Source organism: Bosea sp. BIWAKO-01 (assembly GCF_001748145.1).
Lineage (GTDB): Bacteria > Pseudomonadota > Alphaproteobacteria > Rhizobiales > Beijerinckiaceae > Allobosea.
The window spans coordinates 615509-673179 of record NZ_BCQA01000001.1 but is presented as its reverse complement, the minus strand read 5'-3'; the positions used below and the strand labels follow the sequence as shown (position 1 = coordinate 673179).

The 57671-nt window shown below is 66.0% G+C and carries 48 protein-coding genes (2 of these 48 running past the window's edge); 24 read left to right on the top strand and 24 right to left on the bottom strand.

Annotated elements, in window-relative coordinates:
* From BIWAKO_RS03095 to BIWAKO_RS03045, 11 genes are all read right to left on the bottom strand, one after another.
* Positions 1–746, bottom strand: the 5' portion of a protein-coding gene (locus BIWAKO_RS03095; RefSeq protein ID WP_069877295.1) for an ABC transporter permease subunit. Its footprint begins 175 nt before the window's first position; the window shows 746 of its 921 coding nt (coding positions 1–746); the start codon lies at positions 744–746; the stop codon falls past the left edge of the window.
* A gap of 66 nt (positions 747–812) precedes the next feature.
* A complete protein-coding gene (locus tag BIWAKO_RS03090) occupies positions 813–2414 on the bottom strand; it encodes a peptide ABC transporter substrate-binding protein (protein WP_069877294.1) in 1602 nt (533 codons plus the stop codon).
* A gap of 131 nt (positions 2415–2545) precedes the next feature.
* Positions 2546–3664, bottom strand: coding sequence for a dienelactone hydrolase family protein (locus BIWAKO_RS03085; protein WP_069877293.1), 1119 nt, complete (start codon positions 3662–3664; stop codon positions 2546–2548).
* 76 nt (positions 3665–3740) lie between these two features.
* Positions 3741–6038: an NADP-dependent malic enzyme gene (locus tag BIWAKO_RS03080; RefSeq protein WP_069877292.1), complete on the bottom strand. Its 2298-nt coding sequence runs from the start codon at positions 6036–6038 to the stop codon at positions 3741–3743.
* Positions 6039–6156: 118 nt separating this feature from the next.
* Positions 6157–7176, bottom strand: a complete 1020-nt coding sequence (locus BIWAKO_RS03075) for an ABC transporter ATP-binding protein (RefSeq protein WP_084651134.1) — start codon at positions 7174–7176, stop codon at positions 6157–6159.
* Positions 7173–8159 carry an ABC transporter ATP-binding protein gene (locus tag BIWAKO_RS03070; RefSeq protein ID WP_069877291.1) on the bottom strand — a complete coding sequence of 329 codons (987 nt, stop codon included), beginning with the start codon at positions 8157–8159 and terminating at the stop codon, positions 7173–7175. The genes BIWAKO_RS03075 and BIWAKO_RS03070 overlap by 4 nt, the downstream gene beginning before the upstream one ends.
* Before the next feature lie 4 nt (positions 8160–8163).
* Positions 8164–9090, bottom strand: coding sequence for an ABC transporter permease (locus BIWAKO_RS03065; RefSeq protein ID WP_069877290.1), 927 nt, complete (start codon positions 9088–9090; stop codon positions 8164–8166).
* Positions 9087–10064: an ABC transporter permease gene (locus BIWAKO_RS03060; RefSeq protein ID WP_069877289.1), complete on the bottom strand. Its 978-nt coding sequence runs from the start codon at positions 10062–10064 to the stop codon at positions 9087–9089. The genes BIWAKO_RS03065 and BIWAKO_RS03060 overlap by 4 nt, the downstream gene beginning before the upstream one ends.
* A 151-nt stretch (positions 10065–10215) precedes the next feature.
* The gene (locus BIWAKO_RS03055) at positions 10216–11808 is read right to left on the bottom strand and encodes an ABC transporter substrate-binding protein (RefSeq protein WP_069877288.1); all 1593 of its coding nucleotides are present in this window, start codon (positions 11806–11808) and stop codon (positions 10216–10218) included.
* A 144-nt stretch (positions 11809–11952) separates the two neighbouring features.
* Positions 11953–12189, bottom strand: a complete 237-nt coding sequence (locus tag BIWAKO_RS03050; protein ID WP_038361355.1) for an Lrp/AsnC ligand binding domain-containing protein — start codon at positions 12187–12189, stop codon at positions 11953–11955.
* 50 nt (positions 12190–12239) lie between these two features.
* Positions 12240–13064: an alpha/beta hydrolase gene (locus BIWAKO_RS03045; protein WP_069877287.1), complete on the bottom strand. Its 825-nt coding sequence runs from the start codon at positions 13062–13064 to the stop codon at positions 12240–12242.
* 153 nt (positions 13065–13217) lie between these two features.
* Here BIWAKO_RS03045 and BIWAKO_RS03040 point away from each other — a divergent pair, with 153 nt between their 5' ends.
* Positions 13218–14219: an asparaginase gene (locus BIWAKO_RS03040; RefSeq protein ID WP_069882116.1), complete on the top strand. Its 1002-nt coding sequence runs from the start codon at positions 13218–13220 to the stop codon at positions 14217–14219.
* Positions 14220–14280: 61 nt separating this feature from the next.
* Here the strand turns inward: BIWAKO_RS03040 and BIWAKO_RS03035 are convergent, their stop codons facing one another.
* Both BIWAKO_RS03035 and meaB read right to left on the bottom strand, forming a co-directional pair.
* Positions 14281–15657 (bottom strand): TIGR03808 family TAT-translocated repetitive protein, encoded by a 1377-nt coding sequence (locus BIWAKO_RS03035; RefSeq protein WP_069882115.1) that lies wholly within the window; start codon positions 15655–15657, stop codon positions 14281–14283.
* A gap of 106 nt (positions 15658–15763) precedes the next feature.
* Positions 15764–16738, bottom strand: coding sequence for a methylmalonyl Co-A mutase-associated GTPase MeaB (meaB, locus tag BIWAKO_RS03030; protein WP_069877286.1), 975 nt, complete (start codon positions 16736–16738; stop codon positions 15764–15766).
* Positions 16739–16847: 109 nt separating this feature from the next.
* Between meaB and BIWAKO_RS03025 the strand changes: the two genes are divergently transcribed.
* The 3 genes from BIWAKO_RS03025 to BIWAKO_RS03015 all read left to right on the top strand — a co-directional run bounded on the left by BIWAKO_RS03025 (position 16848) and on the right by BIWAKO_RS03015 (position 20108).
* Positions 16848–18011, top strand: a complete 1164-nt coding sequence (locus BIWAKO_RS03025) for an alpha/beta hydrolase (RefSeq protein WP_141739964.1) — start codon at positions 16848–16850, stop codon at positions 18009–18011.
* Between the two features lie 144 nt (positions 18012–18155).
* On the top strand, positions 18156–19157 hold the full coding sequence (locus BIWAKO_RS03020; RefSeq protein WP_069877285.1) for an alpha/beta hydrolase: 1002 nt from the start codon (positions 18156–18158) through the stop codon (positions 19155–19157).
* A 57-nt stretch (positions 19158–19214) separates the two neighbouring features.
* Entirely contained in the window at positions 19215–20108 is an 894-nt protein-coding gene (locus BIWAKO_RS03015; protein WP_141739963.1) for an alpha/beta hydrolase family protein, read from the top strand.
* Between the two features lie 3 nt (positions 20109–20111).
* Here BIWAKO_RS03015 and BIWAKO_RS03010 read toward each other — a convergent pair whose 3' ends face one another.
* Positions 20112–20570, bottom strand: a complete 459-nt coding sequence (locus BIWAKO_RS03010) for an Lrp/AsnC family transcriptional regulator (RefSeq protein ID WP_069877283.1) — start codon at positions 20568–20570, stop codon at positions 20112–20114.
* Positions 20571–20720: 150 nt separating this feature from the next.
* On the opposite strand from BIWAKO_RS03010, the gene BIWAKO_RS03005 reads away from it, so the two are divergent.
* A complete protein-coding gene (locus tag BIWAKO_RS03005) occupies positions 20721–22004 on the top strand; it encodes a cystathionine gamma-synthase family protein (RefSeq protein ID WP_069877282.1) in 1284 nt (427 codons plus the stop codon).
* Positions 22005–22089: 85 nt separating this feature from the next.
* Here BIWAKO_RS03005 and BIWAKO_RS03000 read toward each other — a convergent pair whose 3' ends face one another.
* On the bottom strand, positions 22090–22827 hold the full coding sequence (locus BIWAKO_RS03000; protein ID WP_069877281.1) for a DUF3750 domain-containing protein: 738 nt from the start codon (positions 22825–22827) through the stop codon (positions 22090–22092).
* Between the two features lie 184 nt (positions 22828–23011).
* On the opposite strand from BIWAKO_RS03000, the gene BIWAKO_RS02995 reads away from it, so the two are divergent.
* The 5 genes from BIWAKO_RS02995 to BIWAKO_RS02975 all read left to right on the top strand — a co-directional run bounded on the left by BIWAKO_RS02995 (position 23012) and on the right by BIWAKO_RS02975 (position 27335).
* Positions 23012–24085, top strand: coding sequence for a polyamine ABC transporter substrate-binding protein (locus BIWAKO_RS02995; RefSeq protein WP_069877280.1), 1074 nt, complete (start codon positions 23012–23014; stop codon positions 24083–24085).
* Positions 24082–25278 (top strand): ABC transporter ATP-binding protein, encoded by a 1197-nt coding sequence (locus tag BIWAKO_RS02990; protein ID WP_069877279.1) that lies wholly within the window; start codon positions 24082–24084, stop codon positions 25276–25278. Before BIWAKO_RS02995 ends, BIWAKO_RS02990 begins: the two co-directional genes overlap by 4 nt.
* The gene (locus tag BIWAKO_RS02985) at positions 25275–26180 is read left to right on the top strand and encodes an ABC transporter permease (RefSeq protein WP_069877278.1); all 906 of its coding nucleotides are present in this window, start codon (positions 25275–25277) and stop codon (positions 26178–26180) included. Before BIWAKO_RS02990 ends, BIWAKO_RS02985 begins: the two co-directional genes overlap by 4 nt.
* Positions 26177–26965: an ABC transporter permease gene (locus BIWAKO_RS02980; protein ID WP_069877277.1), complete on the top strand. Its 789-nt coding sequence runs from the start codon at positions 26177–26179 to the stop codon at positions 26963–26965. The genes BIWAKO_RS02985 and BIWAKO_RS02980 overlap by 4 nt, the downstream gene beginning before the upstream one ends.
* 100 nt (positions 26966–27065) lie before the next feature.
* The gene (locus BIWAKO_RS02975) at positions 27066–27335 is read left to right on the top strand and encodes a hypothetical protein (protein ID WP_069877276.1); all 270 of its coding nucleotides are present in this window, start codon (positions 27066–27068) and stop codon (positions 27333–27335) included.
* Positions 27336–27397: 62 nt separating this feature from the next.
* On the opposite strand, the gene scpA is transcribed toward BIWAKO_RS02975, so the two are convergent.
* The 4 genes from scpA to BIWAKO_RS02955 all read right to left on the bottom strand — a co-directional run bounded on the left by scpA (position 27398) and on the right by BIWAKO_RS02955 (position 32954).
* Positions 27398–29566, bottom strand: a complete 2169-nt coding sequence (scpA, locus tag BIWAKO_RS02970) for a methylmalonyl-CoA mutase (protein ID WP_069877275.1) — start codon at positions 29564–29566, stop codon at positions 27398–27400.
* A complete protein-coding gene (thiD, locus tag BIWAKO_RS02965) occupies positions 29563–30387 on the bottom strand; it encodes a bifunctional hydroxymethylpyrimidine kinase/phosphomethylpyrimidine kinase (protein ID WP_069877274.1) in 825 nt (274 codons plus the stop codon). Before thiD ends, scpA begins: the two co-directional genes overlap by 4 nt.
* Before the next feature lie 16 nt (positions 30388–30403).
* Entirely contained in the window at positions 30404–32398 is a 1995-nt protein-coding gene (locus BIWAKO_RS02960; protein WP_074471497.1) for a methylmalonyl-CoA mutase subunit beta, read from the bottom strand.
* Positions 32399–32567: 169 nt separating this feature from the next.
* Positions 32568–32954: a DUF2267 domain-containing protein gene (locus BIWAKO_RS02955; protein ID WP_069877273.1), complete on the bottom strand. Its 387-nt coding sequence runs from the start codon at positions 32952–32954 to the stop codon at positions 32568–32570.
* A 150-nt stretch (positions 32955–33104) separates the two neighbouring features.
* Here BIWAKO_RS02955 and BIWAKO_RS02950 point away from each other — a divergent pair, with 150 nt between their 5' ends.
* The 3 genes from BIWAKO_RS02950 to BIWAKO_RS02940 all read left to right on the top strand — a co-directional run bounded on the left by BIWAKO_RS02950 (position 33105) and on the right by BIWAKO_RS02940 (position 36722).
* Entirely contained in the window at positions 33105–34646 is a 1542-nt protein-coding gene (locus BIWAKO_RS02950) for a helicase HerA-like domain-containing protein (protein WP_069877272.1), read from the top strand.
* Positions 34647–34761: 115 nt separating this feature from the next.
* Complete coding sequence (locus tag BIWAKO_RS02945; RefSeq protein WP_069877271.1) at positions 34762–36144, top strand: dipeptidase; 1383 nt, start codon at positions 34762–34764, stop codon at positions 36142–36144.
* Positions 36141–36722, top strand: coding sequence for an LOG family protein (locus BIWAKO_RS02940; protein ID WP_069877270.1), 582 nt, complete (start codon positions 36141–36143; stop codon positions 36720–36722). Before BIWAKO_RS02945 ends, BIWAKO_RS02940 begins: the two co-directional genes overlap by 4 nt.
* A gap of 179 nt (positions 36723–36901) precedes the next feature.
* Here the strand turns inward: BIWAKO_RS02940 and BIWAKO_RS02935 are convergent, their stop codons facing one another.
* Complete coding sequence (locus tag BIWAKO_RS02935) at positions 36902–37744, bottom strand: S1 family peptidase (protein WP_069877269.1); 843 nt, start codon at positions 37742–37744, stop codon at positions 36902–36904.
* Positions 37745–37807: 63 nt separating this feature from the next.
* On the bottom strand, positions 37808–38587 hold the full coding sequence (locus BIWAKO_RS02930; RefSeq protein WP_244523345.1) for a S1 family peptidase: 780 nt from the start codon (positions 38585–38587) through the stop codon (positions 37808–37810).
* Positions 38588–38903: 316 nt separating this feature from the next.
* Here BIWAKO_RS02930 and BIWAKO_RS02925 point away from each other — a divergent pair, with 316 nt between their 5' ends.
* From BIWAKO_RS02925 to BIWAKO_RS02875, 11 genes are all read left to right on the top strand, one after another.
* Positions 38904–39224, top strand: a complete 321-nt coding sequence (locus tag BIWAKO_RS02925) for a PepSY domain-containing protein (protein WP_069877267.1) — start codon at positions 38904–38906, stop codon at positions 39222–39224.
* Between the two features lie 59 nt (positions 39225–39283).
* Positions 39284–39952, top strand: coding sequence for a response regulator transcription factor (locus BIWAKO_RS02920; RefSeq protein ID WP_043241156.1), 669 nt, complete (start codon positions 39284–39286; stop codon positions 39950–39952).
* Positions 39953–39961: 9 nt separating this feature from the next.
* Positions 39962–41332, top strand: coding sequence for an ATP-binding protein (locus BIWAKO_RS02915; RefSeq protein WP_069877266.1), 1371 nt, complete (start codon positions 39962–39964; stop codon positions 41330–41332).
* Positions 41333–41403: 71 nt separating this feature from the next.
* Positions 41404–42507 (top strand): c-type cytochrome biogenesis protein CcmI, encoded by a 1104-nt coding sequence (ccmI, locus tag BIWAKO_RS02910; RefSeq protein ID WP_069877265.1) that lies wholly within the window; start codon positions 41404–41406, stop codon positions 42505–42507.
* 41 nt (positions 42508–42548) lie between these two features.
* A complete protein-coding gene (gene ccmE, locus BIWAKO_RS02905) occupies positions 42549–43010 on the top strand; it encodes a cytochrome c maturation protein CcmE (RefSeq protein WP_069882112.1) in 462 nt (153 codons plus the stop codon).
* Positions 43011–43017: 7 nt separating this feature from the next.
* A complete protein-coding gene (locus tag BIWAKO_RS02900) occupies positions 43018–44994 on the top strand; it encodes a heme lyase CcmF/NrfE family subunit (RefSeq protein ID WP_069882111.1) in 1977 nt (658 codons plus the stop codon).
* Positions 44995–44998: 4 nt separating this feature from the next.
* Positions 44999–45469, top strand: coding sequence for a cytochrome c-type biogenesis protein (locus BIWAKO_RS02895; protein WP_069877264.1), 471 nt, complete (start codon positions 44999–45001; stop codon positions 45467–45469).
* A gap of 123 nt (positions 45470–45592) precedes the next feature.
* The gene (locus BIWAKO_RS02890) at positions 45593–46792 is read left to right on the top strand and encodes a S1C family serine protease (protein WP_069877263.1); all 1200 of its coding nucleotides are present in this window, start codon (positions 45593–45595) and stop codon (positions 46790–46792) included.
* Between the two features lie 122 nt (positions 46793–46914).
* Positions 46915–47598, top strand: a complete 684-nt coding sequence (locus BIWAKO_RS02885) for a response regulator transcription factor (RefSeq protein WP_043241143.1) — start codon at positions 46915–46917, stop codon at positions 47596–47598.
* Between the two features lie 55 nt (positions 47599–47653).
* Positions 47654–49111 carry a HAMP domain-containing sensor histidine kinase gene (locus BIWAKO_RS02880; protein ID WP_141740320.1) on the top strand — a complete coding sequence of 486 codons (1458 nt, stop codon included), beginning with the start codon at positions 47654–47656 and terminating at the stop codon, positions 49109–49111.
* Positions 49112–49127: 16 nt separating this feature from the next.
* The gene (locus BIWAKO_RS02875) at positions 49128–52085 is read left to right on the top strand and encodes a bifunctional [glutamine synthetase] adenylyltransferase/[glutamine synthetase]-adenylyl-L-tyrosine phosphorylase (RefSeq protein WP_069877261.1); all 2958 of its coding nucleotides are present in this window, start codon (positions 49128–49130) and stop codon (positions 52083–52085) included.
* A gap of 7 nt (positions 52086–52092) precedes the next feature.
* On the opposite strand, the gene BIWAKO_RS02870 is transcribed toward BIWAKO_RS02875, so the two are convergent.
* The 3 genes from BIWAKO_RS02870 to BIWAKO_RS02860 form a co-directional block, all read right to left on the bottom strand.
* A complete protein-coding gene (locus tag BIWAKO_RS02870) occupies positions 52093–54387 on the bottom strand; it encodes a PAS domain-containing sensor histidine kinase (protein ID WP_069877260.1) in 2295 nt (764 codons plus the stop codon).
* Positions 54388–54605: 218 nt separating this feature from the next.
* The gene (gene pepN / locus BIWAKO_RS02865) at positions 54606–57251 is read right to left on the bottom strand and encodes an aminopeptidase N (RefSeq protein ID WP_069877259.1); all 2646 of its coding nucleotides are present in this window, start codon (positions 57249–57251) and stop codon (positions 54606–54608) included.
* A 78-nt stretch (positions 57252–57329) separates the two neighbouring features.
* Positions 57330–57671, bottom strand: partial view of a cation-efflux pump gene (locus BIWAKO_RS02860; RefSeq protein ID WP_244523343.1) — the final stretch only. The gene runs 1077 nt beyond the window's last position; 342 of the gene's 1419 nt are visible here — the last part of the coding sequence; the start codon falls outside the window, past its right edge — the gene reads right to left on this strand; its stop codon occupies positions 57330–57332.

Below are 57671 nucleotides of genomic sequence, written 5' to 3'. Positions count from 1 at the left end.
ACCACGACCGAGCCCGTCAGCAAGGCCGCGGCGGCCGGACCGAGATAGGAGACGACGGGCAAGGCCGCGCCACGCAGGGCATGCAGCGCGACCGTCACGCTGGAAAGCCCTTGTGCCCGCAAGGTGCGGATATGGTTGGCGCGCAGGGTCTCGATCATCGCCGCGCGGGTCATCCGCGCGATCACCGCGATCTGCGGCAGCGCCAGCGTCACGATTGGTAGGATGGTGTTGCGGGCAGCACCGCCATTCCAGCCGCCGACCGGCAACCAGGCCAGCATCAGCCCGAAGACGATCTGCAGCACGGGCGCGACCACGAAATTGGGAATGGTGATGCCGGCCGTGGCAAAACCCATCACCGCATGGTCGGCATGCGCGTTCTGGCGGAAGGCTGCGAGCACGCCGAGCGGGCCGCCGATCAGCAGGGCAAGAGCGAGCGCCGATGCTCCCAGCCGCATCGAGACCGGCAGCCCCTGCGCGAAGAGTTCGGCGATGGAGAAGTCGCGGAAGTAGAAGGAAGGGCCGAAATCACCCCTGATCAATGCTGCGAGATAGGTCAGATACTGCTGATAGAGAGGGCGATCGAGCTGATAGATCCTGCGCAGGTTCTCCATCACCTTTGCTTCCAGCGGCTGTTCGAGGTCGAACGGCCCGCCCGGTGCGACGCGCATCAGGAAGAAGGAAATCGTCACGATCACGAACAGGGTCGGGATCGCGATGGCGAGGCGACGCAGGATGAAGGAGAGCATTCTGAATGAACCGGGCCGTCTGCGGTGTCGTGACCGGGCCAGGCCCGGTCACGAAGCGCGGGTTTCTTACGGCTTCAGGCTCATGAAGCGTGTCGGCAGTGCGCCGCGGAGATTTTGCTGGAAGCCGACGAGCTTGGGCGAGACCAGGTTCTTCGACGAATAGAACATCACCGGGATCCACGGCACCTCGGCAGCGAGGATCGCGTCGGCCTCGCGCAGGATCGCGGCGCGCTTGGTCAGGTCGATCTCGTCGGCTGCCTTGGCAAGCAAGCCATCGAAGGTCGGATTGTTGTACTTGCCGGAATTGAACCCCTTGTTGTCGCTGAGGAATAGGAACAGGAAGTTCTGTGGGTCCGAAAAATCGCCGATCCAGCCATAGCGGGCGATGTCGAAATCGCCACCATCACGCAAAAAGGCGAAATGGGTCTTGCCGTCGGTGTTGATGAAGCTGGTCTCGACGCCGAGCGCCTTCCACTGCTCGGCGATGGCGATGACGGTGCGTCGGTTATTGTCGGTCGTGTTGTAGCGGAGCTGTATCTTCAAGGGCGTGCCGGGTCCGAAGCCCGCATCCTTGAGCAGCTGCTTGGCCTTCTCCTCGCGGTCGAGCGGCGAGGCGTTCTTGAAGTCGGCTTCGGCGGCCGTGCCGTAATTTCCGATATTCGGCGGAATGACGCCATAGGCCGGCAGCATCGTGCCGCCCCAGATCTCGTCGGCGATGAACTCACGGTCGAGCACCATGGACAGGGCCTGGCGGACGCGGACATCGTCGAAGGGCTTCTTCGAGCTGTTGATGATGAGGAAATAGGTGCCGAGATAGGGCGCGATCTTGACCTGATCGCCCAGTTTTTCGCGCAGCTGCTTGATCTGGTCGGCAGGAATGTCGGTCGTCATATGCAGTTCGCCGGCCTGGAAGCGCCGGGCGGCGGCGGCGAGATCCGGCGACGGATAATAGATCACCGTATCGATCTTGACGTTGGCCGCGTCGTGGAAGGCCTTGTTCTTTTCAAGCTTGATATGGGAGTTCGGCACGAACTCCTTGAGCACATAGGCGCCGTTCGAAACCCAGTTCTCCGGCTTGACGAAATCGCTACCGAATTTCTCGACGGAGGCCGGATGGACCGGAAGTCCGGTCTGGTGCGTCAGCAACTCGAGAAAATAGGGGGTCGATCGCTCCAGCTTGATCTCGAGCGTCCTGTCGTCGATGGCCGTCACCCCGAGATCGGCAAGCTTCGCGCCCCCGTCGCTCTTGTTGATCTTCTCCGCATTCAGGATCGGGTAGAGGATATTGGCGTACTTCGCTCCCGTCTCGGGGTTGACCATCCGCCGCAGCGAGAAGACGAAATCCGAGGCCTTGACCGCGTCCCCGTTCGACCATTTCGCATTGGGGCGCAGCTTGAACGTATAGGTCTTGCCGTCCGGGCTGATCGTCCAGCTTTCGGCCACGCCGGGCACGACGGTGCCGTTGATGTGGTGGATGACGAGCCCTTCGGAGAGATCACGCAGCAGATGGGCTTCCGACACGGTCGATGTCTTGTGCGCGTCGAGCGTCTCGGGATCGGAGTCGTTGCCGCGATGGAAGGTGACCTGGGCCTGCGCAGCCGTGGTAGTGGCGAGCGCCAGAACCGCGGCAAAGGCGAGCGGCGCCGCGCGGCGCGTGATCCTGAACATGACGAAACTCCCCTGAGGGCAGGTCTTCCTGCCTGTTCCTGACATGACCGGGAGAGTAGAGCGCGCTGCTTGCGCGCTGTCAAGCAGGAAAAAAACTTGCAGGCAGGAAAAGATCCTGATCCCCGTTTCGTTTACGGGGCACCGCCGGAGGGCAGCATGAACGTGTCGTTCTCGAAGGCGATCACGCAATCGCCAGCGGCCTTGGCACAATCGTTCAGCGTCGCTTCCCTGGCGCGGTCGAGCGTCTGGGAGCCGAAGGTGTAGCGGAAATGCTTGCGTGACCGGCTGAGCGCCATTGCCTTCTCGCCGGGTGCAGCAAAATACTGCTCGAATGCGGCGGCGCGCGCCGTCAGGCCTAGCTTGGCGAACAGGTCCTTTGCTTGCGCGGGCGACCAGGTCGGCAGCTTCCAGGCGCGCAACGAGGCGTCCACCTCGCGGAGCCAGAAGAAGCGGGCCTGCCCGTGACGAAAGATCAAGTGGCCGTTGGGCCTGATTTCGGGCAGCTCGACGAAGCGGATATCGCCACCGGCGTCGCGTGCAGCGCCGCGCATCCGGTCGACGAGCGCGGGCGGAAAGAGCTCGTCGTTCTTTGCGTAAATCCAAAGTTGTGGCGGCGCACCGGGCACTTGCCAACCCTTGACGATGCCGACCAGCGCATCGCGCGCCTTGTCGATGCAGTTGTCGATATTCAGGCCGCCTGCGACATTGACGATGCCACGCAAGCCGGCTGGTTTATGCTGGGCGAGTGCCAGAACCGCTGCGCCTCCCGCCGATTCTCCAACTGCAATGGCGCGCGTCGGGTCGACATCGTCGCGCTGCTGCAGCGTCCGCAGGGCGGCCTCGAGTTCGCCGGCATCCGCCTCGAACCGGCTGGTGAAATCGAGATCGGCGCAGGTGGTCGAGGCCGGGAAGGGCCCATCCGACTGGCCGAAACCACGGCGCATGACCACCGCTGCGAGCCAGCCACGCCGGGCAAAATCACGGGCGACGGTAGCGTAGGACGCCGCCCGCAAATCCCCCATGCTGACACTGCTCGAGGATTTGCCATGGGTGATCAGCGCCAGCGGAAGGCGGCCCTGCGCACGCTCCGGCCTGACGATCAGCGCCTCGAGCCTGACGTCACGCCCGTCGAGCTTGATCCGGAGGAATGTGTTCTCCTCGCGCAGGGGCTCCTGCGCGCTGGCCGCTGCAGCGGCCAGGATCGGAAGCATGAAAGCCGCGAGCCGCAGCAGCACCCTAATGATGCGCATGGCCTGTTCCCCGCAATCCCGTTCCGTCAGAGCACGGCAGAATGGCAGGAAACGGCGCCGCTGCAACGCCTCTTGGCTAGGCCGGCGAAGCCGCGGCGCGTTCCTGCGCCTCGACCACGGCCACGGCCGTCATGTTGACGACGCCGCGTGCCGTCACCGAACCGGTCAGGATATGCACCGGCTTGGCCGCTCCGATCAGGATCGGGCCGACCGGGAGCGCATCCGCCAGCACCTTGGCGAACTGGTAGGCGATGTTGGCGGCGTCGAGATTCGGGAAGATCAGCACATTGGCGACGCCCTTGAGATGCGACGAGGGCAGCACCCGCTCGCGCACCATCGGCAGCAGGGCGGTGTCGGCCTCCATTTCACCGTCGCATTCGAGCTCCGGCGCCCGCTCGCGGATCAGGCAGACCGCCTTGCGCATCTTCAGCGAGGAGGGGGTGTCGGCCGCGCCGAAATCCGAGTGCGAGAGCAGGGCGATCTTGGGTGTGATGCCGAAGCGCGCGACATGGCTCGCCGCGATCACCGCCATGTCGGCGATCTCCTCGGCGGTCGGATCATGCTTCACATGGGTGTCGGCCAGGAAGAAGGCGCCCTTGTTGGTGATGATCAGCGTCATCGCCGAGATGTCGCGTGCGCCGGGCGCAAGCCCGATGATGTCCTTGATGTGCCGCAGCCGCGACAGGAAGCGCCCTTCCAGGCCCGTGATCATCGCATCGGCCTCGCCGCGCATCACCGCGAGTGCCGCGATCACCGTGTTGTTGGTGCGCACCAGCACGCGTGCGGCCTCCGGCGTGATACCGCGCCGGCCGGCGATTTCGAGATAGGTCTGCACGTAGTCGCGATAGCGCGGATCATCCTCGGGGTTGATCACCTCGCAATCGATGCCTGGCCGGATCGTCAGGCCGAAGCGTTTCACCCGGGTTTCGATGACGCTCGGGCGGCCGATCAGGATCGGCACGGCCATGCCTTCCTCGAGCGCCACCTGAGCGGCGCGCAGCACGCGCTCATCCTCGCCCTCGGCGTAGATGACGCGCTTGGGGTCGGCCTTCGCCTGCGCAAAGAGCGGCTTCATGATGAAGCCGGAACGGAAGACGAAGCGTGACAGGTCCTCGCGATAGGCCTCGATATCGGCGAGGGGCTTGCGTGCGACGCCGGTATCCATCGCGGCCTGCGCGACCGCCGGTGCAATGCGCAGGATCAGGCGCGGATCGAACGGGTTCGGGATCAGCGAGGTCGCGCCGAATGTCTGCGACTCGCCGCCATAGGCGCGCGCCGCGATGTCGGACGTGGCCTCCCGCGCCAGCGATGCAATGGCGCGCACCGCGGCCAGCTTCATCGCTTCGTTGATCGTCGTGGCGTGCACATCGAGCGCGCCACGGAAGATGTAGGGGAAGCACAGGACGTTGTTGACCTGGTTCGGATAGTCCGAGCGGCCGGTGCAGATCATCGCGTCAGGACGTGCCGCAAGCGCATCCTCCGGCGTAATCTCCGGGTTCGGGTTGGCCAGCGCCAGGATCAGCGGACTCGCCGCCATGCGCTTGGCCATCTCGGGCTTCAGGACGCCGGCGGCAGACAGGCCGAGGAAGACATCGGCGTCGCCGATCACGTCGCTGAGCGTCCGCGCATCTGTCTCCTGCGCATAGACCTCCTTCCAGCGGTCCATCAGCGTGTTGCGGCCCTTGTGGACCACGCCTTCAAGGTCGGTGACCCAGATATTCTGGCGCCTGGCCCCGAGCTCAACCAGCAGGTTGAGGCAGGCAAGGGCGGCTGCGCCGGCGCCGGAGACGACGATCTTGACGTCGCCGATCTGCTTTCCCGCGAGATCGAGCCCGTTCAGGATCGCGGCGCTGACGATGATCGCGGTGCCGTGCTGGTCGTCATGGAAGACCGGGATGTTCATCCGGGCCTTGAGCTGCTCCTCGATCTCGAAGCATTCAGGACCCTTGATGTCCTCGAGGTTGATGCCGCCGAAGGTTGGTTCCAGCGCCGCGACGACATCGACGAATTTCTCGATGTTCTTCTGGTCGACCTCGATGTCGAAGCAGTCGATCCCGGCAAACTTCTTGAACAGGACCGCCTTGCCCTCCATCACGGGCTTGGAGGCGAGCGGTCCGATATCGCCGAGGCCGAGAACGGCTGTGCCGTTGGTGATGACGGCGACGAGGTTCTGGCGCGAGGTCAGTTCGGCGGCTTCCGCCGGGTCGTCGACGATCGCCTCGCAGGCGGCAGCCACGCCGGGAGAATAGGCGAGCGCCAGGTCGCGCTGGTTGCCGAGAGGCTTCGTTGCCTGGATCTCGAGCTTACCGGGCCGGGGCAGGCGGTGGTAGACGAGCGCGCCCGAGCGAAGATCCGTCGACAAGGTGCTTTTCATCGTCCTGCGTTCCTGGCTCCACGGCCCAAGGCCAAATCAGCTTGGAGGTCGCCCGGAAACGCGGTGCCGTCAAGCGTGCCGGGGGCAACAATCATTCAACCGAAACGACAGGATCGCTTCAGGCCGCCATCGCTCCGACACCGCCGTCATGCAAGTGACAGGCCGCGACATGGCCGGACGCGATCGTTTTCAGCGCCGGCCGCTCCGCCTTGCAGCGCGGCCCGGCATGCGGACAGCGCGGGTGGAAATGGCAGCCTGACGGCGGATGAAGCGGCGAGGGGATCTCGCCGCTGACGGGCGCAAAACGCTTCTTGCGAGCCGTGATCGTCGGCACATTGGCGAGCAGCGCCTGGGCATAGGGGTGTTGCGGCCCCTTGAAGAGGGCGGCGGCGGGCGCGGCCTCGACGACACGGCCGAGATACATGATCACGACCCGGTCCGAGAGGTGCCGGACGACGCCGAGGTCGTGGCTGATGAAGAGGTAGGTCAGGTTGAGTTCGTCGCGCAGCTTCATGAAAAGATTCAGGACCTGGGCCTGAATCGAGACATCGAGAGCAGCCACGCTTTCGTCGCAGACGAGAAACTCCGGCTTCACCGCCAGCGCTCTCGCGATGCCGATGCGGGCACGTTGGCCGCCCGAGAACTGGTGCGGATAGCGCCGTTTGTAGGTCGGGTCGAGGCCGACGCGATTGAGAATATCGTCGACATAATCCGCCTGGCCGGCGCGTGTCGTCAGCCCGTGCACCACGGGCGCTTCGCCGACGATGTCGCTGACCCGCATGCGCGGGTTGAGCGAGGACATCGGGTCCTGGAAGATCATCTGGATGGCCAGTGTCGCAGCGTGGCGCTCCTCGGTGCCCATCTCGTCGGTATAGCGCCCGCGCCAGCTCACGCGGCCGGCGCTCGCCTTGTGAATCCCCGCGACGACCCGTCCGAGCGTTGATTTGCCGCAGCCGGATTCGCCGACCAGCCCGACGACCTCGCCGGCCCGGATCGAGAGATCGACGCTGTCGACCGCGTGCACAACCTCTTCGGTATTGCCGGCGCCGAACCAGTTCGCGAATTTCGCGGCTGCGTCGAGCGGTTTGGCGAAGCGCTTCGAGACGCTTTCGAGGGTGAGGATCGGTGTATCGTTCATGCCGCAACCCCGGTTCCGCTCAGGGGATGATGACAGCGCACGCCGCGCTCTCCTGGGAAAGCCGTCGTGGCAGGCGCGATCGTGAGGCAGTCGCCCTGCGCGTAGTCGCAGCGCGGGGCAAAGGCGCATCCTTGCGGCAGGCGAGCGAGCGAAGGCGTCGAGCCCCTGATCTGGCGCAGCATCTCACCTGGTTCGCCCTCGCTCGGCAGCGAGCCGAGCAGGCCTGCGGTGTAGGGGTGTAAGGGCGTGTCGAGCACGGGATCGACCGCGCCCGCCTCGACGATGCGGCCGGCATACATCACCGCGATCCGGTCGGCGAGCCCGGCGACGACGCCGAGGTCATGGGTGATCCAGACCAGGGCAGTCCCGGTTTCGGCACAGAGCGATTGCATCTCGGCAAGGATCTGGCTCTGGATGGTGACGTCGAGCGCGGTCGTCGGCTCGTCGCAAATGATCAGCGGCGGACGATGCAGCAGCGCGATCGCGATTGCGACACGCTGGCGCATGCCGCCCGAGAACTGGTGCGGATAGGCATTCAACCGCTCCTCGGGCGAGGGGATGCCGACCTTGGCGAGGGCATCCCGGGCGCGGGCCCGCGCTGCCTTGTGCGAGACCTTGTCATGGGCGGTGACGGCTTCGATCATTTGCGTGTCAATGCGCAGGACCGGGTTCAGCGTCATCATCGGATCCTGGAAGATCATCGCGACCTCGCGACCGCGGACCTTCCGGAATTCGTCTTCCCCGAGACCGACGAGCTCCTTGCCGTTGAGCTTGATCGAGCCCTCGACAATGCGGCCGGGGGGATCGATCAGCCCCATGATCGAGAAGCCGGTGACCGATTTGCCGGAGCCGGATTCGCCGACCAGGCCGAGCACTTCCCCGCGACGGACATGGAAAGAGACGCCGTCGACCGACTTCACGGTACCGGCGCGGGTGAAGAAATGGGTCTTGAGATCGCTGACCTGGAGCACGTGATCGCTCATGGCTTCACTTCTCCAGGCGCGGGTTCAGCACGTCGCGCAACCTGTCGCCGACCAGGTTGATCGAGACGATGGTCATGAGCAGGGCGAGCCCGGGGAAGACCGAGATCCAGTAGCTGCCCGAGATCATGTACTGGAAGCCGTTGGCGATCAGCACGCCGAGCGAGGGCTCCGTCTGTGGCAGGCCGACTCCGAGGAACGAAAGCGTTGCCTCCAGCGAGATCGCATGCGCGGTCTGCACGGTCGCGATCACGATGACCGGGGCGAGGCAGTTGGGCAGGATATGGCGGAAGACGGTGCGCGCATGGGAGAGGCCGAGCGACTGCGCCGCCTCGACATATTCCTTGCGGCGCTCGACCAGCGCGGAGCCGCGGACCGTGCGGGCGTAATAGGCCCATTGCACGATGACGAGGGCAATGATGATCTTGTCAACGCCCTTGCCGAGTGCGGCGACCAGGATCAGCGCGACGAGCACCGAGGGGAGCGACAATTGCAGGTCGACGAGCCGCATGATCACGGTCTCGACCTTGCCGCCGGCATAGGCGGCGATCAGCCCGACGGTCATGCCGACGGTCGCGGCGATCAGCCCCGAGAAGGCCCCCACCATCAGCGAAATGCGCAGGCCGTAGAGAATGCCGGAGAGCAGATCGCGGCCGACACCGTCGGAGCCCAGCCACATCGTAAAGCCTTCGCCGGCCACGGCGCCTGGCGGCTGGCGGGAGTCCATCACGTCGACCGCAGCGAGGTCATAGGGGTTTTGCGGGGCGATCAGCGGCGCGACGAGCGCCAGCAGCACGATCGTCGCGAAAACCAGGAGACCGATCAGCGCAACGCGGTCCTCGATGAAGCTGCGGACGAAGCGCCGCAGCGGCGTCTCTTCCCTGGCCGGCGCGGTCGGGGTCGTCGTGACCGTGGGCAGACTGGTCTCGCTCACGTGCTGGCCTCCGTCAGGCGGACGCGCGGATCGAGCGCGGAATAAACGAGGTCGACCAGCAGGTTGATCGTCACGAACAGCACGACGACAACCATGACATAGGCGACGATGACCGGTCGATCGAGCCGGGTGATCGCCTCCAGCAGGAGGCGGCCCATGCCGGGCCAGGCGAAGATCGTCTCCGTCACCACGGAAAAGGCGACGAGCGAGCCGAATTCGAGGCCGAGCACGGTGACGATCGGGATCATGATGTTCTTCAGGATGTGGACGCCGATGATCCGGCTCTGCGAAAGGCCCTTGGCACGGGCGAATTTGACATAGTCCATCAGGGCCGCCTCGCGTGCCCCGGCCCGTGCCAGGCGGATGACAAGCGAGATCTTGAGCAGTGCGAGGTTCAGCGCCGGCAGGGCCACATGCTGCCAGCCGTCGAGCGTGAGCAGCGAGGTTTCGATGCCGAAGACGGAGACGGTTTCGCCCCGGCCCGTGGCGGGGAACCAGCCCAATCCGACGGCGAAGGCGAGGATCAGCATCAGCCCGACCCAGAATGTCGGCAGCGAGAAGCCGAGGATCGAGATCGCCATGATCGCGCGGGACGCCTTGCTCTCCGGCTTCAGCCCCGCATAGAGGCCGAGCGGCAGCCCGATCACGATCGCCATGAAAAGCGCGACAAGGGCGAGCTCCAGCGTCGCCGGCATGCGCGACAGGATGAGCTTGATCGCCGACTCGCCATGCACGAAGGAGCGGCCGAGGTCGCCTTGCATGGCATTCTTCAGGAAGATCAGGAACTGTTCCCAGATCGGCCGGTCGAGGCCGAGCGAGCGGGCCGTTTCGGCGATCTGCTCCTGGTTCATCTCCGGCGAGACGAGCATGTAGATCGGGTCGCCGACGACGTTCACGCCGAAGAAGACGATGACCAGCATCGCCCCAATGACGAAGAGGGCCTGCGCCAGGCGACGAAGGATGAAGGCAGCCATCGGGTTGGTTCCTTCGCGAGCAGGATGGAGTGCGCGAACGCAGCGCTCAAAACAGCGTGGCCGGGTTTGGCCCGACCCTTCCGTGACCAGCGGTCACCGGCAGGTGGTTCCCGGGCCAGAGCCCGGGAACGACGTCAATCCGCCTGGGCCGTCACTGCTTCGTGACGGAGGTCGCGAGCGTGTACTCGTCCGAGCGCGGCTCGACCTTGAAGCCCTTGCGGGCAGCCCAGGTGTTGAGCTGGAAATGTGTCGGGATCAGCCCGACATCATTCATGCCGATCTCCATCGCCTCGCCGAAGATGGCATCGCGCTTCTTGTCGTCGACCGTGCGCAGGCCTTCCTCGACCTTGGCGTCGAAGGCCGGGTTGGAGTAGCGGCCGCGATTGGTCGCTCCCATGCCCTTCTGCGGGTTGAAGGTCGCAAGCAGCGCCTTGAGCGAGTCCGAGGATTCACCCGTTCCGGCGGCCCAGCCGACGAGAATGAAGGAGAATTCCGGCACATTGCCCGGCGCGCCTTGCGAGGCGCGGGTGAAGAAATTGGCCGGGGGCAGCGTCTCGACCTCGGTCTCGATGCCGAGCCGCGCGAACATCTGGGCGACGGCCTCGATGATCTTGGTGTCGTTGGTGTAGCGCCCGTTCGGCCCGTGCATCTTCATCTTGAAGCCGTTCGGGTACCCGGCCTCGGCCAGCAGCTTCTTGGCGCCGGCGAGATCGAAAGCGACCGGCTTCAGGTTCTTGGAGGTGCCGAAGAATGAATCGGGCAGGAGCTGGCCGGCGGGGATCGCCTCCTTCTCCATGATGCGCTCGACGATGCCCGGCCGATTGATCGCCATCGAAAGCGCCTTGCGGACGCGGACATCCCTCAGCGGATTCTTGATCTCGGAGCCGTCCTTGCCCTTGATGAAGGGCGAGACGTCGCGGAAATGGTCCATGTGGAAATAGACCACGCGGTTCGAGACCTGGCTGACGACGTTCAGGTTCTTGTCGCCCTTGAGCTTGGCGACATCGGAGGTCGGCACGGCTTCGATCATATCGACATCGCCCGCCAGCAGGGCCGCGACCCGGGTGGGCGCCGACGTGACGATGCGGAACGTCACCTTCTTCCAGAGATCCTTGCTGCCGCCCCACCAGCTGTCATTGGCGGTCATGACGACGCGGTCGCCCGAGACGAACTCGGCCTGTTTGTAGGGGCCGGTGCCGCCCGCCGCGCATTTGCCGGCGTTGAATTCCTCAGTGGTGGTGTCCTTGCACTTGGCGGAGATGACGCCGAAGGTCGAAAGATCGGTCGGCACCAGCGGCGCCGGCGCGGCGGTCTTGATGCGGATCGTGTAGTCGTCGACCTTGCTGATCTCCTTGCCGCGGACATAGGCCGAGAAGCTCGATGGGCTCTTGGGCACGTTCGGCGCGCGCTGGAAGGTCGCGAGCACGTCGTCGGCGGTGAAGGGCGAGCCGTCATGGAACTTGACGTTCTGGCGGAGCTTGAACTCCCAGGTCGTGTCGTCGATCGCCTTCCAGCTTTCGGCGAGGCTGGGAACCAGCCGCTGCGAGGCGTCCTGGCCGACCAGCGGCTCATAGATGTGCCGGGCCAGCATGTTGTTGGGGGTCAGGTTGTGATAGTGCGGGTCCATCGCGCTCGGCTCGGCCGAGATGCCGATGCGCAATTCCTGCGCGACAGCGGCACCCGCGACCAGAGACAGCGCCGCGGCTATGGCGGCGCGGCTGGCGAATGTGGCGACGTTTCTCATTGAAAGAACCTCCCGAGTTCAGTGGATATTTTGGCGGATTGGTGCCGGCGTGGCCAGCAGCCACCGCGTGGAGAATTTCCTTCTCCACGGATTCGTAAGTCCGGAGCATGCCTGCGCGTGGCAGGATGAGGACGGTTGAGGGCCTCAGAACGCCTTGAAGGTGATGATCGTGTGCGTGTCGGCGATCTCGGGGATCGATTGCACCTTCTGCGCTACGAAATGGCCGATATCGACATCCGCGGCGACGTGGAACTTGGCCAGGATGTCGTAATTGCCGGCGGTCGAATAAATCTCCGAGGCGATCTCGCGATCGGCGAGTTCGCTGGCGACCTCATAGGTCTTGCCGAGCTTGCATTTGATCTCGACGAAGAAGGTCTGCATCGCGCGCTCCGAAAATCCTGTCCCTCTGGATAGAGCCTCGCGCCGGAAGATCAAGCGCCTGCGAGTTCGGCGAGGCGCTTGCTCATTGCGCTTTCGGGGTCGGGAAGATCGGCAAGGACGGTGAAATGGTTCGCGCCGTCGATCTCGCCATACTGCGTCCTGACGCCTTCCAGGCCCCAGACATCGGTGATGCGGCGGCTCTGCTTCAGGTATTCGTCGCTCTCGGCCCCGCCGACCACCGCGTCCATCAGCAATCCTGAGGGGGCCGGCCAGAACAATGGGCTTTCCCGCTCGGCCGATTCCATGTCGAGCCCGAGCGCCTTGTTGATGCTGGTCTCGGTCAGGGGCTTCAGGTTGTAAAGGCCGGAGATGCCATAGGCCGCCGGCACCAGCTGGTCCGGCAGGTCGGGGTCGACATTCTTCCAGTCGGTGGCAAGCAGGCAGGCGGCGAGATGCCCGCCCGCCGAATGGCCGGATGCCACGATGGGCCGGTTGAACTGCCGCCAGAGGGCTGCGGCCGCCTGCTGCAGCTCCCAGACGATGTGGCCAAGCTCGACCTGCGGGCAGAGATCATAGCCCGCGACCGCCATGGGGACGCCGAGCTGGTTCACACCGCGCGCCATATGCGAGAAATAGGAGCGGTCCAGCGCCTGCCAGTAGCCGCCATGGATGAAGAGCACGATGGCGTCGCCCTTGACCGCCTCGGGCTTGAACAGGTCGTAATGCTGGCGCTCGCCCGGGCCATAGGCGATGCCGAGTTCGCTGACCGCGCCAGCGCGATAGGCGGCAGCGTCCGCCTGCCAGCCGGCGATGATCCCGGGATGCTCCGGCACGCGGGCACGGTTATTGTATTCTGTCTCGTAATCCGTCGACATGACTGGCTCGGCTTCTCCGGCTCTGCGGCTTGCGGACCACGCCCTGAATCGCAGACCTCGCCAGTCTGCGCCATGGCTTTTGACAGGTCGAGCCGCAAACGCCACAAGACTCCGCGCCTTGTGCAGGGCATCCCTGCGAGCCTGGAGATCGTTATGGAAAACCCCGTTCTTGCCGAGGTGATGCGCGGCGCCGTCGTCGAATCGCGCCATCGCGGCGCGGCAATCGTGGTCGATGCGGACGGCGCGGTGGTGCTGTCGCTGGGGGATGTCGAGCGCCCGGTGTTCCCGCGCTCGGCGGTGAAGGCGATCCAGGCCCTGCCGCTCTTCGAAAGCGGCGCCGCCGACCGCTACGGTTTGACCGAAGCCGAGATCGCGCTTGCCGTCGCCTCGCATTCCGGCGAGCCGGCTCACGCCGAAACCTCGCTCGGCATGCTGAGGAAGGCCGGTCGGGATGCCGGTTGCCTCGAATGCGGCGCTCATTGGCCGATGAACGAGGCCGCGGCGCGCGCCATCTCCAAGGCCGGCCAGGAGCCGACCGCGCTCAACAACAACTGTTCGGGCAAGCATGCCGGTTTCGTCTGCCTGTCCTGCGGCCTGGATGAGGACCCCACGGGCTACGTCAAGGCCGGCCACGCCGTGCAGAAGGCGGTGCGCGGCGCGCTTGAGGAGGTGACGGGCGCTGCCCACACCGCCGATCTCATGGGCACCGACGGCTGCTCCATTCCGACCTATGCGGTGCCGCTGACCTCGCTGGCGCTGGGCTTCGCCCGTCTCGGCTCCGGCCACGGGCTTGGACCGAAGCGCGCCGAGGCCGCGCTGCGCATCCGCAAGGCGGTCGCTGCTCATCCCTTCATGGTGGCGGGAACCGGCCGGTTCGACACGCGCGCGATGGAACTGCTGCGCGAGCGCATCTTCATCAAGACAGGCGCTGAAGGCGTCTATTGCGGCACGATTCCGGAGCTCGGGCTCGGCATTGCGCTGAAATGCGATGACGGGGCAGGGCGTGCGGCCGAGGTGGTGATGGCCTCGCTGATCGCGCGCTTCCTGCCGATGAGCGAGACGGAAGCGGCGAGCTTTGCGCCGCTGCGCGAAAGCGTCCTGAAGAACTGGAACGGCATCGAGGTCGGACGGGTGAGGGCGGCAGCGAGCGCCTAGCCTATCGCACCGGTTTGCATCGGCGGTCCCGAGAGCCGCAATCCGCGCTTCGGGCGATGCTTCAGCTCACCGCGTTGTTCTCGACACGGATGCCGGTCGCCCGCTTGTCGGCGCCTTGCGTCAGGTCGCCGGTGACGATCTTGCCGTATTCGGTGCCGAGGACGGCACCGAGTTTCGCGTCCGCAATGACATTGTTGGCGATCAGGGCGTTGCGCTCCTTCGGTACCAGCGAGACCGAGATGCCGATCCCGGTCTTGCGGACGATATTGCCGGTGGCCACGAGGTTGCGCATGGCCCAGGACCAGCCGAGCGAGATGCCGACATCGCTGGCATTCTCCACGACATTGCCGGTCACGGTGGCCTCCGCCTCGACATGCACGCCCATGCCCCCAACCGGCTCCTTGCCTTTCGGGGCATAACCCTTCTGGGCGTTGCGGATGATGTTGTTGGCGACGACGGCAAGCCGCCCGCCATGATCGAGATTGGTGACGCTTATGCCCATGGCACAATCCTCCAGCAGATTGCCGCTGATGATGGCGCCCTCGAAGGCGAATTCCGAATAGAGCGCGGTCTCGCCACAGCGCTTGCCCTGGTTGCCGATGATCTGGACGGTTGAGCCGGAGTTGTTCCGGATGAAGGTCAGTGCGCAGTCGCGCAGGCTGTTGCTCTCGATGATGACACCGCCGGCGCGGAACAGGCTGATGCCGTTGCCATTGGGCCCGTCGCCGCCCGAATCCGAACGGACGCGATTGATCCGGTTGCCGCGAATGAGTGACTGATCGTCCCCCGCCTGGCTGCGCCAGATCTGGATGCCGTTATTGCCACAATCCTCGATCTGGTTGCCCTCGATCGAGAGCCCGCGCGAATCGAGCGAGAACAGCGCCGATTCGCGCACGCTGCGAAACCTGTTGGCCTGGATCCGCCCCGCTGTTCGGGTCAGGACGAGGCCGACCGAGCCCGCATTGGCGAACTCGCATTCATTCAGGGTGAACTCCAGGACCTCCTCGGCTGCCACAAGTCCGGTTCGCTCGCTGGCGCGGATGTCGAGCCCGTCGAGACTGAGCCCTGTCAGCGCCGTACGCTTGATGCGGCGGGCGATGAGCAGCGGGCCTGCCTGCGCCGCGACGAGCTGCGTCGCGCCGGGGACACCGACCAGCCGTGAGCCCTCGGGCAGGATGACGTTGGAGACGCGATAGCGCCCCGGCGGCAGCAGCAAGGGCGCGCCTCGCCTGGCTGCTTCCGCGAGCGCAGTCTGGAGTGGCCGCGACTGATCGTCGGCGGAGCCGGGGCGCAGTCCGAAATGAGTGGCCTCCAGTCCGAGCTGACCGAGCGCGCGCGCTGGTTCGCTCCGCGCTGCCTGCTGCGCGGCTGCCGGAACGACGGATCCTGCTGTCCCAAAAACGGTCGCAGCCAGCAGGGAACGTCGAGAAATCGCCATCAGGGCCTCCATGACGCCGCAGGCGTACAAGCCGCGTGCCGGCCTGGTTGTGCCGTTTCAGGCCCGCGCGCCGGCCGACCAACATCGTTGGTCGCGATCCTTCACTTCAAAGGCCGAGCGCCTGCGCGATCTCGTCGGCCGCCAGCGTCGGGTTGAGTTCGCCTGCCCCGACGGCTGCTTCAAGCGCTGGGGTGCGTGCCTTGAGGACGGGATCATGCCGGAGCCTGGCGCGCAGGCGGTCTTCGACCATCGCCCACATCCATTTGACGTCCTGCTGGCGACGCCTCTCCTGGATCAGATTCCCCGCACCCATCCGCTGGCGATGATCCTCCACCTTCGCCCAGAGCGCATCGAGCCCATCGCCTGTCAGCCCCGAGACCGTCACCACCGGAGTGGACCAGACGCTCGATACGGGAGCGAGAATGTGCAGGGCCGCGCGGTACTGCGCGGCTGCGGCCTTCGCCGCCACGGCCCCAGTGCCGTCCGCCTTGTTGACGGCAATCATGTCGGCGAGCTCGATGATGCCCTTCTTGATGCCCTGCAATTCGTCGCCGGCATTGGGCAGCATCAGCACGAGAAAGAAATCGGTGAGATCGGCGACCGTGGTCTCCGACTGGCCGACGCCCACCGTCTCGACCAGGATGACGTCGAAGCCGGCGGCCTCGCAGAGCAGCATCGTTTCGCGCGTCTTGGCTGCGACGCCACCGAGCGTGCCGGAAGACGGGGAGGGGCGGATATAGGCGTTGGGATCGACGGCGAGGCGGGCCATCCGCGTCTTGTCGCCCAGGATCGAACCGCCGCTCCGCGTCGAGGATGGATCGACCGCCAGCACGGCGACCTTGTGACCGAGCCCTGTCAGGTAGGTGCCGAGTGCATCGATGGTGGTCGATTTGCCGACGCCGGGAACGCCGGTGATGCCGACCCGGGTCGACTGTCCGGTGTGCGGCAGCAACTGCTGGATCAGTGCATGGGCCTGCCTGCGATGATCGGTCCGGCGGGATTCCACAAGCGTGATGCCACGCGCCAGGGCCGCCCGTTCACCGGAGAGAATTGCATCGGCGAGGGTGGAGACGTCAGCCATGACAGGCACCTAGCAAGCCTTTGCCTCGGGCGACAAGCCGCGAGTTCGGTCATCACTGTGTCATCCCAGCCTCTTGAACATCCGCAACGTCAATGAGACGAGATCGGTCATGATGCGTGCGGCGTTCCGGGTTCGATTGATTATGCTGGCCTTGCTGGCTCCGCTTGGCCTCGCGGCATGCGGCGGCCCGCCCAGAGACCTGTCGCTCACCAGCGTCAAGCCTGCCGATATTGTCGGAACCGTGCGGATTTTCGTGGCCTCGACCCGTGAGATGGGGGCGGAGCCGCAGTATTTTACCGGAGAGCGGGGGCAGCACCTCTCCTTCGCCAAGATCGATATCTCGGTGCCGAAGGCGCACAAGTCGGGTGAGCTCGAGCTTCCCGGCAGCTACGGCAAGTCCAATCCGGCAGAGCATTTCGCGGTGACCTCGGTGGAGCGGATCGACCTCTCCCCCATTGTCGCGCGCGTCCGACGCGAGATCGCGGCAAGACCGCCAAAGGAGCGCGAGGTCCTCGTCTTCGTTCACGGCTACAACACGAGCTTTGCCGACGCGGCCTATCGTTTCGCCCAGATCGTCCATGACTCGGATTTCAAGGGCGTGCCGGTGCTGTTCACCTGGCCGTCGCGCGGGCAATTGCTGGCCTACCCCTATGACCGCGAAAGCGCCTTCTATTCCCGCGATTTCCTCGAGATGAACCTGCGCGCGATCGCCAAGGACCTCGGCCCGAGCCGCATCGACATCCTCGCCCATTCCATGGGAACGCAGTTGACGCTGGAAACCCTGCGGCAGGCATCCATTCGCGGCGACGGCAATTTCGGCGGAAAGCTGCGCGACGTCATGTTGGCTGCGCCCGATGTCGATCTCGATGTGTTCAAAACGGTGATGCGCGAGATCAAGACGCCGGTGACGGTCTTTGTCTCGGCCGACGACAAGGCGCTCGAAGTCTCGCGCCGCTTCGCCGGCGACAAGAAGCGCCTGGGAGCGATCTCAGCAAGCGACAAGGATACGGTCGCGGAGCTGGCGAAATCCGGGGTCGACGTCATCGATCTGTCCGACGTCTCGACCAGCGACAGTCTCAACCACGGCAAGTTCGCCGCCTCGCCCAAGGTCGTCCAGATGATCGGTAAGCGGCTGCAGGCGGACCGGGGTATCGCGATGCGCGGGCCTCATTTCGGCGATCGCCTGGGCGATATCGCGGGCGGCGTGGTGGGAACCGTCGGCGGCACGCTGGAGCTCGTGGTCACGGCTCCCGCTGCGATTGTCCAGCAATAGGACGGCTGTTGCGCCAGGGACACGCGCGAGCCTTGCACGAAGATTGCTGCAGGGTTGCCCCATTATGGCCGCGTTAGCTTGGCCTTAAGGCCGAGCTGGCCATTTCCGCCCGCATTCCTGCAACACTGGAATTCTCGATCGCCCATGTCCGCCGTGCGGCACGCCCCTTCCCGTCGCTTCGTTGCGCTTGCAGCGCTGCTTTCGCTCGCATTGTCGGCCTGCGCGCAGACAGAGGCGGCGATCTCGCCATTCTCGGAAACGGCCCATGCGGAGTCGTCCCCCTTCGGCAGGGAGCCGGTGCTCCTGGTCGCGACCACGCGAAAGTCTCTCGGGGACCGCGAGCCGTTCTTCGGGCCGGATCGTGGCACGGGCCTCAGTTTCGCCGAAGCGCGGCTTTCCCCTCCGGGACGTGGCGTTGTCGCGGCGACCGTCGGCAGCGACTGGCGCGTCGTCGGCGTCAACAACCGGACCTCGACCAATGCGGCCCGCGCCTTCGGAGAGGCGGCGACCGGGCGCGACGTGCTGCTCTATGTCCACGGCTACAACGAGACATTCGAATCCGCCGCCCGCAGCGCCGGACAGCTTTCGCATGCGTTGAAGTTCCAGGGGCGGACCGCGCTCTTCACCTGGCCCTCCGGCGGCAAGCTCTTCGACTACGGCTATGACCGCGAGAGCGCGCTCTGGTCGCGCGAGGGCTTCGTCCAGGCCTTGCGCGCCCTCGTCGCCAACCCGACCGTGGGGCGCATCCACATCGTCGCGCATTCGATGGGCACATTCCTGACGCTGGAAGGCCTGCGCGAACTGCGGGACTCCGCGGACGTCTCCTCGCAGATCGGCTCGATCGTCTTCGCATCGCCCGATATCGACATCGACGCGTTCGAGCAGACGGTCTCGCGGCTGGGTCCGCTTGCCCAGCGCATGACCCTGATCATCGACCCCGATGACAGGGCGCTTGCCATATCCTCGCGCATCGCCGGTGGCGTGGCGCGGGCCGGCGCGGCAGAGCGCTCGCGGCTCGAGGCTCTGGGCGTGCGTGTCGCCGACACCTCCGGCCGCGGCTGGAGCATGCTGAGGCATGATCTGTTCCTGACGGACAGCGAAGTCACGCAGGTGGTGCGGCGCGCCATGGACCGCACGGGCTCCTGAGGCTTGCGGAGCGGCTCGTCTTGGGGGCAGCATCGCGCTGCCTTCAGGGAGACGCCGATGCCTCGAATGTTGTTGCGCGCCGCTTGCCTGCTTGTGCTCATGCCTCTGGCCGGGCAAGCGCATGACCTGACCCCGTTCCAGGAAGCTGGGCGCTCGCATGTCCTGCATGAGGACGTTTCGCCCACCGGTACCGAGACCATCAACATCGAGACCTATGTGCCGCAGGCCTGCGCCGACAAGCGCTGCCCACTGGTGATCTCGCTGCACGGATTGCTGCGCAATGCCGCCTCGGCGCGCGACGCCTGGGTCGAGGCGGCAGACCGGCACGGTCTGATCATTGCCGCCCCGCATTTCGACAAGGAGCGTTTTCCGACGCGCCTGTACCAGCAGGGCGGCATCCAGGGCGAGCCGGACCAGGCGAAATGGGTCTACTCGGTCATCGAGCGCTTCTACGACCGGGCGCTGAAGAGTGGTCGTGTCGGGGACACGGGCTATGTGCTGTTCGGCCATTCCGCCGGCGCGCAGTTCGTCCACCGCATGGCGATCCTGATGCCGGAGGCGCGGTTTTCGACAGCGGTCTCCGCCAATGCCGGCTACTACACCTTGCCTGTCGGCAAGGAGGCGGCCGGCGGCTTCAGCTACCCCTATTCGCTCGACGGCACGCCGGCGACCGAAGCGAGCACGAAGTCAGCCCTCGCCAAACCGATGCTGATCATGCTGGGCGACCAGGATATCGACCCCAACCACCCGCAACTCAACAAGTCCAGGGGCGCTGAGGCGCAAGGCCCCAACCGCTTCGCGCGCGGGGAGAACTTTACGCGAGTTGCAGCCGCGGAGGCGAAACGCCTTGGTGTTGCCAGCCCATGGCGCGAAATCGTCGTGCCGGGTGCCGGACATGAGCAGGGCAAGATGGCGAATGCGGCGGCGCAGGCGCTGTTCGGCGGCAGATAGGGCTCAGAGCGGTGGCAGGCCGTTGCGCTTCTTGATGGTGGCCATGGCGAAATTGGATTCGACCGAGTGGATGCATTTCAGGCGCGTGATCTTCTGCTTCAGGAAGCGCTCGTAGCCCTCGATCCCGTCCGTCAGCACCCGCAACAGATAATCCTGGGACCCGGTCATCAGGTAGCACTCGGCGACCTCGTTCCAGCTCTCGACCGCCTTCTCGAACTCGCTGATATGCTCCTGGGTCTGTTGGCTCAGGCGGATCGAGACAAAGACGCTGAAGGGCAGGCCATAGGCCTTGGGGTCGACGACCGCGGCATAGCCCTTGATCACGCCCGTCTCTTCCAGTCGCTTCAGCCGGCGCAGGCAGGGCGTCGGCGACAGGCCGATCTTCTGCGACAGGTCCTGATTGGTGATGCGTCCGTCCTCCTGCAGCACGGCAAGCATACGGCGGTCTGTCGTATCGAGCATAAGATGCTCCTCGAATTCGATATCTGAGCAGGAAGATGCGCAAACGGGATGTAATCCCGGCGGGATCATTCATGCAATGCCGCGCGGATCGGCCTAACCTGCCTTTCTGGTGCCGCAAGGTCGGCAGCCTGACCGGCAGAGGAGAGTGCGATGAGCCAGGACAATTATCACAAGGACCGCATCGCCAACCGCAAGCTCCATCCCGAGACGCTGATGATGGGCTATGGCTACTCGCCGGCGATGTCGGAGGGCTCGCTCAAGCCGCCGGTCTTCCTGACCTCGACCTTCGTTTTCGAGAGCGCGCAGCAGGGCAAGGATTTCTTCGACCTCACCTCGGGGCGCCGCCAGCTCAAGCCTGGCGAGAAGTCCGGCCTGGTCTATTCGCGCTTCAACCATCCGAACATGGAGATCCTCGAGGATCGCCTGGCGATCTGGGATGAGGCCGAACGCTGTGCGGTTTTCGCCAGCGGCATGGCGGCCATCGCAACGACCTGCTTCGCCTTCCTGCGCCCGGGTGACACCGTTATCCACAGCCGGCCGCTCTATGGCGGCACCGAGACGCTCCTGAAGAACCAGATGGGCGCCTTCGGGGTGACGCCTTTCGGCTTCACCGACGGTGTCGATGTCGCGCAGATGCGTGCAACCGCCAAGGCCGCCGCCGCCAAGGGGCGCGTCGGGATGATCCTGGTCGAGACGCCGGCCAACCCGACCAATGGGCTGGTTGATCTCGCAGCCTGCGCGATGATCGCCGACGAGCTCGAGAAGTCGCAGGGGCATCGCCCGCCCGTGGTCGTCGACAACACCATGCTCGGCCCGAAATTCCAGAAGCCGCTGCAGCATGGCGCCGATCTCTCGCTGCTTTCGCTCACCAAATATGTCGGTGGGCATAGCGATCTCGTCGGTGGCTCGATCAGCGGCAAGGATGCGCTCGTCCGCCAGGTCAAGGGCTGGCGCTCGTCGCTCGGCACGCAGCTCGATCCGAATTCCTGCTGGATGCTGATGCGCTCGCTGGAGACGCTCGACATCCGCATGAGCCGCGCCAACGAGAACGCCCGACTTGTGGCGGAGTATCTGGCTGGTCATCCCAAGGTTGCCAAGCTGCACTACCTTGGCGATCTCAAGGACGGCGATCCGCGCAAGCCGGTCTTCGACAAGCAGTGCTCGGCGCCGGGCTCGACCTTCTCCTTCGACGTCAAGGGTGGCGAGAAGGAAGCGTTCGCACTGCTCGACAATCTCCAGATCATGAAGCTCGCGGTCAGCCTCGGCGGCACGGAGACGCTCGTCTCGCATCCCGCCGCGATGACCCATTCGGGTGTCGCCCGCGAATTGCGCGAGGAGATCGGGCTCACCGATGCCCTGATCCGCATCTCGGTCGGCATCGAGAATATCGAGGACCTGATCTCGGACCTGGCGCAGGCCTTCGAGGCGGTCTGAGCGGGCACGTCATGGCCGGTCTTGAGCCGGCCATCCCTGCTTGCCGATCGCGTGTGCGCCGGGCCTGATGTGGGGCGGGATGCGCCTATACGCCCACTCTTCCCCAGCCCGGCAGCTTCAGCGCCGGCTGGCGGATGTCGAAGCCGGTGACGAGCCCGAGCAGGTTGACCTCGACGCCTTCGACCCAGGCCAGCGTGATGCCGGCGACCCCGAAGAGCGAGATCTGGACGCCGGTGTGGCTCGGCGCCATGCCGAGAAACAGGCCGTCATCGCGCCAATCCTTCCCGATCGCGGTCGGCGGCAGCGCATGGGCGAGTTCAGGAATCTCGGCGAGCACGTGCTGCACGAAACTGTTCGAATTGGGGCCCGGCCAGGCGGAGTAGCTGCCTGACGTGCTGTAGGCATAGCTCTGCACGGCAGCGCGAATGCGCGGAATCAGCGCCTCGGCGGCGTCGCCTTTCACCTCCGTCACCAGCTCCGGCACGTTGCCGAACCAGCGACCGTCAGCCTCGCGATGGTTGATGCGTACCGGATTGCCCCAGCCGACGACATCGAAGCGCGTATAGGCACTCGCGCCCGCCTCCTTGACCACCACCCAGGAATGATGCGCGAAGATCCCGCGCCAGCGTCCGACGCGGGCAGCGAAGACATGGATCGTCGCCTCCGGCACGGTCGCTGCGGCCGGCAGGAGCCTGGCGCTGGACCAGTCCGCCCGGCGCCAGTCGGCGGCGAGCGGCTGCAGCTGCCACCAGGCCGCGTGCGTCGCGACGGGCAGCAGGAAAAGGACGACAAAGAGAGTCAGGACGCGGCGCAGATGATGCATCGCGAGACGATAGTGAGCCCGATTGCGGCATCGCAAGAAAAGACACTGCGACATGACTTCACGAAAAGGTGGTTGAGGCTTGGCGGCAAGCTGATAGCGTGCCGCGCGCCGGGTGGAGATTCACCCGCTAAGGAGGGGCAGATTGGGTTCATCGGTACGGGGGCTGAAGGGCCTTGCGACAGCCATGGCGCTTGGATGGGCGCTGGTTTCGGGCACGGCCGCTAGCGCGCAGGACAAGCAGCTGCGCATTTTCAACTGGTCGGACTATGTCGATCCGGAGGTGCTCGATGCCTTCAAGAAGGAAACCGGCATCACCGTCGTCTACGACACCTTCGACCAGATGGAGACGGTCGAGACCAAGTTGCTCGCAGGCAAGACAGGCTATGACCTGATCGTGGTCACGGCCTCGTTCCTGCCGCGCCATATCCCGCTCAATCTCTACATGCCGATCGATACCGCCAAGGTTCCGAACCTGAAGAACGCCTGGCCCGAGATCCAGCAACGGCTCTCGAAATATGATCCCGGCAACAAGTTTGCCGTGAACTACATGTGGGGCACGACCGGCATCGGCTACAACGTCGCCAAGATCAAGGAGCGGCTCGGCCCCGATGCGGTGATCGATTCCTGGCGCATCCTGTTCGAACCCGACCAGCTCAAGAAGCTCTCGAATTGCGGCGTGCACGTCCTCGATGCGGTCGAGGAGATGTTCCCGGCGGCGCTGCGCTATCTCGGCCTGAACCCGGATTCAAAGAACGAGGCGGATCTGAACAAGGCCGGCGAATTGCTGCGCAAGATCCGCCCGCACATCCAGAAATTCCATTCCTCGGAATACATCAACGCTCTCGCCAATGGCGATATCTGCCTCGCCGTCGGCTATTCCGGCGACATCCTGCAGGCGAAGAAGCGGGCGGAAGAGGCCAAGAACAAGGTCGAGATCGCGTATTCCATCCCGAAGGAAGGCGCGCTGATGTGGTTCGATTCCTTCGTCATTCCGAAGGATGCCGCCAATCCGGATGCCGCGCTGAAGTTCATCGATTTCGTGAACCGGCCCGAGATGGCGGCGAAGAACTCCGACTTCATCCAGTATGCCAATGGCAATATCGCCTCGAAGCCGCTGCTTTCGGCGGCGGTGCGCGACAATCCCGGCATCTATCCCTCGGAAGCCGTGATGAGCCGGCTCTACACGATCACTCCCTACGATCAGAAGAGCCAGAGGGTGGTCAACCGGCTCTGGACCCGCATCAAGACCGGCAAATGAACGCGCGCGATGCCGGGGCTGCGGCTCCGCTCCGGGCGAAGCGCAAGGCTTCGCCCGGCAGCGTTCGCCGGGCCTTCCAGCCATGGAATGACCCCGCGGCGGAGCCGCTGGTGGTCTTCCGCAATGTCACCAAGCGCTTCGACACGGTGACGGCGGTCGACAACCTGTCGCTCGCGCTCTACCCGCGCGAATTCTTCGCGCTGCTCGGCGCGTCGGGCTGCGGCAAGACCACGCTGATGCGGATGCTGGCGGGGTTCGAGCAGCCGGATGCCGGCGAGATTCTGCTCGATGGCGTCGACATCACCGCCGTGCCGCCGCATCGCCGGCCGATCAACATGATGTTCCAGTCCTACGCGCTGTTTCCGCATCTCAGCGTCGGTGACAACATCGCCTATGGCCTGAGACGGGAAGGGCTGCCGCGCGAGGAGATCACGCGGCGCGTCGCCGAGATGCTGGCTCTGGTCAAGCTCGACGGGCTCGAGAAACGTCGCCCGGACCAGCTCTCCGGCGGCCAGCGCCAGCGCGTCGCATTGGCACGCTCGCTCGCCAAACGTCCGAAGCTCCTGCTGCTCGACGAGCCGATGGCGGCGCTCGATCGCAAGCTGCGCGAGTCGACGCAGTTCGAGCTGATGGATCTGCAGAGCGAACTCGGCCTCACCTTCATGGTCGTCACCCACGACCAGGACGAGGCGATGACCATGGCCGACCGCATGGCGGTGATGAACCATGGCCGGCTCATCCAGATCGGCCCGCCCGATGAGATCTACGAGGCGCCGACCAGCCGCTACGTCGCGGAATTCGTTGGGGACATCAACATCCTCGAAGGCCGTGTGACATCCGTCGCCGGCGAGATCGTAGGAGTCGAGACGGCGATGGCCGGCGCGGTTGAACTCGACGAGGAGACGGCCTCGCTTGTCGCGGGAGAGACGATCTTCGTTGGCCTCAGGCCCGAAAAGATCACGCTCAGCCATGACGAACCGGCGCAGGCGGTCAACAAGGTCGCCGGCGAGATCTGGGATATCGGCTATCTCGGCGATTTCACCATGGTGCAAGTCATGGTCGGCGGCGATGACGGGCAATTGCTCAAGGTTGCGCTTGCCAACCGCACCCGCCGGATCGAGCGTCCCTTCGCCTGGGAGGACAGGGTCTGGCTCTCCTGGGATGTCGAGGCCGGGCTGGTCCTGCCGCCATGAGGACGGGGAGTGCTTCTGCGCGCCGGCTCGGCCGCCTGGTTGTGGCCGTGCCCTATCTCTGGCTGCTGCTGTTCTTCCTGGCGCCCTTTGCGATCGTCTTGCGCATGGCGTTTTCGGACGCCGCGACCGATCTGCCGCCCTATGCGCCGCATTTCCAGGGCTTCTCCCAGCTCGGCGAGTTCCTTGCCGCGCTGGACCTCGAGAATTTCAGGCTCCTGGGCGACGACGCGCTCTACTGGCAGAGCTATCTCTACTCCCTGCGTATCGCCGCGCTGACGACGCTGATCGCGCTCGCGATCGGCTATCCCCTGGCCTATGCGATGGCGAGTGCGCCGAGGCGCTGGCAGGGCATCCTGCTGGTGCTTGTCATCCTGCCGTTCTGGACCTCCTTCCTGATCCGCGTCTACGCCTGGATCGGAATCCTGCGGCCCGACGGGCTGCTCGACATGGTCCTGACGGGCATGGGGCTGACGAGCGAGCCGCTGCGGCTGCTCAACACGGAAGCCGCTGTGCTGATCGGCATGGTCTATTCCTATCTGCCCTTCATGGTGCTGCCGCTCTTTGCGACGCTGCAAAAGCTCGATCGCTCGCTGCTGGAGGCTGCCGCCGATCTCGGCGCCCCGGCATTGACCGCTTTCGCGACGGTGACGCTGCCCCTGTCCATCCCCGGCATCCTGGCGGGCTCGGCGCTTGTCTTCATTCCGGCGGTCGGCGAGTTCGTCATTCCCGATCTGCTCGGCGGCCCCGATACCGTGATGATCGGCAAGGTGCTCTGGAGCGAATTCTTCTCGAACCGGGACTGGCCGCTTGCCTCCGCCGTCGCGGTCGTCCTGCTGTTCGTGCTGGTCGCGCCGCTCGCCTTGCTGCAGCGGGCGCGTCTGACGCGGGGAGGGGCGGCATGAAGCGGCTCGGTCCCGGCTTGATCATGGCGCTGGTGGCGGGCTTCGCCTTTCTCTACCTGCCGATCCTCGCGCTCATCGCCTACTCCTTCAACGCCTCGCGGCTCGTGACGGTCTGGGGCGGGTTCTCGACGCATTGGTATGGCGCGCTGATGGGGAACGAGCCCTTGCTCACCGCAGCCTGGCTCAGCATCCGTCTCGCCTTCGTCTCGGCGACAGTCGCTACCGCGCTCGGGACCTTGGCCGCGCTGGCGCTCGCACGCTATGGCGCCTTTCGCGGGCGCACCCTGTTCTCCGGCATGGTGCTGGCGCCGCTGGTGATGCCGGAGGTGATCACCGGCTTGTCGCTGTTGCTGCTCTTCGTTTCGGCGCAGGTGGAGCGCGGCTTCTGGACCGTCACGATCGCCCACGCCACCTTCAGCCTCGGCTTCGCCTGCATTGTCGTGCAGTCGCGGCTCGCCGGCTTCGATCGTTCGCTGGAGGAAGCGGCGCGCGATCTCGGCGCCACTCCTGTCGTCACCTTCTGGACCGTGACGCTGCCGCTGATCTGGCCGGCGGTTGCTGCCGCCTGGATGCTCGCCTTCACGCTCTCGCTCGACGATCTCGTGATTGCGAGCTTCACGACCGGGCCGGGCGCGACGACCCTGCCGATGCGGCTCTATTCGGCAGTCAGGCTGGGCGTCTCTCCTGAGATCAATGCGGCCTGCACGATCATGATCGGCGCCGTCGCGCTCGTCGTCATCGCGGCCTCGCTGCTCCTGAAGCGCGATCAGCTGGCCAGCACTTGAACGGCTGGTGAATGGCCCCCTCAAGGGCCGTTCAGCCGGAACCTGCGAATGTCGGTGTCAGGCAAGGGGATCGCCCGGGCCGCCACACAGGATCAGGACCATGTTCCGCAAACTCGCCTCAGCCGGCCTCGCGACCTTCATCATCGGCGCTGCGACCCTGGGCGCGGCAAGCCTGGCGGGGACGGGCTCCGCCGCAGCCTTTGACGGCCGCTGGGATCGCTATCAGGAGCGCCCGGCCTATGGCTGGCGCCCGGCACCGCCCGCGTTCCACGGCTATTGGGGACAGCGTCAGTGGCGCCGCTTCGGCGAGGACGACCGGCGCTATGCCCGCCCTCGTCACTACGAGAGCTACGGCTACGGCTGGCGTTGATCTCGTGTAGCGACAGTTGGTGATCATGGCGCGGGCGCGGCTCTTCCAGCCGCGCCCGTCGGCTATTCCGCCGCGGTGCGCTGGCTGTAGCCGAGCCGCTGGTTGAGCTCCTCGAGCAGCTTCTCGGCCGCATCGGCGATCACGGTACCCGGCGGGAAGATCGCGCTCGCACCGGCTTCGATCAGCGCCTCGAAATCCTGGGGCGGGATCACGCCACCGACGACGATCATGATGTCGGGCCGGCCGGCCTTGCCCAGCGCCGCCTTCAGTTCCGGCACCAGCGTCAGATGCCCCGCCGCCAGCGAGGAGACGCCGACGATATGGACGTCGTTCTCCACAGCCTGCCGCGCCGCCTCGTCCGGCGTTGCGAAAAGCGGCCCGATATCGACGTCGAAACCGAGATCGGCGAAGGCCGACGCGATCACCTTCTGACCGCGGTCATGCCCGTCCTGGCCCATCTTGGCGACGAGGATGCGCGGCCGGCGACCATCGGCCTCCTCGAAGGCTTCGGTCATCATCTGCACGCGTGTCACCGCAGGGTTTTCCATGCCGACCTCCCGCTTGTAGACGCCGGAAATCGACTTGATCTCGGCCCGGTGCCGCCCGAAGACTGTCTCCATCGCCATGGAAATCTCGCCGACCGTCGCCTTGGCGCGGGCCGCCTTGACCGCGAGATCGAGCAGGTTGGCGTCGCCGGCGGCACCATGCGTGAGCGCCGTCAGCGCGGCTTGCGTCTCGGCTTCGTTTCGCTCGGCCTTGAGACGACGGAGCTTGTCGAGCTGTTGGGTGCGAACCGAGGCATTGTCGACCTTGAGCACGTCGATCGAAGCCTCGTTCTCCGGCTTGAAGATATTGACCCCGATGATCGACTGCTGCTTGCCGTCGATGCGTGCCTGGGTCTTGGCGGCTGCTTCCTCGATGCGCAGCTTCGGAATGCCCGCCTCGATCGCCTTGGCCATGCCGCCGAGAGCCTCGACCTCCTGGATATGACCCCAGGCCTTGGCTGCGAGTTCGGCGGTGAGCCGCTCGACATAATAGGAGCCGCCCCAGGGATCGATGATCCGGCTCGTGCCGCTCTCCTGCTGCAGCAGGATCTGGGTATTGCGGGCGATCCGGGCGGAAAAGTCGGTCGGCAGCGCCAGCGCTTCGTCGAGCGCATTGGTGTGGAGCGACTGGGTGTGGCCCTGCGTCGCCGCCATCGCTTCGATCATCGTGCGCGGCACGTTGTTGAACACATCCTGCGCGGTCAGGGACCAGCCGGAGGTCTGGCAATGCGTGCGCAGCGGCAGTGACTTCTCGTTCCGGGCGCCGAAATCCTTGACGAGCTTGGCCCAGATCAGCCTGGCCGCGCGCAGCTTCGCCACTTCCATGAAGAAGTTCATGCCGATGGCCCAGAAGAAGGAGAGCCGCGGCGCGAAGACATCGACACCGAGACCGGCCTGCTGCCCGGCGCGGATATACTCGACGCCATCGGCAAGCGTGTAGCCGAGTTCCAGGTCCTGCGTCGCTCCCGCCTCCTGCATGTGATAGCCGGAGATCGAGATCGAGTTGAATTTCGGCATGTTCGCCGAGGTATAGGCGAAGATGTCGCCGATGATCCGCATCGAGGGCGAGGGCGGGTAGATATAGGTGTTGCGGACCATGAACTCCTTGAGGATGTCGTTCTGGATGGTCCCCGAGAGCTTGGCCGCCGGCACGCCCTGTTCCTCGGCCGCGACGATATAGAGCGCAAGAACCGGCAGGACCGCGCCGTTCATCGTCATCGACACGCTCATCTGATCGAGCGGGATGCCGGAGAACAGCGTGCGCATGTCGTAGATCGAGTCGATCGCGACGCCTGCCATGCCGACATCGCCACCGACGCGCGGATGGTCGCTGTCATAACCGCGATGGGTCGCGAGATCGAAGGCGACCGAGAGCCCCTTCTGCCCGGCGGCGAGATTGCGGCGGTAGAAGGCGTTCGAATCCTCCGCCGTGGAGAAGCCGGCATATTGCCGGATCGTCCAGGGCTGGTTCACATACATGGTCGGGTAGGGGCCCCGCAGATAGGGTGGCAGGCCAGGCAGGCTGTCGACGAAGGGCAGTCCGTCGCGGTCGGCCGCGCTATAGACGGGTTTCACCGGGATGCCCTCCGGCGTCAGCCAGGGCTCGGCTGCCGGGGCCGGAAACGGGGCCGCTGCCGGGGTGCGATCGTCGAAGGCGAGCGTCGTGAAGTCCGGGATCGCGGTCATGGCTTTCTCCCGTCGGTCCTGTCCCACCAATGGTGGAAATGATGCACCGGTCCATGGCCATGGCCAACCGGAACCTGGTCGGCGGCAGCGATGGCTGCCGAGATATAGGTCTTTGCCTGGCCGACCGCTTCAGGCAGCGCCAATCCTTTGGCGAGGCCTGACGCGATCGCCGAGGATAGCGTGCAGCCTGTGCCGTGGGTATTGCGCGTATCATGGCGGGGCGCGCTGAACCGCTGGCGCTGGCCTCCGGCCAGGAGCAGCAGATCCGTGCTGGTCTCGCCGCTGCCATGCCCGCCCTTCAACAGCACGTTTGCGGCGCCGAAGCCGATCAGTCTCTCGGCCTGTTCTTCGATCGCCGCATCGCTTGTCGCCATAGCGGAGCCAAGCAGCGCCGCTGCTTCCGGCAGGTTGGGCGTGACCAGCGTCGCGAGCGGGAAAAGCAGGCGCCGGATCGCGTCGACGGCCTTGTCCTCGAGGAGGCGAGCCCCCGAAGCCGCGACCATGACGGGGTCGAGCACGATGTTGCGGGCCTTGTGCCGCACCAGGCCCGCGGCAACCGTCTCGATCAGTTCGGCTGTGGCGAGCATGCCGATCTTCACCGCTGCGACGTCGAGATCGGAAAAGACGGAGTCGATCTGCTGGGCGACGAAACCGGCCGGTACGGCGTGGATCGCGGTGACGCCCGTGGTGTTCTGCGCGGTCAGCGCGACGATGACGCTGGCGCCATAGACCTGATGCGCCGCAAAAGTCTTGAGATCGGCCTGAATTCCGGCGCCGCCGCTGGAATCGGAGCCGGCAATGGTGAGGGCGATGGGCGTCAAGGCACTGCTCTCCGTATCAGGCAGCCGCGATCGCCTGCGCCTGTTCAAGCGCGGCGATGACATCGGCTCCCGCAAAAACGAACGAGGCCACACCGGCCTGGTTCAACGCGTGTTCCATTTCACCGGGCTTGCCGGCGAGCCAGACCGTCGCGCCCTGGGCGCGCAGCGCCTCAGAGGCGGCAACAGCCTCGGCCGCATAGCCGGCATCCGAGCCGCAGAGGCAGGCGAGGCGCGCGCCCGAGGCCTGATAGGCCGCGATCAGTGCCGGAATGTCCGTCCCGCCATTGCCGGGGAAGCCGTCATGGCCGGGAGCCGAGAGGCCTCCGGCCTCGAACAGGTTCCGCGCGAAGCCGGCGCGCGCCGTGAAATCGGCGACAGGCCCCAGCGTCGCGAGGAAGACGGCCGGGCGCTTGCCGCGCTCTTGCGTCAGCACGTCCGCCTTGTCGCGCAGGGCCTCGAATGCCTCGGCAAGCCGCATTGAGGGCAGGGCCTCGACCTTCAGCCCATCCTGTTCGGGAGCCGTCGCCGCATCCGCGCGCGTCGCCCCCATCGCAAGCCGGCTGATCAACGCCGCCTGGTCCTGATCGGCCGCCCTGGTCGTGGATTGTGGGGCGCGTGTCCGCTTCACCGGCGCGATGTCGAGCACTTTGACCGGAGCCTCCGCGAGATTCGGGAACTCGCTGGTTCCCGTGATCGGCTCGCGGCGGGTCGCGATGGCTTTGGCGCGGATATCGCGCTGGCGGGAAAGGCCCTGCTGGACATGGCCGTTGGCGAGTGCCGCGACGATGCCGGGCCGGCCGTCACTGGCTTCGCGCTCCAGATCCTGCATTTTGGTCCAGGCCTGCTCGCATAGCGCATGGGTCAGAGCCTCGAAACCGCCCGCCCCTCCGGCAGGGTCGGCGACGCGCCAGAGATTGGCCTCCTCCAGCAGGACGAGCTGGGTGTTGCGGGCGACGCGGCGGGCAAAGGCATCGGGCAGACCGAGCGCGGCGGTGAATGGCAGGACAGTGAGAGAGCCCGCCCCGCCGATGCCGGCCGAGAAGGTCGCGACCGTCGCACGCAGCAGATTGACCCAGGGGTCGCGCCGGGTCAGCGAGCGCCATGCCGTCTCGGCGTTCAGCGCCATCGGCTTGAGATCAAGCCCGCAGGCCTGCTGCACGCGCTGCCAGAGCAGCCGAGCAGCGCGGAACTTCGCGATGGTCATGAACTCGTCGGTATCGGCGACGAGAACGAAGGATATGGCGTCGCGGGCCTGATCGAGCGACATGCCGCCGGCTTCCAGCGAACGCAGATAGGCGATCGCGGTCGCCATGAGCGCGCCGAGTTCCTGCGCCTCGGTCGCGCCGGCCTCCTGATAGGGGCGTGCATCGGCCGTAATGAAGGGGCCCGCGAATCCGCGCGCCTTCAGGGCCTCGATGGTCTCGACAAGGCGGCGGCCGATTTCGGGCCATGAGGCCGCGAATACGCCCTGGCTGGCGAGGATGCCGATCGGGTCGAGCCCGAAATCGATGGTCGTCGTCGCGGGGTCTATTCCGCGACGTTCGACAAGCGCGGCAAGCAGGAGCGCATTGATGCGTCCGCCCGCTGCGGGGTCGATCCTCAGGCTGATCAGGTCGAGCATTACGCCGTCGAGCGCGGCATCCAGCGTGGCGACATCATCGGCGACCAGCCCATAGCCGCGGGCCGCGCGGGCGCCTGCAAAGCTGAGAACGAGCGAGTCTGCGCCGCCTTCGAGATCTGCGAGCGCCAGATCGCGGGCCTCTGCGGGGGACGGATGGTCGATCCGCGTGCTGACCTGCCAGCGCCCGGCTTGCGAGCGCGCCGGCCGTGCCTGCGGGCTGGCCGCAGCATAGAGCGGCTCGATCCGGATGCCGTCGGCGGTCCGTCCGACGAGACGCTTCTCGAAATCGGCTCCCTTCAGAACCTTGTCGACGGCTGCGCGCCACTGCGCCTGATCGGGCAGCGGAAAGGCCTCCATGAAGGGCAGATCGGATGTCGAGGCCGAGTTCATGCGCGCCGGTCTCCCTGCTTGCGGCATGCTGCAATTGCGAATGCGTGATGCCACGTGCGCAGACGCACCGCCATCCCTACTTCGTCCAACGCCGCGTGCGCAAACCCCCGGCCGAATCGAAAACGCCGCCCGTTGCCGGGCGGCGTTCCTACTCAAGCCGGAATGGCGATCAGACGAACTGGCCGAGTCCGGGAATCGCTCCGACGATCGCGCCCATCGCGTCTTCGCCGGCCTTTTCGCGGCCGACCGCGAACATCTCCTTGGACACGCTCTGGATCTGGCCCATCGAGAGCCCGGCGCCCATCAGCTGCCCGCCGAGCGCCATGACGCCGCCGCCACCGCCCATCAGGCCGCCAACCATGCCCATCAGGCCGCCTTTGCCGCCACTGGCGGAATCGGCGAGCTCCTGTGCGCCGGGCAGGGCGGACATCAATTGTTCGATTTCTGCGGCGGGGCCTTCCTTCTGCAGGAAAGCGAGGATGATGCCGATCGCCTTGCGGGCGAGGCCTTCATCGAGCCCGGAAGCCGCCACGATGCGGGAGATCAGTTCATCCATCGGTTTGTCCTCTTCAAGGGGTCGGCCTGTGCCGCTTGGTGATAGTTTACATATTTACGATCTGAATCAAACAGGGTTCAGGCTTCCGCCGGACGGCCCATTTCGCTACACCCGTCGCCTGACGCTTCGACAACAGCATAGGCGAATCTCATGGCGGATGACGGCACGATTCTGATCGGCAAGAGCTGGAAGCCCGAATCGCTCCTGCTCAAGCTTGCCAATCGTCATGGCCTGATCACTGGCGCAACCGGCACCGGCAAGACGGTGACATTGCAGGTTCTGGCCGAAGGCTTTGCGCGCCACGGCGTTCCCGTCTTTGCAGCCGACATCAAGGGCGACCTGTCCGGTGTTGCCGCACCGGGCGATTCGAAGCCGCCCTTCCTCAAGCGCGCCGAGGAGATCGGCGTGACCTACCAGCCTGACCAGTTCACCACCGTATTCTGGGACGTGTTCGGCGAGCAGGGCCATCCTGTCCGCGCGACCATCTCGGAAATGGGGCCGCTGCTGCTGTCGCGCCTGCTCGATCTCAACGACACGCAGGAGGGGGTGCTCAACATCGCCTTCCGCATTGCCGACGAACAGAAGCTGCTGCTGCTCGACCTCAAGGACCTGCGCGCGATCCTCTCCTTCATCGCAGAGAACGCGCAGTCGCTGACGACGAAATACGGCAACGTCACGGCCCAGTCGGTCGGGACGATCCAGCGCTCCTTGCTGGTGCTGGAAAACCAGAAGGGCGATCTGTTCTTCGGCGAGCCGGCGCTCGACATCAACGACCTGATGCGGACCGACCGTGGCGGGCGCGGCGTCATCAACATGCTCGCCGCCGACAAGCTGATGGCCAATCCGCGGCTCTATGCAACCTTCCTGCTCTGGCTGCTCTCGGAGCTGTTCGAGCAGCTGCCGGAGGTCGGCGATCTCGACAAGCCGAAGCTGGTCTTCTTCTTCGACGAGGCTCATCTGCTCTTCAACGGCGCGCCGAAGGCACTGCTGACGGCCGTCGAGCAGGTGGTCAGGCTGATCCGCTCGAAGGGCGTCGGCGTCTATTTCGTCACGCAAAACCCGCTCGATATTCCCGACACGGTTCTGGCCCAACTCGGCAACCGTGTGCAGCACGCGCTGCGCGCCTTCACGCCGCGCGATCAGAAGGCGGTCAAGGCGGCCGCCGAAACCTTCCGTCAGAACCCCAAATTCAAGACCGAGGAAGCGATCACCCAGCTTGCGGTCGGCGAGGCGCTGACCTCGACGCTGGAGGGCAAGGGCACGCCGACCATGGTCGAGCGCACGCTGATCGCGCCGCCCATGGCGCAGGTCGGCCCGGTCTCAGCCCAGGAGCGTGCCCAGTGCATGCGCGATTCCGGCTTTGCCGGGAAATACGACACCATGATCGACCGCGAGTCGGCCTATGAAGAGCTGATGAAGCGCAAGGGCCTGAACGGCGATGGTTCGCCGGTCGAGGCGTCGACTGGCGGCGGCGGCATCATGGATACGATCGGTGGCTGGCTTGGCGACGCCGTCGGCAATGGCGAGCGGCCCAAGACCGGTCCGGGCAGCCGGGGCGGGCGGCTTCCGCCAAGCATGACGGAAAAGATCATTACGTCGGCAGCCCGTTCGGCCGCCTCGACGATGGGGCGCCAGATCGGCTCGGCCATCCTTCGCGGAGTGCTCGGCTCGATGATGGGCGGCCGCAAATAGCCGGCGACGCGGGGCAGCCATGCCGGCCGGCCTGCTGGTGCCGGCACCATGGCTTGTCATGATGATGCAACCTAAAATCCGCTCATGCCTTGAGCCCATAGTGAGATCGAGCGACATGCCCAAGCTTCCTGCGATTCTCTCCCGCCTCGATGCCGAACTGGATGCCTCGCTGGCCCGGCTGGCGTCGTGGATCGCGATTCCGTCGATCGCCACCGATCCGGCCTATGCCGCCGATAGCCGCCGCGCCGCGGAATGGCTGCGGGACGATCTCGAATCGCTCGGCTTCAAGGCCTCGCTGCGCGAGACGCCCGGCCAGCCGATCGTCGTCGGGCATCGGCCGAAGCCCGGCGCGCCGCATGTGCTGTTCTATGGCCATTACGACGTCCAGCCGGTCGATCCGTTGAACCTGTGGGAAAGCGACCCGTTCAAGCCCGTGGTCAAGGAGATCGCGCCCGGCCGCAAGGTCATCACGGGGCGCGGCGCCTGTGACGACAAGGGCCAGGTGATGACCTTCATCGAGGCCTTGCGGGCGACGCTGAAGGAAACCGGCGATCTGCCGGTCGGCATCACTATCCTGGTGGAGGGCGAGGAGGAATCCGGCTCTCCCAATCTGCCGCCCTTCGTCGCGGCGCATGCCGAGGAGCTGAAGGCCGATGTCGCGCTGATCTGCGACACCGGCATGTGGGATCGGGAAACGCCGGCCATCACCGCTTCGCTGCGCGGGTTGGTCTATCAGGAGGTGACGATCACCTGCGCCGACCGCGACCTGCATTCGGGCCTGTTCGGTGGCGCCGCCGCCAATCCGATCCATGTGCTGTCGCGCATCGTCGCGGCGCTCCACGACGAGACCGGGCGGATCACCATTCCCGGCTTCTATGACGGTGTCGAGGAACCGACGGCCGAGCAGAAGGCGGATTGGCAGGCGCTCGGCCTGACCGAAGCGGAATTCCTCGGGGGGATCGGCCTCAAGCACTCGATCGGGGAGAAGGGCCGGATGCTGATCGAGCAGATCCAGTCGCGCCCGACCTGCGACGTCAACGGTCTCTGGGGCGGCTATATCGGCGAAGGCACCAAGACGGTGATCGCGGCCAAGGCTTCGGCCAAGATCTCCTTCCGCCTCGTCGGCAAGCAGGACCCGCAGAAGATCGCGGCCGCCTTCCAGGCCTTCGTGCGGGCGCGATTGCCGGCGGATGTCACGGCCGAGTTCGTTGCGCACGGTGCCTCGCCGGCGATTGCCGTTCCCGTCGATTCGCCGGCCCTGCTCAAGGCGCAGGCCGCGCTGACCGAGGAATGGGGCCGCAAGGCGGTGACCATCGGCTCGGGTGGCTCGATCCCGGTCGCCGGGGACTTCAAGCGCACGCTCGGCATGGACACCCTGCTCGTCGGCTTCGGTCTTGATGATGACCGCGTCCACTCGCCGAACGAGAAATACGACCTCTCTTCCTTCCACAAGGGCCAGCGTTCCTGGGCCCGCATCCTGCAGGCGCTGGGCGCATGAAATCGGTTTGTATCTTTTGCGGCTCCAACCCGGGCAATGACGAGGTCTACGCCGCCGGCGCCCGGGCCATGGGCGCCGAGATCGCCAGGCGCGGGCTGACGCTCGTCTATGGCGGCGGCGCTGTCGGTCTCATGGGCACCGTTGCCAATGCGGCGCTCGCGGCCGGAGGCGAGGTCCACGGCATCATCCCGCGCGCGCTCCGCGAAAAGGAGATCGGCCATAACGGGCTGACCCGGCTCGAAGTGGTCGACACCATGCACACGCGCAAGGCGAGGATGGCTGAACTCTCGGACGGCTTCATCGCGATGCCGGGCGGCATCGGCACCTTCGAGGAGATTTTCGAGATCTGGACCTGGGGCCAACTCGGCATTCACACGAAACCGCTCGGCTTCCTGAATATCGGCGGCTTCTACGATCCGCTCGCGACCTTCCTCGACAACACCGTCGAGGCGGGCTTCCTGAAGCAGAACCACCGCGCCATGGCGATGACGGATACCGAGCCGGCGACCCTGCTCGAAAGGATGGATCAATATGTTCCGTCCGCGACGTTCAAATGGGTGGAGAAGGAGGAGACCTGAGTCTCCTTCAACCGCCGCGCCTCCCGATGGTCTGCCCTCTGCAGTCCGGTGCGGGCGTTATCGGGCTCGCCAGACCACTGCGATGCCGGATTTCGCCGGCCGGGTTGTGCATCTCACGCGTCGCACGGCCCTGCCGACGGGAGCGGACGGAGGTTCCGCGTTGAGCCGTCGGGTTCGGCTCAGCGGCTGAACCACCAGCTATAGCTGGCGCGCGGCGCGATCGGAGCCTCCTGGCGCCCGCCTTCGCCAAGCGCGAGAAGCCGGCCGCTGGCCTCGGTGATCCAGGAGCGGTGCTCACTGATCGGCGTAATGGCGGTGAAACCGCCGCAAATCCGCCTGACGCGCGAATTCAGCGGGCCGCTCGACCAGCTGACGATGCCGACCAGATCCCGTGAGGCCGCCGAGCCGCGCAGGACGGGGCCGCCGGAATCGCCACGGCAGGCACCCGCGCCAGGCGTTTCGCCCAGCGCCTGCGTGTCGACCGCGACCTTCACCGTGTTCGACGTCGTGTAGTTTCCGGCATTGACGAGCGGCGTCTCGCGCAGCCGCCGCGCGGTACGCTTGTTGTTCTCGGACGAGAGGCCATAGCCTGCCATCGTCACGGTCTCGCCCTGCCAGAGACCGCTGCCAAGCGAGAGCGGTTCGATATCGGCGGGAAGGGGAGAGGCGAGCCTGAGAACGGCGAGGTCGGTCCCGGGCTGGGTGCGCGGCGTGGTGCCGGGAACGAAGCTCGGATGCGGCAGGACCCCGATCACCGGGTGGCTGCGCTCGCGAAAGCGCGGATCCAGGCTCACCACACGGACCGCCCCACCGCCCATCAGGCAATGCGCCGCGGTCAGGACGAGTTCAGGCGCGATCGCCGCGCCGGAACAGAGCTCGCCGCGGCTGGTCTCGACCCTGACCGTCCATGCGCGCGGGCCATCGACCCCTCGCGAAGGAGCGCCACCGACGACGGCAGCTACCGGGGAGGCCGCCGCGCAAAGTGCTGCGGCAAGGGCAAGGATCGGAGCACGAGACATCATGAAGCAACCGCCGTATTCACATTGCCACTCTATGGCCTGTTTCGAGCCAGTCCAGTGTTTCGATCAGCGATCGGGTGTCCAGGATGCGCTCTCGCCCCATTGCGACAAGGTGCGGTCGATCCAGTTTCGCTGCGGCGCGACGAGAACGCCCTGGCTCAGCAGGCCACAATTCCTGCCCTTCGGGCCAGTGGACCAGCTTGTCACGGCGATGACGCCGTCGCTGCCCTGCCAGATCGGGCCGCCGGAATCTCCCTGGCAGGCGCCGGCGCCGGGGCGACTGCCCGCACCAGCAGGATCTGCCGCCCAGAGCAGGATCTTGCCTGGGCCATAGGGCTCGACCGTCGCCAGAGTGGCGGAGCGGTAGGTGCCGGTGGTGCGGGCCTCTCCCTCCCGGGAGACCCCATAGCCTGCAAGGGTGATCTCCGAACCGGCGCGCGGCAGGCCGCCGTCGATCAAGGCGGCGGGCGAGAAGCGCGACGGCAGCGGTGCGGACAGGCGCACCAGGGCGAGATCAATCGAGCGGCGCCGCGCCGTGATCGCCTTCGCATCGAAGCCGGGATGGAACGAGACCGTGGCAGGAGCGATCAGCACCGGTTCGCCGCTGCCGTCCTTCCAGTGGATGCGCAGCTCGACGCCGCCATCGGCGCAATGGGCCGCGGTCAGGATCGTTCGCGGTGACAGGACGATCCCGCTGCAGACGCCGCCGCGCGCATTGAGAACCATCAGCGTCGACGCGGCCGAAGGCCCGCCGTCGCGTCCGCCGAGCACGGCCAGGGCAGGCGTTGCCGCCAGAAGCGCTGCGAGCGCGAGCCCGCCAGGGCCAATCGAACCTCTGACGCTCATCGGATCTCCTCTCATCGTGAGCTGGGAGCGATAGCGCGTCGGATCGCATAATTGAACCTGTAATCGGAACCGACGGCTGACGCTGGAGGGGCTTGTTCGTCAGGCCAGCCAGCGGCGCGTGCGGCTGGCGGGGCGCGGAAATGCAGGACTCCGTGAGACGGACGTCTGCAAACCGAGATTGAGATCGCCCACGCACAGATCCGCAAGGTTGTGGGCAAGGGACAGGAATGGCGTGGACGGCTGGCGGTGCACTGGCATATCCTGACGATACGCGAGCCGCCCATTCATGGCGTGTTCAGTTGCTCGGGATTAGCGAATGTCGATGATGCCCGTCGAAACGATCTTCGCCCTGACACTGCTTGCCCAGCCCCTCCCGATTGTCACAATCGACAGCCAGGAGCCCATCTCCTGCCTGTCGGCAGACGAGATGCGCGAGGCGGTGTCGGATGGGCGGGTGATCCAGCCAGCCCAGGCCTCCAGGCATGCGCGCAACGCCGCGCCGGGCGAGGTCGTCCGTATCAGGCTGTGTCGCCAGGGCGATGATTTCGTCTATGTTGTAACGACGTTGAAGCGCGACGGTCGCGTGGCCCGGGTGACGCTCGAGGGCCAGTCCGGCAAGGTCTCAACCATTCGCTGAGCGGCAGCCTTCAGGCGAAGGCATCCGGCCTCGGGACATCAAGACAGGAGTGAGCCGACGTGAGACTGCTCGTCGTCGAGGACGACAAGGACCTCAATCGCCAGATCGTGACCGCGCTGGAGAATGCCGGCTATGCCGTCGACAAGGCGTTCGACGGCGAGGAGGGCCTCTATCTCGGAGAGACCGAACCCTATGACGCAGTGATCCTCGATCTCGGCCTGCCGAAGGTCGATGGCGTGACTGTGCTCCAGGGCTGGCGCCGGGCCGAAAAGACCATGCCGGTGCTGATCCTGACCGCACGGGATCGCTGGAGCGACAAGGTCTCGGGCTTCGATGCGGGCGCCGACGACTATGTCGTCAAGCCGTTCCATATCGAGGAGCTGCTGGCCCGCGTCCGGGCGCTGCTGCGCCGTGCGGCCGGCCATGCCACCTCGGAGCTCACCTGCGGCCCGGTGCGGCTCGACACACGCGCCAGCCGGGTCGTCGTCGACGGCAATCCGGTCAAGCTCACCTCGCACGAATACCGGCTGCTTGCCTATCTGATGCATCATCAAGGTCGTGTCGTCTCGCGTACCGAACTGGTCGAGCATCTCTACGATCAGGATTTCGACCGGGACTCCAACACCATCGAGGTTTTCGTCGGCCGTCTCCGCAAGAAGCTCGGCGTCGAGATCATCGAGACCGTTCGTGGGCTTGGCTACATCGCCGCCGCGCCTGCCAAGGTCTGACGACGCTCCATGCCGGGCAAATCGCACCGCTATTCGCTCGGCGCTCGCCTTTTCCTGTCGGCGGCAGTGTGCTGCGCGCTGGTGCTGGCGCTCGCCGGCTTCGGCCTGACGACATTCTACCGCCGCTCGGCCGAACGTGGCTTCGACGAGCGGCTCAGCGTCTACATCAAGGAGCTGGTCGCGGATCTCGCTGCGCCGCCGGAAACCGAACGCCAGGCGATCGGCGATCTCGGCGAGCCGCGTTTCGATCTGCCGCTATCGGGCTGGTACTGGCAGATCGTCAGGCTCGACGGCGAAAAGCCCGTGGTGCGCACCTCGCGCTCTCTTGTCGGCGGGCAGTTGCCGAAGCTTCTCGACCAGCAGCTGACGCCGAACGCGCGCGGCTTGCGTGAGAGCTATGTCTCGGGTCCGGACGAGAGAGGTCTGCGCATCATCGAGCGCGAGATCGATGTCGGCGAGGATGGACGCTTCATCGTCGGCGTCGCGGCGCCTGCCGACGAGATCGAGGGCGACATCCGTGATTTCCGCCTGGCGCTGACATTGACCTTCCTGCTGCTCGGGCTCGCGCTCGTCGCCTCGACCCTGATCCAGGTTCGCTTCGGCCTGCGCCCCCTCGTCAGGCTTGGGACAGCGGTCGGCTCGGTGCGAACCGGCGAGGCCGCCCGGATCGCCGGAAAATACCCGCCTGATCTTGCGCCACTGGCTGGCGAACTCAATCAGCTCATCGACGCCAACCGCGAAATCCTGGAACGGGCCCGGACCCAGGTCGGAAATCTCGCCCACGCCCTGAAGACGCCGCTCAGCGTGATGCTGAACGAAGCCGAGGCAAGCGACCCGCATCTGCCGCAGACTGTGCGCAACCAGGCGGCGATCATGCGCGACCAGGTGCAGTACTATCTCGACCGCGCGCGGGCGGCCGCACTCTCCGGCGCGCTCGGCAGCGTCACCGAGGTTGCACCCTCGCTCGACGCCCTGATCCGCACCTTCGCCAAGATCTCGCAGGGGCGCGGCATCACAGGCATGCACCACGTCCCGCCCCATGTCCGCTTTCGCGGCGAGCGGCAGGATCTGGAGGAAATGCTCGGCAATCTGCTCGACAACGCGTTCAAATGGGCGCGCTCGACGGTCGAGGTGAGCCTGGCTCCCGAAGCCGAAGAGGGGCGGATCGCGTTGCTGATCGACGATGATGGTCCCGGGCTCCCGTCCGAGGCCCTGCTCGACGTGCTCAAGCGTGGTCGCAGGCTCGACGAGACGACGCCGGGCTCCGGCCTCGGGCTCTCGATCGTGGTCGATCTCGCCAAGCTCTATGGCGGCGAGGTCACGCTCGAGCGCTCCCGCCTCGGCGGCCTGCGGGCGCGCCTGCTGCTTCCTTCGGTCTGACGGTGCCGACGTGACCCTTTGTCGCCATCGGCAGACATGATACGGCGTCAGCGATTGGCTATGAACGCGACATGCTGATCTGGATCATCTTTGCGGCAATGACGGCGGCGGCGGTTTTCGCCTTGCTCTGGCCCCTTGGGCGCGGAGACGCGAACGCGTTTGCCGAGGTCACCGACGCAAAGAGCCTCTATCGCTCCCAGCTCGCCGAGATCGACCGCGATTTTGGCCGCGGGCTGATCGGCGGCACCGAGGCGGACGCTGCGCGCGCCGAGGCCGGGCGCAGGCTCTTGCGTGCGGCGGACGGGGAGGCCGTTCCCACGGGAGACAGCGAACCCGCGCTGCGTCGCCGTCGTGCAGCCTCGGCGATCGCGCTGTCCTGCGTGCCGCTCTTTGCCCTTCTGCTCTACGGCGCTCAGGGCTCGCCCGAGCGACCGGACCAGCCGCTCTCGGCGCGGCTGAAATCGGACCCCTCTCAGGATTTTGCGCTCGCGGTCAGCCGCATCGAGGCTCATCTGGCGGCCAACCCCGGCGACGCGCGGGGCTGGGCCGTCGTGGCGCCGGTCTATTTGCGCCAGGGTCGTTACGACGAGGCGGCGCGGGCCTTTGCGGCGGCGCTGGAGCATGGCGGAGCCAATGCCGAATTGCTGGCCGGCCTTGGCGAGGCGCGTGCGCTTGCCGCAGGCGGCGTGGTGACGGCTGAAGCGCGCCAGCCGCTGACCGAAGCGGTCAAGCTCGACGGCGGTAATGCTCGGGCCCGCTTCTTCCTGGCGATTGCCAAGGAGCAGGACGGCGACAGTGCCGGCGCGATTGTCGATCTGCGCGCTCTGCTCGCTGACGCTCCCGCTGACGCGACCTGGGTCGGGACGGTGCGCCTGCGCCTGGAGGGGCTGGAGGCCGCACCGTCCACCGGTGCCTCGATCGCGGCCTTGCCGCCGGGCGAGCAGCAGCTCGCGATCCGGGGCATGGTCGATGGTCTTGCCGAGCGCCTCAAGATGGGCGGCGGCACCTTCGCCGAATGGACGCGCCTGATCCGTTCGCAGGTCGTGCTCGGCGACAAGCCGGCAGCGCGAGAGGCGATCATCGCGGCCCGCCAGCGCTTTGCCGACGATGGTGCAGCGCTTGGCCAGCTTGATGCCCTGGCCGGAGAACTCGGATTGCGGGAGCCCGCGCCATGACCGCTACAGAACCGTCGCGGATCGTGACGCCGCGCCGCGGGATGAGCCGCAAGCAACGTCGCTTGGCCCTGATCGGAGCGGCAGGCGCGGTCCTGTGCCTTGCTGCCGGCCTCGTGCTCTTCGCCATGCGCGATTCGATCGTCTTCTTCTACGGGCCGACGGAAATCACCGAGAAGGGGCTGCAGCCCGGCACGCGCATGCGGCTCGGCGGCCTCGTCGAGACGGGGTCCGTGTCTCGCGGGCCTGGCCAGCGCGTGACTTTCGCCATTACCGACAGCAAGACCACTGTCCAGGTGAGCTATGATGGACTCCTGCCGGATCTCTTCCGCGAAGGGCAGGGCGTCGTGACGGAAGGCGTGCTTGAGGCGGCAGGCCGGTTCCGTGCGGATTCGGTTCTCGCCAAGCATGACGAAACCTATATGCCGCGCGAGGTCGCGGACGCACTGAAGAAGCAAGGCCATTGGCAGCCCGGCGACGCCGGTGCGCAGAAGCCGCAGCAGTGAGGGCAGGATGATCGTCGAGATCGGACATTTCGCGCTCGCGCTGGCGCTGGGTGTCGCCGTCGTCCAGGCGCTCGTCCCACTCTGGGGCGTCTCGCGGCGGGATGCGGCCCTGGCTGCCGTCGGCCCGACGGCGGCGGTGACCTGTTTCCTGCTGGTCGCCTTCTCCTTCCTTGCGCTCGTCGTGTCCTATGTGCGCTCCGATTTTTCGGTCGAGAACGTCGTCGCCAATTCGCATTCGGCCCAGCCGCTGATCTACAAGGTGACGTCGACCTGGGGCAATCACGAAGGCTCCATGCTGCTCTGGGTTCTTATCCTGACACTGTTTGGAGCGCTGGTCGCCGTGTCGCGCCGGTCTCTGCCCACGCGTCTCAGGGCCGGAACACTGGCGGCGCAGGGTTTCGTCACGGTTGCCTTCCTGGCTTTCGTGCTGCTGACCTCGAACCCGTTCCGGCGGCTCGATCCGGCGCCGGGCGAGGGCCAGGACCTCAACCCGATCCTTCAGGATCTCGGCCTCGCGATCCACCCGCCGCTGCTCTATGTCGGCTATGTCGGCTTCTCCATCACCTATGCCTTCGCGGTCGCCGCCCTGATCGACGGGCGTATCGATGCCGTCTGGGCGCGCGCTGTCAGGCCGTGGACTCTCCTGGCCTGGGTCTTCCTGACGCTCGGCATCGCGATGGGGTCCTACTGGGCCTATTACGAGCTTGGCTGGGGCGGCTGGTGGTTCTGGGACCCGGTCGAGAACGCCTCGCTGATGCCCTGGCTGGCCGGCACGGCGCTGATTCACTCCACCGTGGTGATGGAGAAGCGCGATGCGCTGAAGGTCTGGACGATCCTGCTCGCGATCCTGACCTTCTCGCTCTCGCTGCTCGGCACCTTCATCGTTCGCTCCGGCGTCCTGACCTCGGTGCATTCCTTCGCCAGTGATCCCGGCAGAGGCCTCTTCATCCTCGCGATCCTCGTGTTCTTCGTCGGCGGCTCGCTGGCGCTCTTCGCCTGGCGCGCGCCGCTGCTGCGGCAGGGCGGCCTCTTCGCCCCGATCTCGCGGGAGGGTGCGCTGGTCGTGAACAATCTCTTCATCGCGACCGCCTGCGCGACCGTTTTCATCGGTACGCTCTATCCGCTGGTGCTGGAGATGCTGACCGGCGACAAGATTTCCGTTGGCCCCCCGTTCTTCAACGCCACCTTCGTACCCGTGGTCGTGCCCCTGCTGCTGCTGCTGCCGATCGGCCAGACGCTGGCCTGGAAGCGCGGTGATCTGCTCGGTGCGGCGCAACGCATGTCGGCGGCTCTCGTGCTCGCAATCGTCTCCGGGCTTGCAGTCGTCGCGATCATGCGCGGCGGCCCCGTCCTGGCGCCGCTAGGCATCGGGCTTGGCGTCTTCCTCATCGCAGGTTCTGCCTGGGATATCGGCGAGCGCGTGGTGCGGCGGGCGAGCGGCGCCTCCGCGATGCTGTCGCGCGCAGTCGGCCTGCCGCGTTCGGCCTGGGGTACGGCCTTCGCGCATGCCGGCGTCGGCCTCAGCGTGATCGGTATCGCGGCTGCCGCATGGAGCGCGGAGGGAATCGGCGTGCTGAAGCCGGGCGAAAGCCTGACCAGCGGCCGCTATACCGTGGTCCTGGAGTCGGTCACGCCGCGCAAGGGCCCCAACTTTACCGAGGATGTGGCGCGCTTCCGCGTCTCTGCCGGCGACAGGCAGTTGAAACCTGTCGAGGCAATGAAGCGGATCTACACCGCGCGCGCCATGCCGACGACGGAGGCCGGCATTCGGACCGACGGCCTCAGCCAGGTCTATGTCAGCCTTGGCGAGCCGCAGGGCGGCGGAATCGCGGTCAGGGTCTATGACAAGCCGCTCATCCTGCTGATCTGGATCGGTGCCGTCGTCATGGCTTTCGGCGGAGCGCTTTCGCTGACCGACCGGCGCTTCCGTCTCGCCGTGCCGCGGCGTGCCGCGACGCGCGCCGTCGTCCAGCCGGCGGAGTGAACGCATGCGTCGCGTCCTTGCCTTGCTGATGCTCGGCCTGCTTTGCGCCAGCCCGGTCAGGGCGGTGCAGCCGGACGAGGTCCTGCCGAACGCCCCGCTCGAGCAGCGGGCGCGCCAGATTTCCGGCGGCCTGCGCTGCCTCGTCTGCCAGAACCAGTCGATCGACGATTCCGACGCGCCACTTGCCCGCGACCTGCGCATCCTCGTGCGAGAGCGGCTGGTGGCCGGTGATACGGATGAGGCCGTGCGCGATTTCGTCGTCGCACGCTACGGCAATTTCGTCCTGCTCAGTCCTCCCCTCAATATCCGCACTATTGCACTGTGGATCGCGCCGTTCCTGATCCTTGCCTTCGGCCTTGCCTATCTCGGCCGGAGAAGCCGGCTGATGCGGGCCCCGGCCGGGCAGCAGACGAGACCTCTGAGCGAAGATGAACAAGCCCGCGTCGACGCGCTGATCAGGCGGGACGGCAACTAAGGCATCGGCCCGCTCAACCTTACAAAAACGTCATCTCGGCGCGAAAACGGGGTAAGGCGCCACCCGTCATGGTCACGACACCAAGCAGGGAATGCCCCTGCCGTCAGTCGCAGAGGTAAAACCATGACGACCCCTACCACTTCCAAGTCCATTCTCAAGCGCGGCGCCCTGATCGCTGGTGCGGCCACGCTGGGCATCGGCCTTGCCGCTGGTCTCGCCGATGGCGCGCTCATGCAGAACCACAGCGCGATTGCCCAGCCGATCCAGCTCTCCGGCGTCCAGAGCCAGCTTCCGTCCTTCGCGGACATGGTCGATCACGTGAAGCCGGCTGTCGTTTCCGTTCGCGTCAAGACCAGCGTCGCTGCTGCCTCCGCTGAGGATGGCGAGAGCGGCATCGAAGGTCTGCCGCCCGGCCACCCGCTCGAGCGCTTCCTCCGCCGTTTCGGTGAAGAGGGCCAGGGCCAGGGCCCGCGCCAGGGCAAGCCGCAGCCGCGTCAGGGCATGTCGCAGGGTTCGGGCTTCTTCGTCAGCCAGGACGGCTATGTCGTGACCAATAACCACGTCGTCCAGAACGCGACCGAGGTCCAGCTCGTCACCGATTCCGGCAAGACGCTTGCGGCCAAGGTCATCGGCACCGATCCGCGGACCGATATCGCATTGCTGAAGGTCACTGAGGAAGGCAACTATCCCTTCGTCCAGCTCGCCAAGGGCAAGCCCCGCATCGGCGACTGGGTGCTCGCTGTCGGCAATCCCTTCGGCCTCGGCGGAACTGTGACCGCGGGCATCGTCTCGGCTCAGGGCCGCGATATTGGCTCCGGCCCCTATGACGACTTCCTGCAGATCGACGCGGCGGTGAACCGCGGTAACTCGGGCGGCCCGACCTTCAACCAGAAGGGTGAGGTCGTCGGCGTCAACACCGCGATCTACTCGCCGTCGGGCGGCAATGTCGGCATCGCCTTTGCCGTTCCCGCTGCCACCGTCGAGAGCGTCGTCGCCTCGCTGAAGAAGGATGGTTCTGTCGCTCGCGGCTTCATTGGCGTCCAGATCCAGCCGGTCACGGCCGAAGTTGCTGACGCGATTGGTCTCAAGGAGCCGCGTGGCGCCCTGATCGCCGAGGCGCAGGCCAATGGTCCCGCCGCGAAGGCAGGCATCAAGCGTGGTGACACGATCATCGCCGTCAATGGCGAGAAGGTTGCCGACGCCCGCGATCTCTCCAAGAAGATCGCAGTCTTCGCACCGGGCACCAAGACGACCCTGACCGTTTGGCGTGAAGGCAAGGAGCGGGAGGTCAGCTTCGAGGTCGGCCGTCAGCCGGCCGCCTAAACAAGGTTGGGCAGGCTTCCTGGCTTTCAGTCGCCCCTGCCAGGTAAACCAGCCTTAACGCGGCAGGCCGGATGTATTCATCCGGCCTGCCGTTTTTCAGTTTCCTGAGGTAACCTGCCGTCATGCGACTCCTTATCGTTGAAGACGACGCCGAAGCGGCGGCCTATCTCGTCAAGGCCTTTCGCGAGGCTGGTCATGTTGCCGATCATGCCGCCGACGGCCTGCAGGGCTATGCGATGGCGGAGGGGGGCGGCTACGACGTTCTGGTGGTCGATCGCATGCTGCCGCGCCTCGATGGCCTGTCGCTGATCCGTTCGCTCAGGGAGCAGAACGATGCGACACCGGCGCTGATCCTGTCGGCGCTCGCGCAGGTCGATGATCGCGTGAAGGGCTTGCGTGCCGGCGGCGACGACTATCTGCCGAAGCCTTATGCCTTTTCCGAGCTGCTGGCGCGCGTCGAGGTGCTGTCGCGGCGGCGTGCGGCGCCCGCCTCGGAGCCGACGACCTATCGCGTCGGCGATCTCGTGCTCGACCGGCTGGCCCACCGGGTCACTCGCGGCGACAGCGAGATTCCGCTGCAGCCACGTGAATTCCGCCTGCTCGAGTATTTGATGAAGCATGCCGGGCAGGTCGTGACCCGCACGATGCTGCTTGAGAATGTCTGGGACTATCATTTCGATCCGCAGACCAACGTCATCGACGTGCATGTCTCGCGGTTGCGTTCGAAGGTCGACAAGGGTTTCGAGCATCCGATGATCCACACCATTCGCGGCGCGGGATACATGGTTCGTGACACGACCCGCTGACATCGTCTCGCCGGGCTCCGGCGCGTCTCAGGCTCCGAAGAGGAAGCAGCGCTTCCTGCCGAACCTGTTCCGCACCACCGCCTTCAAGCTGACCGCGATCTATCTCGTCATCTTCGCGCTCTTCGCCGGGTTCGTGCTCGGCTATGTCGCCTGGAACGCCAAGCGGCTGCTGGATGACCAGATCCGCTCGACGATCGATGCCGAGATCCAGGGGCTGGCCGAGCAGCAGCGCCTGGGGGGCATCAGGCGCCTCGTCAACATCATCGAGCGGCGCTCGCGCGCGCCGGGCGCTTCGCTCTATCTCGTGACGACGCCGGTCGGCGAGCGTCTGGCCGGGAATGTCGAGGCACTGCAGCCGGGCGCTCTCGACCTGCCGGGTGAGAGCGAGATCGAATATTCCCGCAGCAGCGATGCGCTCGACTCGCCGAGCCGCGCCATCGTTCGGGTCTTCGTGCTTCCAGCCGGCTTCAGGCTGCTCGTCGGCCGGGACCTCGAGGAACGGGACCGGCTGGGCGTGGTGATCCGACGGGCGGCCGGCTGGTCGCTTCTGCTCGTCTTCGTGCTGGGCTGCTTCGCGAGCTGGTTTGTGGCGCGGCGCGTGCTCAAGCGCATCGACGACATGACCGACACCGCGCAGACCATCATGGCGGGGGATCTCAAGGGACGGCTCGCGATCTCCGGTACCGGCGACGAGCTGGATCGGCTGGCGCTCAATCTCAATGCCATGCTGGACCGGATCGGCGAGTTGATGTCTGGCATGCAGGAGGTCTCCGACAATATCGCGCATGATCTCAAGACGCCGCTGACACGCCTGCGCAACCGGGCTGAGGAGGCGCTCCGGACCGCCCAGTCGCCGGACGAACTCCGCGGCGCACTGGATGCGTCCATCGACGAGGCCGACAATCTGATCCGCGTCTTCAATGCGCTGCTGATGATCGCGCGGCTGGAAACGGGGCGGATCAATGACAGCATGGCCGAATTGGATCTCTCGGAAGTCGTCTCGGGGCTCGCCGAGCTCTACGATCCCTTGGCGGAAGAGGCGGGCCTTGAGATCGTTACCGAGGTCACGCCTGACCTGCGCGTATTGGGCAATCGCGAGCTGATCGGACAGGCGCTCGCCAACCTCATCGACAATGCCCTGAAATATGGCAAGCCGACCGGGGATGCCGCTCCCGTCGTGCGCGTTGCCGCCGGTGTGGTCGGGCAACAGATCGAGCTCTCCGTGACCGATAATGGGCCAGGTATTCCCGAGGCCGACCGCGGTCGCGTTCTCGAGCGCTTCGTCAGGCTGGATCAAAGCCGCAGCAAGCCCGGCTTCGGGCTCGGCCTTTCGCTCGCGGCCGGCGTCGTCCGGCTCCATGGCGGCCAGATCAGGCTCGAGGACAATGCGCCGGGCCTGCGCGTCGTCATGCTGCTGCCGGAAGCGCCACCCAAGCCTGTGGAAACAGCCGGGGAAGGAGCGCTTCCCGCCTCGACAGCGCAGGCGAACCCTGCTGGCCTCCAGTCGGCTTGATCGGCGGGGTTATGCAATGGACGGGCAGCTTTGCGAGAGAGTGTCGAGCGCGCCCGTCCTGCCGGCGCGGGCCAAGGCCGATGCGCTCATCGCGCATGACCTGATCGACCGTCTGCGGGACGAGAAATCAGCCCAGGCGCTCGCCGCCCATTTCGCTGGATATCCGCGTTCGACCGAACTCGTCGCTGGTCTGCTGGCGCATTCGCCTTTTCTCGCGCAGGTCATGCGACTTGACCCCGAAGGGCTGCTCGCCTCGTTGACCTTGCCGCCAGAAGCGCGGCGGGACGCCCTGCTCAGCGATATCCAGGCGCTGGGTGCCGCCGCCGAATGCGAGACCGGCGAACTGATGCGGGGCTTGCGACGCTTTCGCCAGGCCATGGCGCTGCTCGTGGCGCTCGGCGATATCGGCGGCCTCTGGGATGTCGAGACGGTGACGGCCGCCTTGACCGCGACCGCCGACATGGCGGTGCGGCTGGCGGTTGCGCATGCGTTGCGGCAGGCCGCTGACCTCGGTCGGATTACACTGGCCGATCCAGGCAATCCAGGCCCGGGTTCGGGGCTCGTCGTGCTCGCGCTGGGCAAGCACGGCGCCGGCGAGCTGAATTACTCCTCCGACATCGATATCGTCGTCTTCTTCGATCCCGAAGCGGCCGAGGCCGCGGGCGTCGCCGAGCCGTCGAGTTTCTTCGTCAAGCTGACGCAACAGGTCGCCCGGATCATCCAGGAACGGACCCCGGACGGCTATGTCTTCCGCGTCGATCTCAGGCTGCGGCCCGATCCCGGCTCGACCCATGTCGCCGTCGCGCTGCCGACCGCTTATTCCTACTATGAGACCGTCGGTCAGAACTGGGAACGGGCGGCGATGATCAAGGCGCGCCCCGTGGCGGGCGATCTCGAACTCGGCCACCGCTTCATCCGCGATCTCGCTCCCTTCATCTGGCGCAAATATTTCGACTTCGCCGCGATCGCCGACATCCATGCGATGAAGCGCCAGATTCAGACGGTGAAGGGCCACGAGACCGTTGCGGTCGCCGGCCATAACGTGAAGCTCGGGCGCGGTGGCATCCGCGAGATCGAGTTCTTCGTGCAGACACAGCAGCTCGTCTTCGGCGGCAGGCGTCCGGCTTTGCGCGGTGCGCGGACCCTCGACATGCTGGCCGAACTGACCCGCGAAGGCTGGATCACGCCCCAGGCGCGCGACGAGCTCGGCGAATCCTATCGCTTCCTGCGCACGATCGAGCACCGCCTGCAGATGCGCAATGACGAGCAGACGCAGACTCTGCCGACGCAGAAGGCCGATCTCGAGGCCTTTGCCCGCTTCTGCGGCTATCCCTCGACGGCCGCTTTCGGCAAGGCGCTGACGGCTCATGCCAAGCGCGTCGAAGGTCATTATGGGCTGTTGTTCGAAGAAGGTCCGAGCCTGGCGAGCGAGGCCGGCACATTGAGCTTCACTGGCACCGAGCTTGATCCCGATACGCTGGAAACGCTGGGCAAGCTCGGCTTCCGCGCCCCGAAAACCGTGGCGGAGACCGTGCGCGGTTGGCATTTCGGCCGCCGGGCTGCCGTCACCAGTGCTCGCGCCCGCGAGGTGTTGACCGAGCTGACGCCGGCGCTGCTCGTGGCGCTGGGCCGCACGGCGGATCCCGATGGTGCGCTCGCCCATCTCGACAACGCCTTCGTGCGGATGCCGGCGGCTGTCGAACTGCTGACCCTGCTGCGTTCGCATGGCTCGCTGTTGACGATCTTCGCCGAGATTCTTGGCAGCGCCCCCCGCCTGGCCAAAGTCGCCGCCCTGCACCCGCATGTGCTCGATGGCGTCATCGACCCGGCCTTCACCTCATCCGTGCTCGATGGCGAGGCGGTTGCGCGGCGCATTCGCGCCGCGGTCGGCACGCCGCCGCCCAGCGTGGAAGACGGGCTCGATCGACTGCGCGATGCAGCCCGGCAGGAGAATTTCCTCGTCGGGGCGCGGCTGCTTTCAGGCGTCTATGCCGCCCAGCAGGCCGGTCAGGCCTATTGCGCGGTGGCCGATGCCTGCCTGTGCGTTGCCTTCGACGACACCAAGACGGCCTTCGCAGAAGACCATGGCGTGGTCGAGGGGGCGGAGACGGTGGTCCTCGGGCTCGGCCGGCTCGGGGCGGGCGAGCTGACGCCGTCCTCCGATCTCGACCTGATCCTGCTCTATGACCGGCCGGCTGCATCGGAGGCCAGCACCGGGCGCAAATCGCTCGATCCGGTGACCTGGCATATCCGCTTCACGCAGCGCCTCGTTGCGGCCCTGACGGTGCCGACGCGGCGTGGCACGCTCTACCAGGTCGACATGCGGCTGCGGCCCTCCGGCAACAAGAGCCCGGCCGCAACCCAGTTCGCCGGCTTCGAGGCCTATCACAGCGGCGAAGCCGAGATCTGGGAGGAAATGGCGCTGACGCGTGCCCGCGTGATCACCGGCGATGCTGGGCTCGCACGCCGCGCTGAAGCGGCGATCGCGGCCATCCTGGGCCGCAGCCGCGAGCCGGCCAAGGTCGCTGCCGCGGTTGCCGACATGCGGGCACTGATCGCCAGGGAGAAGGGTGAGAGCGATCCATGGGATCTCAAGCTCGCTGCAGGCGGGCTGACGGATCTGGATTTTCTGGCGCAGTTCCTGATCCTGGCTCACGCCAGCGCTCACCCCGGGCTTCTGGTGCGCGAGACCGCGTCGGTCTTCGTCGCTGCGCGCGAAGCCGGGCTGTTGGCGCAAGGGGATGTCTCGGTTCTGGTGGAGGCGCACCGTCTGATCGGCGACGTGCAGCTATGGCAGCGCTTCACCGTTGAGGAGGCTTTCGATCCGAAGGCGGTGCCGGAGCGTGTGCTGCGCCGGATCGCGACGGCCGTTGGCCGGCCGGATGCCAAGGTGCTGCGCGCAGAACTGGACGAAACGCGGAGCGCCGTGCGCGGGATCTTCAAGCGGGTGCTGGGCGCAGCCCGTCAGGGCTGAGGGAGGCTTACGCAGCCCGGGCGTTGATCCGCCCGGCACCCCCGTTCAGGGGCAGGTGCACCATCACGATCGTGCCGGCGCCGCTCGTCGAGCGCAGGCGCAGCGAGCCGCCATGGAGCTCCGTCAGGGACCGGGCGATGGCGAGACCGAGGCCGGAGCCGCCATGGCTGCGGATCAGCTCGCCCTCGACCTGCTCGAAGGGCCGGCCGATGCGGTCGATCTTCTCCTTCGGGATGCCGATGCCGGTATCCTCGACATAGATGTTGAGCGCGTCCGGCACCTGCCGCGTGCGGATGGCGACGCGCCCACCGGTGGGCGTGAACTTGATCGCGTTGTCGAGCAGGTTCTGAAGGATCTGATAGAGCGCATGCGGGTCGGCGACGAGGTGCAGGTTCTTGGCCCCCTCGACGGTCAGGGTGAGATCCTTGCGCGCGATCTGGTCCTGCGCCTCATGCACTGCTTCGGCCACGACGAGGTCGACCGCGACATCGGAGGCTTCCAGCCGGCGCTTGCCGGATTCCAGCCGCGACATGTCGAGGATGTCGTTGATGACGCTGAGCAGATAGCCGCCGCTGGTCCGGATGTCGCGGACATACTCGACATAGCGTTCGCTGCCGAGGGCGCCGAACATCCCGTTCTCCATGATTTCGGAGAAGCCGATGATGGCGTTGAGCGGCGTGCGCAGCTCGTGGCTCATATTCGCCAGGAATTCCGACTTGGCGCGGTTGGCGCTCTCGGCGGCAGCCTTCTGCTCGAGATAGCGCTCGGCGAGATCGGCGAGTTGCTGCGCTTGCGCTTCGAGCTTCTGGCGCGAGGCCTTGAGATTGGTGACATGCATCAGGAGTTCGTGCTCGGACTGGGTCAGCCGCTCTTCCTGCTGCTTCAGCGTGGTGATGTCGGTGCCGACCGAAACCGAGCCGCCATCCTTCGTGCGGCGTCCGTTGATCTGGAGCCAGCGTCCATCGGAGAGGCGCGCTTCATAGGAGGTGCCGTTCTCGCGGGAGTGGCGGGTCGGCTCGCGGTCGATATTGGGCTGGGCGCTGAGGCTCATCACCTCTTCGTGGCTGACGCCCCGGTGGACGGCTTCGGCGGAAAGTTGGTGCAATTGCTGGTATTTGGCGTTGCAGAGCACGAGACGGTTGTCCGCGTCCCAGAGCACGAAGGCTTCCGAGATGGCTTCGACGGCATCGCGCAGGCGGGCATCGGCTGTTGCGGTCTGCTCGGCCATGCGGCGTTGCTCGGAGATGTCGACGGCGATGCCGACGAGGTGCTGCGAATGGGTGCGCCGGTCGGTGACCAGCTCGGCGCGGGCCTTGAGCCAGACCCAGCCCCCATTGACGTCGCGAACCCGGAATTCCTGGTCGAGATGGTCGGCCTCGCCGCGGCTGATCGCGTCTGCGAGCGCGTAGAGATCGACATCGGCCGGATGGATGAAGGCATTGACCTCGCCGAAGGACATGAAGTCGCCAGCACGGTCATAGCCGAGCATCGCATACATCGAATCCGACCAGTAGATGCGGCCGCGCGCGAGGTCCCAGTCCCAGAGGCCGCAATGGCCGCGGTTGAGCGCGGTATCGATACGCTCCCGCACGCAGTCGCAATCCTCGTCGGCAGCGCGGGCGCGCTTCGACTGCATCAGGAAGGCGACGGTCAGCGCGGCAAGGACCAGCGCCGCCGAGCCGAACAGGATGGTGAGCGCACGACTGCGCTCATTCCAGAGCGACAGCACCCGCGACGCGGGCTGCAGCACCGCAACCTGGCCGAGCGGGGCGGCGAGGTTGCGGACGGTCGCGAAGGTCTCCAGGCCGCCTGGGAGAACGATCTTCATGACGCCGGCCCGGTCGCCGAACACGGTCAGCGGCTGGGTCTGGCCAAGGAAGTCGACCAGCGTGCGCCGGGCCTGGCCAATCACCGGCTCGCTGGCGATGACCTGACCGCCGGCATCGCTGACATGGACGAGGCGACCGCGTGACGACAGGTGCTTGGTCGCAAGTGCGGCAAGAACAGTCGCAGGTGCCGCATCGATCTTTGTCGCGATGTCGAGCTCTCGCGCGATCAGTGACGCAACGAGGTCAAGATCAGATATCGCATCCGACAATGCATCGTCGCGCATCGCGGAGGTCTGGATATAGGCGCCGGCACCGAAGAGGACGAAAAAGCCGAGGACGAGGGCAGGGATGACTTTGCGAAAGGTCGGCTCAGCCTTCTCAAACCGCTGGTAGAGCGGATGAGTCAGCGATCTTGCGACACCCAGAATCGTGCCTGCGCGCGTTGCCGCGCAGGTCGCGTTCGCACGCGCCATGCCCGTCCCCCTTCGGATAACAGTACCGTCAGTAAGATCGGGAGACGTGCCGCATCCCCTCGAATCACCGCCAGTTGAATCCGACCGAATCGGTTTGTCTAGCTTTGAGTTGAATCAGGGCCTCATAATTCACCCTATGGTTGTAGCAATTCATAGAATGAATCTTGTGCGGGTAATAAATCGTTAATGAACTGGACAGGCGGCGCGCGCCCCGCCTCTCAGGCGAGTGCGCGCTCCGCGATATCGGCGACGTCCCGCGACAGATTGGGGGTGCGCGACACCATGGTGAGGGCCGCATGAGCGAGGCTGCGACGGCCCGGCTCCAGCGTGCGCCAGGTCTTGAAGGAACCGAGCAGGCGCGAGGCGATCTGGGGGTTGGTCCGATCGAGCGCGATCACGATATCCGCGACGAAATCATAGCCGGCGCCATCGGCTCGGTTGAACTGCGTCAGGTTGGCGGCGAAGCCGCCGATGAGCGAGCGGACGCGGTTCGGGTTGCCGAGCGAGAAGGTCGGGTGCCGCATCAGGTCCTTGACGCGGTCGAGCGTGCCGGGCTCGGCGATCAGTGCCTGCGCCATCAGCCATTTGTCGAGCACGAGCGGCTCAGCCGCATAGCGCTCTGCAAAGCGCCGGATCAGGGCTTCGCGAGCCTCGCCCGGGATCAGTGTCATGGCTGCGAGTGCCGCAAGCCGGTCGGTCAGGTTGTCGGCGGCGCTGAACTGCGTATCTGCGAGGCGCGCGCTCGTCTCGGGAGCGCCGATGGCGAGCAGTCCCAGCGCTTCATTGCGCAGCGCCCGTCTCCCGGCTGCCGTGGCATCGGGAGAATAGAGGCTCTTATCGTCAAGCGCGTCGCGCAGGCTCGAAAGCCTGTCGGCGAGGGCCTTGCCGATCTGTGCCGAGAGTGCGCGGTGGGCCGCATGGATCCTGTCGGGATCGACATCTCGACCGATCTCACGGGCGATATCGGCGGCGGCGGGCAGGCGCAGCACCTGGGCGGCAAAGGCAGGGTCGGCGAGCGCATGATCGCGCAGGAAGGCGTCGAGCGCTCCGGCGAGCTCCGTGGCCTTGTCAGCAAGCCCGGCCGCGCTGAGGGCTCCGCGCCCGGCGCGGGTCAACGCGCGCGTCGCGACCGTTTGGAGCGCCTGCCAGCGATTGAACGAATCGCTGTCTGCCGAGAACAGGCGCAGCAGATCGGCATCGGCAAGATCGAGCTCCAGCCGCGCCGGGGCCGAAAAGCCGCGCAGCAGGGACGGGATCGGCGCTTCATCCAGGCCCGTGAAGGTCACCGACAGCGACGGTTGGTCGAGCACGATGAGGCCGTCTCCGGCATAGGCATTCGAGTTGCTGTGGAGCGGCAGGTCGCCGGCCGTGCCGACGAGGCCGAGCGCGATCGGCAGCACTACGGGCGCCTTCTGGGGTTGGCCGGGCGTCGGTGGCGTGCTCTGGGCGAGGTCGAGCGTATAGCTCCTTGCGGTAGCATCGTAGCGGCCGGAGGCGAGGATCGTTGGGGTGCCCGCCTGTTCGTACCAGCGCGCGAAATGGCTGAGATCCTGGCCCGAGCTCTCGGCGAAACAGGCCAGAAACTCCTCGATCGTCGCAGCGGTGCCGTCGCAGCGCTCGAAATAGAGATCCATGCCGCGCCTGAAGGCCTCGTCGCCGATCAGGACCTTGAGCATGCGGATCACCTCCGCGCCCTTCTCATAGACGGTCGGCGTGTAGAAGTTATTGATTTCCTTGTAGGCGCGCGGTCTGACGGGGTGGGCGAGGGGCCCTGCATCCTCGGAGAACTGGGTTGCGCGCAGGGTCCGCACATCGGCGATGCGCTTCACCGGGCGGGAGCGCTCGTCGGAGGAGAATTCCTGGTCGCGGAAGACCGTGAGACCTTCCTTCAGGCATAGCTGAAACCAGTCGCGGCAGGTGATCCGGTTACCGGTCCAGTTGTGAAAATACTCGTGCGCGATGATCGCCTCGATGCTGGCATAATCGCCATCACTGGCGGTCTGCGGATCGGCCAGCACATATTTGTCGTTGAAGATGTTGAGGCCCTTGTTCTCCATCGCGCCCATGTTGAAATCCGACACGGCGACGACGTTGAACACGTCGAGATCATAGTTCCGGCCGAAGACACGTTCGTCCCAGCGCATGCAGCGCACCAGCGAGTCCAGCGCCCAGCCGGCGCGGCTGCTCTTGCCGGGCTCGACATAGACGGCAAGCTCGACCTTGCGGCCATCGGCGGTGACATAGTCCTCGCGGACATGGTCCAGCCTGCCGCCGACCAGGGCAAACAGATAAGCGGGCTTGGGATGGGGGTCGTGCCAGACTGCGAAATGCCGGTCGGTGCCGGCGACGTCCCCGGTCGCGACACGGTTGCCGTTCGAGAGCAGGACCGGAGCCTCGGCCTTCTTCGCCTCCAGGCGCACGGTGTAGACAGACATCACGTCGGGGCGGTCGAGGAAATAGGTGATCCGGCGGAAGCCATCCGCCTCGCACTGGGTGCAGTAGACGTTGGACGAGCGATAGAGCCCCATCAGCTTGGTGTTGGCCGAGGGGTTCAGTACCGTCTCGATGGTGAGGGTGAAGCCGCGCTGCGGCGGCGCGAGCACGGTCAATCCCTGCGGCGTGGCGCTGTAGGCAGCCGTATCCAGCGTGGTTCCATCGAGCTTGAGCGAGACCAGCGTGAGCTCGTCCCCGTCGAGGACCAGTGCCGATCCCGGCTGCCCGGCCGGATTCGGCCTGAGGCCAAGCTGGGCCCGTACCTTCGTTTCATGCGCATCGAGAACGAAGTCGAGATCGACCGTATCGATCAGCCAGTCGGAGGGACGATAATCCTCGAGACGGATCAGGGGGGTATCTTCGGCGCGCATGGACAACCCTGGCGAAAACGAGATCTGAGCCTTGTCTGTAGCCCGAGCCCCCTTCCGCTGAAAGTCCGTGTGCGCTGATCAGGCAGGCTGGCGCAGATGCGCAGGCTCGGCATGACTGACCAGCCGGCAGACCTGCGGGCGCGCGATCCGGACAGCGCGCTCGATCGCGTCGACCGCAGCATGGACCGCCGCGACGTCGAGCGCCGGATCGACGCGGCAGTGATAATTCACCACGAGACCGTTCGGGGTCTGGCGCACGCGGACGCTGTGGATGTCGTGGATCGGGCCGTCGAGTCCCGCGGCCTCCTTGGCAAGCGCCTTGCCGATATCCTCCACCGCGTCCCATGCGGCATTGTGGCCCGGGGGCGTGCCGGTTTCCATGGGCTCGATATGGGTCTCGACCTCTGTCTCGCCGCCGAA

Bases quoted from the DNA above. Each gene is read 5' to 3' on its own strand.
- BIWAKO_RS03035 (WP_069882115.1), bottom strand. From the start codon at position 15,657: ATGGCGATTTCTCGACGTTCCCTGCTGGCTGCGACCGTTTTTGGGACA.
- BIWAKO_RS03005 (WP_069877282.1), top strand. From the start codon at position 20,721: ATGAGCCAGGACAATTATCACAAGGACCGCATCGCCAACCGCAAGCTC.
- BIWAKO_RS03090 (WP_069877294.1), bottom strand. From the start codon at position 2,414: ATGTTCAGGATCACGCGCCGCGCGGCGCCGCTCGCCTTTGCCGCGGTT.
- BIWAKO_RS02995 (WP_069877280.1), top strand. From the start codon at position 23,012: ATGGCGCTTGGATGGGCGCTGGTTTCGGGCACGGCCGCTAGCGCGCAG.
- BIWAKO_RS02925 (WP_069877267.1), top strand. From the start codon at position 38,904: ATGTCGATGATGCCCGTCGAAACGATCTTCGCCCTGACACTGCTTGCC.
- BIWAKO_RS02930 (WP_244523345.1), bottom strand. From the start codon at position 38,587: ATGAGCGTCAGAGGTTCGATTGGCCCTGGCGGGCTCGCGCTCGCAGCG.
- BIWAKO_RS02895 (WP_069877264.1), top strand. From the start codon at position 44,999: ATGCGTCGCGTCCTTGCCTTGCTGATGCTCGGCCTGCTTTGCGCCAGC.
- BIWAKO_RS03070 (WP_069877291.1), bottom strand. From the start codon at position 8,159: ATGAGCGATCACGTGCTCCAGGTCAGCGATCTCAAGACCCATTTCTTC.
- scpA (WP_069877275.1), bottom strand. From the start codon at position 29,566: ATGACCGCGATCCCGGACTTCACGACGCTCGCCTTCGACGATCGCACC.
- BIWAKO_RS02870 (WP_069877260.1), bottom strand. From the start codon at position 54,387: ATGGCGCGTGCGAACGCGACCTGCGCGGCAACGCGCGCAGGCACGATT.
- BIWAKO_RS03015 (WP_141739963.1), top strand. From the start codon at position 19,215: ATGCCTCGAATGTTGTTGCGCGCCGCTTGCCTGCTTGTGCTCATGCCT.
- BIWAKO_RS02945 (WP_069877271.1), top strand. From the start codon at position 34,762: ATGCCCAAGCTTCCTGCGATTCTCTCCCGCCTCGATGCCGAACTGGAT.
- BIWAKO_RS02915 (WP_069877266.1), top strand. From the start codon at position 39,962: ATGCCGGGCAAATCGCACCGCTATTCGCTCGGCGCTCGCCTTTTCCTG.
- BIWAKO_RS03025 (WP_141739964.1), top strand. From the start codon at position 16,848: ATGATGCGTGCGGCGTTCCGGGTTCGATTGATTATGCTGGCCTTGCTG.
- BIWAKO_RS03020 (WP_069877285.1), top strand. From the start codon at position 18,156: ATGTCCGCCGTGCGGCACGCCCCTTCCCGTCGCTTCGTTGCGCTTGCA.
- BIWAKO_RS02990 (WP_069877279.1), top strand. From the start codon at position 24,082: ATGAACGCGCGCGATGCCGGGGCTGCGGCTCCGCTCCGGGCGAAGCGC.
- BIWAKO_RS02890 (WP_069877263.1), top strand. From the start codon at position 45,593: ATGACGACCCCTACCACTTCCAAGTCCATTCTCAAGCGCGGCGCCCTG.
- BIWAKO_RS03060 (WP_069877289.1), bottom strand. From the start codon at position 10,064: ATGGCTGCCTTCATCCTTCGTCGCCTGGCGCAGGCCCTCTTCGTCATT.
- BIWAKO_RS03075 (WP_084651134.1), bottom strand. From the start codon at position 7,176: ATGAACGATACACCGATCCTCACCCTCGAAAGCGTCTCGAAGCGCTTC.
- BIWAKO_RS02985 (WP_069877278.1), top strand. From the start codon at position 25,275: ATGAGGACGGGGAGTGCTTCTGCGCGCCGGCTCGGCCGCCTGGTTGTG.
- BIWAKO_RS03080 (WP_069877292.1), bottom strand. From the start codon at position 6,038: ATGAAAAGCACCTTGTCGACGGATCTTCGCTCGGGCGCGCTCGTCTAC.
- ccmE (WP_069882112.1), top strand. From the start codon at position 42,549: ATGAGCCGCAAGCAACGTCGCTTGGCCCTGATCGGAGCGGCAGGCGCG.
- BIWAKO_RS02940 (WP_069877270.1), top strand. From the start codon at position 36,141: ATGAAATCGGTTTGTATCTTTTGCGGCTCCAACCCGGGCAATGACGAG.
- BIWAKO_RS02960 (WP_074471497.1), bottom strand. From the start codon at position 32,398: ATGAACTCGGCCTCGACATCCGATCTGCCCTTCATGGAGGCCTTTCCG.
- meaB (WP_069877286.1), bottom strand. From the start codon at position 16,738: ATGGCTGACGTCTCCACCCTCGCCGATGCAATTCTCTCCGGTGAACGG.
- BIWAKO_RS03045 (WP_069877287.1), bottom strand. From the start codon at position 13,064: ATGTCGACGGATTACGAGACAGAATACAATAACCGTGCCCGCGTGCCG.
- BIWAKO_RS03040 (WP_069882116.1), top strand. From the start codon at position 13,218: ATGGAAAACCCCGTTCTTGCCGAGGTGATGCGCGGCGCCGTCGTCGAA.
- BIWAKO_RS02975 (WP_069877276.1), top strand. From the start codon at position 27,066: ATGTTCCGCAAACTCGCCTCAGCCGGCCTCGCGACCTTCATCATCGGC.
- BIWAKO_RS03050 (WP_038361355.1), bottom strand. From the start codon at position 12,189: ATGCAGACCTTCTTCGTCGAGATCAAATGCAAGCTCGGCAAGACCTAT.
- BIWAKO_RS03085 (WP_069877293.1), bottom strand. From the start codon at position 3,664: ATGCGCATCATTAGGGTGCTGCTGCGGCTCGCGGCTTTCATGCTTCCG.
- BIWAKO_RS02900 (WP_069882111.1), top strand. From the start codon at position 43,018: ATGATCGTCGAGATCGGACATTTCGCGCTCGCGCTGGCGCTGGGTGTC.
- BIWAKO_RS02885 (WP_043241143.1), top strand. From the start codon at position 46,915: ATGCGACTCCTTATCGTTGAAGACGACGCCGAAGCGGCGGCCTATCTC.
- BIWAKO_RS03000 (WP_069877281.1), bottom strand. From the start codon at position 22,827: ATGCATCATCTGCGCCGCGTCCTGACTCTCTTTGTCGTCCTTTTCCTG.
- BIWAKO_RS02875 (WP_069877261.1), top strand. From the start codon at position 49,128: ATGGACGGGCAGCTTTGCGAGAGAGTGTCGAGCGCGCCCGTCCTGCCG.
- BIWAKO_RS02980 (WP_069877277.1), top strand. From the start codon at position 26,177: ATGAAGCGGCTCGGTCCCGGCTTGATCATGGCGCTGGTGGCGGGCTTC.
- BIWAKO_RS02950 (WP_069877272.1), top strand. From the start codon at position 33,105: ATGGCGGATGACGGCACGATTCTGATCGGCAAGAGCTGGAAGCCCGAA.
- ccmI (WP_069877265.1), top strand. From the start codon at position 41,404: ATGCTGATCTGGATCATCTTTGCGGCAATGACGGCGGCGGCGGTTTTC.
- BIWAKO_RS02955 (WP_069877273.1), bottom strand. From the start codon at position 32,954: ATGGATGAACTGATCTCCCGCATCGTGGCGGCTTCCGGGCTCGATGAA.
- pepN (WP_069877259.1), bottom strand. From the start codon at position 57,251: ATGCGCGCCGAAGATACCCCCCTGATCCGTCTCGAGGATTATCGTCCC.
- BIWAKO_RS03010 (WP_069877283.1), bottom strand. From the start codon at position 20,570: ATGCTCGATACGACAGACCGCCGTATGCTTGCCGTGCTGCAGGAGGAC.
- BIWAKO_RS02935 (WP_069877269.1), bottom strand. From the start codon at position 37,744: ATGATGTCTCGTGCTCCGATCCTTGCCCTTGCCGCAGCACTTTGCGCG.
- BIWAKO_RS03055 (WP_069877288.1), bottom strand. From the start codon at position 11,808: ATGAGAAACGTCGCCACATTCGCCAGCCGCGCCGCCATAGCCGCGGCG.